General features: G+C 70.5%; 54 protein-coding genes and 2 pseudogenes. 20 read left to right on the forward strand and 36 right to left on the reverse strand.

What is annotated here, in order from left to right:
* Positions 1-422 (reverse strand): annotated as a pseudogene (locus ACW9J6_RS09915) (IS5 family transposase); the annotation flags it as partial.
* Here ACW9J6_RS09915 and ACW9J6_RS09920 point away from each other — a divergent pair.
* Positions 384-1,385, forward strand: coding sequence for a methyl-accepting chemotaxis protein (locus tag ACW9J6_RS09920; RefSeq protein WP_457116303.1), 1,002 nt, complete (start codon positions 384-386; stop codon positions 1,383-1,385). The pseudogene ACW9J6_RS09915 and the gene ACW9J6_RS09920 overlap by 39 nt on opposite strands.
* 200 nt (positions 1,386-1,585) lie before the next feature.
* Here the strand turns inward: ACW9J6_RS09920 and ACW9J6_RS09925 are convergent, their stop codons facing one another.
* Together ACW9J6_RS09925 and ACW9J6_RS09930 are read right to left on the reverse strand one after the other, a co-directional pair.
* Positions 1,586-1,963 carry a PAS domain-containing protein gene (locus tag ACW9J6_RS09925; RefSeq protein ID WP_457116304.1) on the reverse strand — a complete coding sequence of 126 codons (378 nt, stop codon included), beginning with the start codon at positions 1,961-1,963 and terminating at the stop codon, positions 1,586-1,588.
* 9 nt (positions 1,964-1,972) lie between these two features.
* Positions 1,973-5,314 carry a PAS domain S-box protein gene (locus tag ACW9J6_RS09930; RefSeq protein WP_457116305.1) on the reverse strand — a complete coding sequence of 1,114 codons (3,342 nt, stop codon included), beginning with the start codon at positions 5,312-5,314 and terminating at the stop codon, positions 1,973-1,975.
* A gap of 509 nt (positions 5,315-5,823) precedes the next feature.
* Between ACW9J6_RS09930 and ACW9J6_RS09935 the strand changes: the two genes are divergently transcribed.
* Positions 5,824-6,858, forward strand: coding sequence for an SMP-30/gluconolactonase/LRE family protein (locus ACW9J6_RS09935; protein WP_457116306.1), 1,035 nt, complete (start codon positions 5,824-5,826; stop codon positions 6,856-6,858).
* A 6-nt stretch (positions 6,859-6,864) separates the two neighbouring features.
* Here the strand turns inward: ACW9J6_RS09935 and ACW9J6_RS09940 are convergent, their stop codons facing one another.
* Positions 6,865-7,626: a 50S ribosomal protein L11 methyltransferase gene (locus ACW9J6_RS09940; RefSeq protein WP_457116307.1), complete on the reverse strand. Its 762-nt coding sequence runs from the start codon at positions 7,624-7,626 to the stop codon at positions 6,865-6,867.
* Between the two features lie 179 nt (positions 7,627-7,805).
* Here ACW9J6_RS09940 and ACW9J6_RS09945 point away from each other — a divergent pair, with 179 nt between their 5' ends.
* Positions 7,806-8,054, forward strand: coding sequence for a hypothetical protein (locus ACW9J6_RS09945; protein ID WP_457116308.1), 249 nt, complete (start codon positions 7,806-7,808; stop codon positions 8,052-8,054).
* A 6-nt stretch (positions 8,055-8,060) separates the two neighbouring features.
* Here ACW9J6_RS09945 and rarD read toward each other — a convergent pair whose 3' ends face one another.
* The 8 genes from rarD to ACW9J6_RS09985 all read right to left on the reverse strand — a co-directional run bounded on the left by rarD (position 8,061) and on the right by ACW9J6_RS09985 (position 13,687).
* Positions 8,061-8,942 (reverse strand): EamA family transporter RarD, encoded by an 882-nt coding sequence (gene rarD / locus ACW9J6_RS09950; protein WP_457116309.1) that lies wholly within the window; start codon positions 8,940-8,942, stop codon positions 8,061-8,063.
* A 184-nt stretch (positions 8,943-9,126) separates the two neighbouring features.
* Positions 9,127-9,474: a hypothetical protein gene (locus ACW9J6_RS09955; protein ID WP_457116310.1), complete on the reverse strand. Its 348-nt coding sequence runs from the start codon at positions 9,472-9,474 to the stop codon at positions 9,127-9,129.
* Between the two features lie 143 nt (positions 9,475-9,617).
* Positions 9,618-10,007, reverse strand: a complete 390-nt coding sequence (locus ACW9J6_RS09960) for a Rap1a/Tai family immunity protein (protein ID WP_457116311.1) — start codon at positions 10,005-10,007, stop codon at positions 9,618-9,620.
* A gap of 140 nt (positions 10,008-10,147) precedes the next feature.
* Entirely contained in the window at positions 10,148-10,828 is a 681-nt protein-coding gene (locus ACW9J6_RS09965; RefSeq protein ID WP_457116312.1) for a hypothetical protein, read from the reverse strand.
* Positions 10,829-10,969: 141 nt separating this feature from the next.
* Positions 10,970-11,335: a septal ring lytic transglycosylase RlpA family protein gene (locus tag ACW9J6_RS09970; RefSeq protein WP_457116313.1), complete on the reverse strand. Its 366-nt coding sequence runs from the start codon at positions 11,333-11,335 to the stop codon at positions 10,970-10,972.
* A 192-nt stretch (positions 11,336-11,527) separates the two neighbouring features.
* A complete protein-coding gene (locus ACW9J6_RS09975; RefSeq protein WP_457116314.1) occupies positions 11,528-12,151 on the reverse strand; it encodes a response regulator in 624 nt (207 codons plus the stop codon).
* A gap of 85 nt (positions 12,152-12,236) precedes the next feature.
* Positions 12,237-13,337 (reverse strand): polyamine ABC transporter substrate-binding protein, encoded by a 1,101-nt coding sequence (locus ACW9J6_RS09980; RefSeq protein ID WP_457116315.1) that lies wholly within the window; start codon positions 13,335-13,337, stop codon positions 12,237-12,239.
* A gap of 2 nt (positions 13,338-13,339) precedes the next feature.
* Positions 13,340-13,687 (reverse strand): RidA family protein, encoded by a 348-nt coding sequence (locus tag ACW9J6_RS09985; protein WP_457116316.1) that lies wholly within the window; start codon positions 13,685-13,687, stop codon positions 13,340-13,342.
* Positions 13,688-13,882: 195 nt separating this feature from the next.
* Between ACW9J6_RS09985 and ACW9J6_RS09990 the strand changes: the two genes are divergently transcribed.
* The 3 genes from ACW9J6_RS09990 (at position 13,883) to ACW9J6_RS10000 (ending at position 15,207) form a co-directional block, all read left to right on the forward strand.
* Positions 13,883-14,149 carry a GlsB/YeaQ/YmgE family stress response membrane protein gene (locus tag ACW9J6_RS09990; protein WP_457116317.1) on the forward strand — a complete coding sequence of 89 codons (267 nt, stop codon included), beginning with the start codon at positions 13,883-13,885 and terminating at the stop codon, positions 14,147-14,149.
* 170 nt (positions 14,150-14,319) lie between these two features.
* Positions 14,320-14,679 (forward strand): hypothetical protein, encoded by a 360-nt coding sequence (locus ACW9J6_RS09995; protein WP_457116318.1) that lies wholly within the window; start codon positions 14,320-14,322, stop codon positions 14,677-14,679.
* A gap of 195 nt (positions 14,680-14,874) precedes the next feature.
* A complete protein-coding gene (locus tag ACW9J6_RS10000; RefSeq protein ID WP_457116319.1) occupies positions 14,875-15,207 on the forward strand; it encodes an AP2/ERF family transcription factor in 333 nt (110 codons plus the stop codon).
* 57 nt (positions 15,208-15,264) lie between these two features.
* Here ACW9J6_RS10000 and ACW9J6_RS10005 read toward each other — a convergent pair whose 3' ends face one another.
* The 5 genes from ACW9J6_RS10005 to ACW9J6_RS10025 all read right to left on the reverse strand — a co-directional run bounded on the left by ACW9J6_RS10005 (position 15,265) and on the right by ACW9J6_RS10025 (position 20,205).
* Positions 15,265-15,504, reverse strand: a complete 240-nt coding sequence (locus tag ACW9J6_RS10005; RefSeq protein WP_457116320.1) for a YgaP family membrane protein — start codon at positions 15,502-15,504, stop codon at positions 15,265-15,267.
* 176 nt (positions 15,505-15,680) lie between these two features.
* A complete protein-coding gene (pnp, locus tag ACW9J6_RS10010) occupies positions 15,681-17,858 on the reverse strand; it encodes a polyribonucleotide nucleotidyltransferase (protein WP_457116321.1) in 2,178 nt (725 codons plus the stop codon).
* 262 nt (positions 17,859-18,120) lie between these two features.
* A complete protein-coding gene (rpsO, locus tag ACW9J6_RS10015) occupies positions 18,121-18,390 on the reverse strand; it encodes a 30S ribosomal protein S15 (protein ID WP_457116322.1) in 270 nt (89 codons plus the stop codon).
* Between the two features lie 203 nt (positions 18,391-18,593).
* Complete coding sequence (locus tag ACW9J6_RS10020; RefSeq protein WP_457116323.1) at positions 18,594-19,340, reverse strand: SDR family NAD(P)-dependent oxidoreductase; 747 nt, start codon at positions 19,338-19,340, stop codon at positions 18,594-18,596.
* 4 nt (positions 19,341-19,344) lie between these two features.
* Complete coding sequence (locus ACW9J6_RS10025; protein ID WP_457116324.1) at positions 19,345-20,205, reverse strand: fumarylacetoacetate hydrolase family protein; 861 nt, start codon at positions 20,203-20,205, stop codon at positions 19,345-19,347.
* Between the two features lie 184 nt (positions 20,206-20,389).
* Here ACW9J6_RS10025 and ACW9J6_RS10030 point away from each other — a divergent pair, with 184 nt between their 5' ends.
* Positions 20,390-21,169 (forward strand): IclR family transcriptional regulator, encoded by a 780-nt coding sequence (locus tag ACW9J6_RS10030; RefSeq protein WP_457116325.1) that lies wholly within the window; start codon positions 20,390-20,392, stop codon positions 21,167-21,169.
* A 274-nt stretch (positions 21,170-21,443) separates the two neighbouring features.
* Here ACW9J6_RS10030 and gltX read toward each other — a convergent pair whose 3' ends face one another.
* The gene (gltX, locus tag ACW9J6_RS10035; protein WP_457116326.1) at positions 21,444-22,784 is read right to left on the reverse strand and encodes a glutamate--tRNA ligase; all 1,341 of its coding nucleotides are present in this window, start codon (positions 22,782-22,784) and stop codon (positions 21,444-21,446) included.
* Positions 22,785-22,851: 67 nt separating this feature from the next.
* Positions 22,852-24,516, reverse strand: a complete 1,665-nt coding sequence (locus ACW9J6_RS10040; RefSeq protein WP_457116327.1) for an alpha-amylase family protein — start codon at positions 24,514-24,516, stop codon at positions 22,852-22,854.
* 271 nt (positions 24,517-24,787) lie between these two features.
* Here ACW9J6_RS10040 and urtA point away from each other — a divergent pair, with 271 nt between their 5' ends.
* The 5 genes from urtA (at position 24,788) to urtE (ending at position 30,652) form a co-directional block, all read left to right on the forward strand.
* A complete protein-coding gene (urtA, locus tag ACW9J6_RS10045) occupies positions 24,788-26,074 on the forward strand; it encodes an urea ABC transporter substrate-binding protein (RefSeq protein WP_457116328.1) in 1,287 nt (428 codons plus the stop codon).
* A 332-nt stretch (positions 26,075-26,406) separates the two neighbouring features.
* The gene (gene urtB / locus ACW9J6_RS10050) at positions 26,407-28,002 is read left to right on the forward strand and encodes an urea ABC transporter permease subunit UrtB (RefSeq protein ID WP_457116329.1); all 1,596 of its coding nucleotides are present in this window, start codon (positions 26,407-26,409) and stop codon (positions 28,000-28,002) included.
* Between the two features lie 3 nt (positions 28,003-28,005).
* Positions 28,006-29,154: an urea ABC transporter permease subunit UrtC gene (urtC, locus tag ACW9J6_RS10055; RefSeq protein ID WP_457116330.1), complete on the forward strand. Its 1,149-nt coding sequence runs from the start codon at positions 28,006-28,008 to the stop codon at positions 29,152-29,154.
* Positions 29,151-29,945, forward strand: coding sequence for an urea ABC transporter ATP-binding protein UrtD (gene urtD, locus ACW9J6_RS10060; RefSeq protein ID WP_457116331.1), 795 nt, complete (start codon positions 29,151-29,153; stop codon positions 29,943-29,945). Before urtC ends, urtD begins: the two co-directional genes overlap by 4 nt.
* Positions 29,946-29,956: 11 nt before the next feature.
* A complete protein-coding gene (urtE, locus tag ACW9J6_RS10065; RefSeq protein ID WP_457116332.1) occupies positions 29,957-30,652 on the forward strand; it encodes an urea ABC transporter ATP-binding subunit UrtE in 696 nt (231 codons plus the stop codon).
* A gap of 281 nt (positions 30,653-30,933) precedes the next feature.
* On the opposite strand, the gene ACW9J6_RS10070 is transcribed toward urtE, so the two are convergent.
* The 8 genes from ACW9J6_RS10070 to ACW9J6_RS10105 all read right to left on the reverse strand — a co-directional run bounded on the left by ACW9J6_RS10070 (position 30,934) and on the right by ACW9J6_RS10105 (position 38,867).
* Positions 30,934-31,470 carry a PQQ-dependent catabolism-associated CXXCW motif protein gene (locus ACW9J6_RS10070; RefSeq protein WP_457116333.1) on the reverse strand — a complete coding sequence of 179 codons (537 nt, stop codon included), beginning with the start codon at positions 31,468-31,470 and terminating at the stop codon, positions 30,934-30,936.
* Positions 31,467-32,336, reverse strand: a complete 870-nt coding sequence (gene xoxJ, locus ACW9J6_RS10075; protein WP_457116334.1) for a rare earth element methanol dehydrogenase accessory protein XoxJ — start codon at positions 32,334-32,336, stop codon at positions 31,467-31,469. The genes ACW9J6_RS10070 and xoxJ overlap by 4 nt, the downstream gene beginning before the upstream one ends.
* On the reverse strand, positions 32,336-32,947 hold the full coding sequence (locus ACW9J6_RS10080) for a c-type cytochrome, methanol metabolism-related (protein ID WP_457116335.1): 612 nt from the start codon (positions 32,945-32,947) through the stop codon (positions 32,336-32,338). The genes xoxJ and ACW9J6_RS10080 overlap by 1 nt, the downstream gene beginning before the upstream one ends.
* A gap of 132 nt (positions 32,948-33,079) precedes the next feature.
* Positions 33,080-34,879 carry a lanthanide-dependent methanol dehydrogenase XoxF5 gene (xoxF5, locus tag ACW9J6_RS10085; RefSeq protein WP_457116336.1) on the reverse strand — a complete coding sequence of 600 codons (1,800 nt, stop codon included), beginning with the start codon at positions 34,877-34,879 and terminating at the stop codon, positions 33,080-33,082.
* Positions 34,880-35,333: 454 nt separating this feature from the next.
* Positions 35,334-36,278: a quinoprotein relay system zinc metallohydrolase 2 gene (locus tag ACW9J6_RS10090; RefSeq protein ID WP_457116337.1), complete on the reverse strand. Its 945-nt coding sequence runs from the start codon at positions 36,276-36,278 to the stop codon at positions 35,334-35,336.
* Between the two features lie 20 nt (positions 36,279-36,298).
* Positions 36,299-37,075, reverse strand: a complete 777-nt coding sequence (locus tag ACW9J6_RS10095) for an ABC transporter ATP-binding protein (RefSeq protein ID WP_457116338.1) — start codon at positions 37,073-37,075, stop codon at positions 36,299-36,301.
* Positions 37,056-37,790: an ABC transporter permease gene (locus tag ACW9J6_RS10100; protein ID WP_457116339.1), complete on the reverse strand. Its 735-nt coding sequence runs from the start codon at positions 37,788-37,790 to the stop codon at positions 37,056-37,058. Before ACW9J6_RS10100 ends, ACW9J6_RS10095 begins: the two co-directional genes overlap by 20 nt.
* Before the next feature lie 90 nt (positions 37,791-37,880).
* Positions 37,881-38,867 (reverse strand): ABC transporter substrate-binding protein, encoded by a 987-nt coding sequence (locus ACW9J6_RS10105; protein WP_457116340.1) that lies wholly within the window; start codon positions 38,865-38,867, stop codon positions 37,881-37,883.
* Between the two features lie 243 nt (positions 38,868-39,110).
* Between ACW9J6_RS10105 and ACW9J6_RS10110 the strand changes: the two genes are divergently transcribed.
* The gene (locus ACW9J6_RS10110) at positions 39,111-39,488 is read left to right on the forward strand and encodes a 4a-hydroxytetrahydrobiopterin dehydratase (protein WP_457116341.1); all 378 of its coding nucleotides are present in this window, start codon (positions 39,111-39,113) and stop codon (positions 39,486-39,488) included.
* A 6-nt stretch (positions 39,489-39,494) separates the two neighbouring features.
* On the opposite strand, the gene ACW9J6_RS10115 is transcribed toward ACW9J6_RS10110, so the two are convergent.
* The gene (locus ACW9J6_RS10115) at positions 39,495-39,716 is read right to left on the reverse strand and encodes a hypothetical protein (protein ID WP_457116342.1); all 222 of its coding nucleotides are present in this window, start codon (positions 39,714-39,716) and stop codon (positions 39,495-39,497) included.
* A gap of 163 nt (positions 39,717-39,879) precedes the next feature.
* Here ACW9J6_RS10115 and ACW9J6_RS10120 point away from each other — a divergent pair, with 163 nt between their 5' ends.
* Positions 39,880-40,314: a CHRD domain-containing protein gene (locus tag ACW9J6_RS10120; RefSeq protein ID WP_457116343.1), complete on the forward strand. Its 435-nt coding sequence runs from the start codon at positions 39,880-39,882 to the stop codon at positions 40,312-40,314.
* Positions 40,315-40,326: 12 nt separating this feature from the next.
* Here the strand turns inward: ACW9J6_RS10120 and ACW9J6_RS10125 are convergent, their stop codons facing one another.
* The 5 genes from ACW9J6_RS10125 to folP form a co-directional block, all read right to left on the reverse strand.
* Complete coding sequence (locus ACW9J6_RS10125) at positions 40,327-41,673, reverse strand: PQQ-dependent sugar dehydrogenase (protein ID WP_457116344.1); 1,347 nt, start codon at positions 41,671-41,673, stop codon at positions 40,327-40,329.
* The gene (locus ACW9J6_RS10130) at positions 41,670-42,137 is read right to left on the reverse strand and encodes a DUF2231 domain-containing protein (RefSeq protein WP_457116345.1); all 468 of its coding nucleotides are present in this window, start codon (positions 42,135-42,137) and stop codon (positions 41,670-41,672) included. The genes ACW9J6_RS10125 and ACW9J6_RS10130 overlap by 4 nt, the downstream gene beginning before the upstream one ends.
* An 84-nt stretch (positions 42,138-42,221) precedes the next feature.
* Positions 42,222-42,698 carry a 2-amino-4-hydroxy-6-hydroxymethyldihydropteridine diphosphokinase gene (folK, locus tag ACW9J6_RS10135; protein ID WP_457116346.1) on the reverse strand — a complete coding sequence of 159 codons (477 nt, stop codon included), beginning with the start codon at positions 42,696-42,698 and terminating at the stop codon, positions 42,222-42,224.
* Positions 42,695-43,060, reverse strand: coding sequence for a dihydroneopterin aldolase (gene folB / locus ACW9J6_RS10140; RefSeq protein ID WP_457116347.1), 366 nt, complete (start codon positions 43,058-43,060; stop codon positions 42,695-42,697). The genes folK and folB overlap by 4 nt, the downstream gene beginning before the upstream one ends.
* A complete protein-coding gene (gene folP / locus ACW9J6_RS10145) occupies positions 43,060-43,899 on the reverse strand; it encodes a dihydropteroate synthase (protein WP_457116348.1) in 840 nt (279 codons plus the stop codon). Before folP ends, folB begins: the two co-directional genes overlap by 1 nt.
* Positions 43,900-44,166: 267 nt before the next feature.
* On the opposite strand from folP, the gene ACW9J6_RS10150 reads away from it, so the two are divergent.
* Positions 44,167-44,982 (forward strand): prephenate dehydrogenase/arogenate dehydrogenase family protein, encoded by an 816-nt coding sequence (locus ACW9J6_RS10150; RefSeq protein WP_457116349.1) that lies wholly within the window; start codon positions 44,167-44,169, stop codon positions 44,980-44,982.
* A gap of 329 nt (positions 44,983-45,311) precedes the next feature.
* On the opposite strand, the gene ACW9J6_RS10155 is transcribed toward ACW9J6_RS10150, so the two are convergent.
* From ACW9J6_RS10155 to ACW9J6_RS10165, 3 genes are all read right to left on the reverse strand, one after another.
* A complete protein-coding gene (locus ACW9J6_RS10155) occupies positions 45,312-46,973 on the reverse strand; it encodes a hybrid sensor histidine kinase/response regulator (RefSeq protein WP_457116350.1) in 1,662 nt (553 codons plus the stop codon).
* Positions 46,974-47,107: 134 nt separating this feature from the next.
* Positions 47,108-47,794, reverse strand: coding sequence for a LuxR C-terminal-related transcriptional regulator (locus tag ACW9J6_RS10160; RefSeq protein ID WP_457116351.1), 687 nt, complete (start codon positions 47,792-47,794; stop codon positions 47,108-47,110).
* A gap of 684 nt (positions 47,795-48,478) precedes the next feature.
* Positions 48,479-48,709 carry a hypothetical protein gene (locus ACW9J6_RS10165; protein ID WP_457116352.1) on the reverse strand — a complete coding sequence of 77 codons (231 nt, stop codon included), beginning with the start codon at positions 48,707-48,709 and terminating at the stop codon, positions 48,479-48,481.
* Positions 48,710-48,982: 273 nt separating this feature from the next.
* On the opposite strand from ACW9J6_RS10165, the gene ACW9J6_RS10170 reads away from it, so the two are divergent.
* The 5 genes and pseudogenes from ACW9J6_RS10170 (at position 48,983) to ACW9J6_RS10190 (ending at position 54,449) form a co-directional block, all read left to right on the forward strand.
* Positions 48,983-50,302: an HlyD family secretion protein gene (locus tag ACW9J6_RS10170; RefSeq protein ID WP_457116353.1), complete on the forward strand. Its 1,320-nt coding sequence runs from the start codon at positions 48,983-48,985 to the stop codon at positions 50,300-50,302.
* Positions 50,299-52,434 carry a peptidase domain-containing ABC transporter gene (locus ACW9J6_RS10175; protein WP_457116354.1) on the forward strand — a complete coding sequence of 712 codons (2,136 nt, stop codon included), beginning with the start codon at positions 50,299-50,301 and terminating at the stop codon, positions 52,432-52,434. The genes ACW9J6_RS10170 and ACW9J6_RS10175 overlap by 4 nt, the downstream gene beginning before the upstream one ends.
* 154 nt (positions 52,435-52,588) lie before the next feature.
* Positions 52,589-52,918 carry an IS66 family insertion sequence element accessory protein TnpB gene (gene tnpB / locus ACW9J6_RS10180; protein WP_457116355.1) on the forward strand — a complete coding sequence of 110 codons (330 nt, stop codon included), beginning with the start codon at positions 52,589-52,591 and terminating at the stop codon, positions 52,916-52,918.
* A 530-nt stretch (positions 52,919-53,448) separates the two neighbouring features.
* Positions 53,449-53,639: pseudogene (locus ACW9J6_RS10185) on the forward strand (integrase core domain-containing protein); the annotation flags it as partial.
* Positions 53,640-53,810: 171 nt separating this feature from the next.
* Complete coding sequence (locus tag ACW9J6_RS10190) at positions 53,811-54,449, forward strand: class I SAM-dependent methyltransferase (protein ID WP_457116356.1); 639 nt, start codon at positions 53,811-53,813, stop codon at positions 54,447-54,449.
* The last annotated feature ends 231 nt before the right edge of the window (positions 54,450-54,680 follow it).

The raw sequence follows: 54,680 nt of genomic DNA on the forward strand, positions 1-54,680 counted from the left end.
GCGGACGACCAAGTGGATCTTGGTGCTCAGGCCGCCGCGGGACCGGCCGAGCGCCTGATCGGATGGGGCGGGATGATCAGACCCCCTTTTTTCGCGCCCGCCGCATGTTGGTGAGCGCGTACGATGGTGGAGTCGACGATCAGGTACTCGAAGTCGAGATCGTCGGCCATGGCCTCGAAGAGGCGCCACCACACGCCTTTCTGGCTCCAGCGGCTGAAGCGGCGGAACACGCTGTTCCACTCGCCGAACGCCTCGGGCAGGTCGCGCCACGGCGCGCCGGTGCGCACGATCCAGAGCACACCTTCCACGAACATGCGGTTGTCGCGACCCGTCGAGCCGCGCTGATCCGGCCGGCCGATGATCAGGGGAGCCATGCGCTCCCATTGGGTATCGCTGAGAACGAGACGATCCAGAACGCCCAAGGCTGCCCTCCAAAAAGCAGCCTTGAATCACGCAGGACTCGCCAAGGGAACCCCAAGAGTCCACACCTCCTAGGGCGGGGTGAGTTCCAGCAGGCCGAGTACAAGCGGCTCGGCAAGGGAGGACGCGAGGTCTGGATCCAGGCCACCTACAACCCGATCGCGGACGCCTCGGGCCGCTTCGTCAAGGTCGTCAAGTTCGCCACCGACATCACCGCCGCCGTGACCGAGCGCCTGGAGCGGGCGCGGCTGCATAGGGCCATCGACGGCGACCTCGACAGCATCGCGACCTCGATCGCCGAAGCGTCCCAGCAGGCGGTCGGCGCCGCCAGCGCCTCCGAGCAGGTCTCGGGCAACGCCCAGAGCGTGGCCGCGGGCGCCGAGGAACTCGCCGCCTCGGTCGGCGAGATGAGCCAGCAGGTCCAGCGGGCGCTGCGGGTCACCGGCCGCGCCGTCGAGCAGGCCAACGCGACCTCGGTGGTCGTCGGGGGGCTCGCCGCGGCGGCACAGCGCATCGGCGAGGTGGTCGACCTCATCGACACCATCGCGAGCCAGACCAACCTGCTGGCGCTCAACGCCACCATCGAGGCCGCCCGCGCCGGCGAGGCCGGCCGCGGCTTCGCGGTGGTCGCCGCCGAGGTGAAGAACCTCGCGGCCCAGACCGCGAAGGCGACCGAGAGCATCGGGGCACAGATCGCCCAGGCCCAGGGCGCCGCCCGGGACGCCGCCACCGCCATCTCGGGCATCGGCGCGACGATCGGCGAGGTCAACGCGATCTCGGCCGCGATCTCGTCCTCGGTCGAGCAGCAGGCCGCGGTGGCCCAGGAGATGTCGGGCAACATGCAGGCGATGACCGCGGCGGTCTCCGACATCTCGCACAGCGTCGGCCGGATCGCCGCCTCGACGCAGCGGGTTAACGGATCGGCCCGTCAGGTGCGCGAGTTCTCGCGGGGCCTGGCGTCCTGAGGGACGCGCGATCCCGGCACCGGCCGGGATAGAGGAGGAGGGCGGCAGCGTCGCCGCCGGCCGCGCCACGATTCCTCAAGGAGGGCGCCTCCAACCTGAGTTCCAGGACCCGCTCGGCGTCGCCGCTTTACCGAGCGCAAAGCCGACGACCCGTCTCGCGGGTCAGCGGCGACCCGGGACCCTTTCGTCAAACCGGGGTGTCATCCCTCGCGGCGCAGGAAGATCCACACGCCGCCGTCGTGGGACGACTGGATGCGCACGGTCAGTTCGCGCTCCCGGTCCGAGAAGTCGCCCACGTGGGTGAATTCCAGGTCCAGGGTTCCCGCCGCCCGTGCCCGCTCGATCCGGCCTCGGAACCGGTCGTCGTCCATACAGGGCGCGACCTCGCTGAAGAAGTGCCGCCCCAGGCGGGGATGCGCGCCGGAGCCGGATTGCGCGCGCTCGGTCGCGTTGTAGAGGCACACGATCCCCTGGCGATCGAGACGGATCACGCCGAAGGGCAGCGCGTCGATCCCGTCCGGGCCGAGACCCTCGACGGCGCGCGCGAGGTCGGGACGGTCGAAGTCCAGGTCGCTCATGGTTCCGCCTCAGGCCGATGACGCTGCGGAATCGGTCAGGTGGGCCGTCGACACCAGCGTGTCGATCGTCCGCCCGTCCGTCGCGCAGGGCAGCAGCAGGCGCTCGAAGGTGGTCCGGTCCCCGTCTCCGAACCCGTAGCGCCCGTACTCATAGGTCGGCTTGCCGAGCCGGACGCAGCGGCGGTAGGCCCCTTCCTGCCGGTCCTCGTCGTCGCTGCCGAGCAGCGTGACCGACTGCCCCGTGAGCGGCGCCTGCGCGCGCCCCGCGAGGGCATCGCCGATCGCCGCGATCCGGAACGCCACGGGCAGCCGTCCCTGGTCGACCTCGATGCGGGCGGTCCAGGCCAGCGCCTCGGGACCCAGTCCGATCGCGTCGGGATGGGGCAGGCGCCTCTCGCCCCGCGCCTGCCGCCATGCCGCGAGGGCGACCCGCAGGGGCTCGGAGCGAATGCGTCGGGCGAGCCGGTCGAGGGTAGCCTCGGTCTGCGCCCGGGACGCGGCGTGCTCGAGCATGTCGAGGAGGCAGCGCGAGAGCGCGTCCGCGGAGAACGGCTTGCGCAGCAGCCACTCGCCCTCGGTGGCGGCGAGGTCGCCCCGGCCGGTGATGAACAGGATCGGCAGGTCCGGGCGCCGGCGCCGCAGGGCGGCGGCGATCGAGGCCCCGTCCGGGCCGGCGAGGGTGTAGTCGGCGACGGCGAAGGCGAGGTCCCGGCAATCGTCCACGCGCGCGACCGCGTCCGCCGGGGTCTCCGCGTGGAGGACGGCGTAGCCCCAATCCTCGAGTTGCGCGACGACGACGGCGCGCACGCCGGCATCGTCCTCGACGATGAGGGCGCGGCCGCCGGCATGCTCGCGCGTTTCCTCGCGCTCCACCGCGGGCTCGTCCTCCCGCACCGCCTCGGCGGCCGGGAGGAAGAGCGACACCTGCGTTCCCCGTCCCTCCGCGCTCGCGATCCGCAGCGCGCCGCCCGATTGCAGCATCAATCCCTGGACCATCGCGAGGCCGAGGCCCGTGCCCCTGCCCGGGCCTTTGGTCGTGTAGAACGGCTCGATCACCCGCTGCAGGACGGCCGGGGCCATGCCCTGTCCCGTGTCCGAGACCTGGATGGCGATGGCGGGACGGTCCCCCAGCTCGGCTGGCCGCTCGGCGGCGTCGCCGGCCACCGTCGAGGCGCGGACCCGCAAGGTCCCGCCGCCCGGCATCGCGTCGCGCGCATTCGCCGCCAGGTTCAGCAGCGCGGCGTGCAGCTGCGTCGGGTCGGTTCGAACGGGCGGAAGCAGCTCCGGGATCTCCATGACCACGGTGACGGCCTCGCCGACCACGTGCAGCAGGTGCGGGCGCAGTTCGGCGAGCAGCGTGGTCAGGTCGACCACGGTCGTCTGGACGGTCTGCTGGCGCGCGAAGGCCAGGAGCTGGCGGATCAGCGAGGCGCCGCGTTCGGCGGCCTTCGCGCCCTCCCGGGCCACGCCGAGCAGGCGCGGGTCGGCGGCGTGCTTCTCGATCAGGCCGAACCCGCCGAGCACCGCGGCGAGGATATTGTTGAAGTCGTGCGCGACGCTCGACGTCAGGTGGCCGAGCGCCTCAAGCTTCTGGCTCTGCAGGAGAGCCGCCTGGACGGCGGCGCGGCGGCGCACCTCGACGCGCAGGCGCTCGTTGGCGAGGCTGAGTTCGGCGGTGCGCTCGACGACCCGCTGCTCCAGCCGCGCGTGACTCTCGGCGAGGGCGGCCTGCGCGGCCTTAAGTTCCGACAGGTCCACGATGAGGGCGACGTGCTTCGCGCGATCGCGCTCCGGATCGAGGGCGGCCATCACGACCTGAACCGGCACGCGCCGGGCCGGCAGGACGTACTCCTTCTCGTACGGGCGGCAGATCCCGTCACGCAGGAGCTCCGCCACGGCCACCTCGTCGCGAGGCGCGTCGCCCGGGGCGGTCAGCGTACGCCAGTTGATGCGCCTCGCGTCGAATTCCGCGCGCGACCGGCCAATGATGGCGAGGAAGGCGTCGTTCACCTCGGTCACGGTCCCGTCGACATCGCCGAAGCCGACCCCGACGATGCCGGAGCGGACGATGCGCTGCAGCCGCGCCTCGCTGGCGATCAGTGCCGCCTCGGCCCGGGCGCGGGCGGCGGCGACCCAGACGCGCTCGCAGACATCCACGAGCAGGGCCGTCCGGGACGCGCTCCAGGGCCGGTCGAGGCTCGCCTCCGCGATCAGGACCGCGCGCAGGTCGCCGTCCTGCAGGAGCGGGATGCAGAGCGTCGTCGAGCCCGGCCCGGCCTCGCCCGCGCCGCGACCGGCTCCCGCCGCCGCGCGCGGCGGGTCGTCGGCGAGGGCGATCACCTGACCGCGGCGAAGCGCGTCGAGCCGCGCACGCACGCGGGTGTCCAGCCCCATCGCCGCGCGCGAGGCGGGATCCGCGCACCATGCGTGCCACGCTGCGAGCGAATCGTCCTCGCCGAGGGTCGCGTAGGTCAGGCGATGGACGCCGAGATGCGCGCCCAGCAGGCCGCAGGCGAGGGCGATCATCGCCCGCTCATCGTCGAGCGTCCGAATCCCGTCCGAGATGGCCAGGAGGAGGGATTGGTCCGCGGCCTCGGCGGCGACCTCGGCCTCGCGCGCCTTGCGCTCGCGGATGTCCTCCACGACGAGGATCGTGCTCGGTGCGGATCCGTCCGTCGCGGTCACGGCGGAGGCCGTCAGGCGCGTCCACACGATCTCACCGGCCTCGTGGATCAGGCGGATGTCGGCGGAGGAACGCGGCCCCTCCCCGGCGGCGAGGCGGCGGAATAGGTCGATGTCGGCCGGGTGGGCGAACCTCTCGATCGGCTGGGCGAGCAGGTCCTCTCGGGGGAATCCCAGCAGGCGGCACAACGTGTCGTTGACGGCGGTCCACCGCCCGCGGGCCACGTCGATGCAGGCGATCCCGACGGCCGCGTTCTCGAAGATCGAGCGGTAGCGCGCCTCGCTGTCGTCCAGGGCCGTCCGCGTCCAGGCCTGCTCGGCCTGCGCGATCTGCACCCGCAGCCTGCGGTCGTCGACGTCGATGAAGGCGCTGATCCAGCCATCGACGCGGCCATCCGTCCGGATGGGCGCGCCGCGGATCAGGAACCAGCGCGGAGGAGAGGTCGCGCTCCGAAGCCGAACCTCGATCTCCAGCGGCTCCGTGGTGGCGATGGCCTCCCGCCAGGCCGCGGCCGCGCGCGCGCGGTCCTCCGGATCGATGGCGTCCTGCCATCCGTCGCCGAGAAGCTCGGTGGCGGTCCGGGCGGCCAGGCGTTGGAACGCCGGATTGCCGAACAGGCATCTCCCCGCCGGATCCCCGACGAGGATGGGGAAAGGGAGGAGTGTCAACAGCGGGTCGAGGCTGGCCCGGCCGGTCCGTCCTCGGGGAGAGGCTGCACCGTCCGGCTCGGAAGCATCGCTCACGGGGAGGATCTCGCTCGATGCGCCATGGCCAGCGACTCGGTGCGAACTCAGGAGCCACAGCAGTTCGGGTGCCCCGCACTCCCGACACGAGGCCGATGAAGCCGCGCGGGCGGCGGCTTCCGACCAAGTAACGAGAAGGTCTACGATAGCCGATTGTTGTGACGCCATTCAGCAGGCCGGACTAGCCTCGGCAGGTTAAGCCAGGGCCTTCCGAATTCAGGCCGGCCCATCTTCGCGCGATCGCGCCGCGAACGCGGGAGGACTCCGGCTATCGCTGCGCGGACGGCTCGGCGTGGCGCTCGACGCCGCGAGGTTGCGGTGACGAGAGGCGGCCCCGCGGGGGTGAAGCGCGTCGCATTTGGGCACCGGATGCGCGACAGAACCCGCCGCCGCCCTATCCTCCCGTGCGTCCGTGAAGGACGGGAGGAAACGACATGAGAAGACGCGACGTCCTGTCGGGCGCCGCCGCGCTCGCGGCCGCCTCGACCCTGGCTCCCCGGGCCGCCCGCGCCGACAGGCTGCCCCTCGGCAACCTGCCCGGCACCCGCTACCCCGACCCGCGCGTCGAGAGCCTCGACAAGCGCTTCGCCGCGAAGGTCGGCAACGCCGCGATCGAGCGGATTGCCACCGGCTTCCGCTGGGCGGAGGGGCCGGTCTACTTCCGCGACGGCGGCTACCTCGTCTGGAGCGACATCCCCAACAACCGGATGATGCGCTGGCTGGAGGAGGACGGGCACGTCAGCGTCTTCCGCACGCCCTCCAACTACTCGAACGGTAATACCCGCGACCGCGAGGGCCGGCTCATCAGCTGCGAGCATGACGCCCGCCGGGTGACCCGCACCGAGCACGACGGCAGCATCACGGTGCTGATCGACCGCTTCGACGGCAAGCCGCTGAACGCGCCCAACGACGTCGTGGTGGCGTCCGACGGCGCGGTCTGGTTCACCGATCCGGGCTACGGGATCGACGGCAACTACGAGGGCCACCGGGCCTCCGCCGAACTGCCGCGGCGGGTCTATCGCCTCGATCCCGGGAGCGGCCGCGCGAGCGTCGCGACCGAGGGGTTGGACCGGCCGAACGGCCTCGCCTTCTCGCCCGACGAGCGGATCCTCTACGTGGTCGACAGCGGCATCACCCATGGCGGCCGCTCCAACATCCGCGCCTTCACGGTGGAGGGCGAGCGCCTCACCGGCGACCGGGTCTTCGCCGAGAACTTCGCGCCCGGCTTCACCGACGGGGTGCGCGTCGACGAGGACGGCCACGTCTGGTGCAGCATGGGCTGGGCCGATCCGGGCGAGGACGGCGTGCGCTGCTACGCGCCGAGCGGCGACCTGATCGGCAAGATCCACCTGCCGGAGACCTGCGCCAACCTCTGTTTCGGGGGCCGCAAGCGCAACCGGCTGTTCATGACCGCGAGCACCTCGGTCTACGCGGTCTACGTCGAGGCGGTCGGCGCCCTGCGGCCCTGACCACCCTCAGGGGCCGCCCTCGCGGGTCGCCACCAGCACCCGGATGTCGCCCTCCCGGCAGAGCCGCTCGAGCCGCGGCTCCGCCCAGCCCGAATCGGTGACGGCGTAGCCCAGGCCCTCGAGGCGGTCGCGCACCGCGGCGGTGGGAGCGCCGTAGCAGCCATGCGACTCGACCGCGATCACCCGCGGACGAAGCGTCATCCCGTCGAGCACGGCCAGTTCGGCGCCCTCGCAGTCGAGTTCGAGGACGTCGGTGGGCGGCAGGTCGCGGGGGGCGACGAGGGACGCGGCCGCGCCCGCGCCGTAGACGCGCACGGGCGCGCCGACCACCGCGTGGACGAGCCGGACCCGCGCGGCGACGCCGTTCGCCTCCAGCGTGCGCCGCGTGGCCGCGATGCCGCGCGGGTCGCCCTCGTAGGCGGTCACCGTGCCGCCGGGGCCGGCCGCCAGGGCCGCCGCCGCGGTGGTGATGCCGCTGCCGGTCCCCACGACCGTCACGGCCTCGCCGGGCCGGACATGGGCGCGCAGCGCCCGCACCAGCCCCTCCTCGTAGCCCGGGATGTCCTGGCGCACGAGGAAGGCGGGCAGCGCCGCGTCGCCCCAGGCGCGGTGGTCGCCCGTCCGCAGCCCGGCCCAGAGGATCGGATCGGCCTGGGGCAGCAGCCGGCGCAGGCTGCGGTCGTAGGCGGCGGCCGCCGCCTTCGCGGCGACGGCGGCGAGGCCGCCCTCCGCGTACAGGAAGGCGAGCTTCTCCCGGATGTCGGTCATGAGCCGGCGGGTAGAACGGGACGGGCCAGGTGTAAAGGCGTCTTTCGCAACTCCTGGTCGTCTGAGGCATCCTGTGGGGAACCTCGTCCCGGCGGCCCGTCGGGGTTGATCCGGGCCCGCTCCGCACCGCCAATGGCCGCCGGAGCGCGGCGCCGGACCGCGCCGGGGGAGGGGACGCCGTGCGGGCTGTCGCGGGTGGAATGCTGCTGCTCGGCCTCGCCCTGGCCGCTGGCGCGACGGCGCGGGCGCAGCCCATCGCCGGCCCGCAGGACGCGGCCTGCCGCCAGGAGGCCAAGGCGCAGGTGTTCACCGCGCCGGACCCGCAGGGGCTCGGGCCCTACGCGATCGGCCGCCAGATCTACATGACCTGCATGCAGCGGGCCGCGGCGCCGCCGCGCAAGCGCGCGCGCCGGCCGCGGCGGAGCTGAGGGGCCTCAGCCCGGACAGCTTTCCGGGGCGGCCTCGGCGGCCGGCCGCCGAGGCCGCGCCATGTCGAAGGCGTAGAGGGCGAGCGCGGCCCAGGTCGTGCCGAAGACGGCGGCGCGCCCGGGTTCGAGCGTCTCGCCGAAGGCCAGGACGCTCAGGGCCAGCGTGCAACTGGGGGAGATGTACTGCATCAGGCCGAGGGTCGTGAGCGGCAGCCGCGCCGCCGCGGCCGCGAACCAGATCAGCGGCAGCGAGGTCGTCACGCCGGTGAGCACCAGCAGGGCCAGCGTTCCCCGGTCGAGGCCGGGTCCCGTCTCCGCCGGAACCGCCAGGGTCAGGACCGCGAGCGCCGCCGGCAGAAGAAGGAGCGTCTCGGCGCCGAAGCCCAGGATCGGGTCGATGGGCACGAGTTTGCGGATCAGCGCGTAGACCGCGAAGGTCGTGGCGAGGGCGAGGGCGAGCCAGGGCAGCGTCCCGGCCGCCACCAGCGCGGCGCAAACCCCGAGGGCCGCGAGCCCGACCGCGACGGCCTGGAGGGGGCGCAGCGTCTCGCGCAGCACCAGGGCGCCCAGCGCCACGGCCATCAGGGGGTTGATGAAGTAGCCGAGGCTCGCCTCGATCAGGTGCCCGTTCTGGACCGCCCAGAGGTAGAGGCTCCAGTTGATGCCGATGAGCAGGGCCGACAGCGCCAGGAGCGCGTGGCGCCGGCCCGGTACGAGCGGCCGCCGCCGCCGACGCATCAGGATGAGGAGCGCCGCCACGAACAGGCTCGACCAGAGGATGCGGTGGGCCAGGATCGCCCAGGGTGGTAGCGCGCCCAGGAGACGGAAGTGCAGGGGCACCACGAGTCCCCAGGTGATGGTGGCGCAGAGCGCGTAGACCAGTCCCACGGCCCCTCCCGAGCGCCCTGTTGCGCCGGTTCTGCCCGAGATCCGGTTGCGCGACCATGCCGGCGGGACGGGGAGCGGGCATCCGCCCGAAGCATGGCGCGAGGCCGCGGGTTGCCTCGCGGGCGGCGCTCCCGCCGGTCGATCCGGCGAGGCGCGCGGATCCGCCCCCGGGAGCGAGGCGGGATCAGTCCGACGGCCGGCGGTGCTGCCGGCTCGTGAGGCTGCTGTCGTCGCCCGAGACGGTGGTCATCGGTGCCCCGGTGCCGCTGGTGTTGTCGCCGCCGGTGGCGTGCCCGGCGCGCGGCGCGCCGCTCTCGTCGAAGTCGCGGCGGTTGGCGGCGTGGTCCTGGTACTGCTCGGTCTGCACGTGCTTGCTGTCGAGGCCGCGCTGGTCGCTGTGGCGGGACTTGTCGCGGTTGCTCAGAACCATGTTCTCCGGGAGGATGCCCTCCGGCAGCTCGGTCATCGCGCCGGAGCCCGATCCCTTCCCCTGCGTCCCGGGACCCATGTGGTGCTTGTCGGCCTTGGCCATTCGCGTCCTCCGGCTGCCGCGCCGGGGCGATACTCCGGCGGGGTAAACCAGATGAGGCGCGGCCGCCGGGGCGACAAGGCGCGCTGCCGCACATAAAGTCCGGCGCGGCGGGGGAACTTCCGGCGCCCCGCCGCGATCCGGGCTCAGCCCTTGCGCTCGCAGGGATAGGCGTCGCGCAGCGCCAGCAGGGCGAGGACCCCGGCCGGCTCGCGCAGGCTCGGCGGATGCGCCCCGCCGTAGGACACGACGGTGCGCACGAGCTGGAGCAGCGTGCCGTTCGGCGGCAGGCAGGCGCCGAGGAGGGGGGGCGCGTCGGATCGCTCGGCCACGGCGGCGAGGTTCTGCACCGCGCTCATGAACGCGTAGCAGCTGACCGTATCGGGATCCTGCCGGTACTCCAGGTCGCTGCCGCGCGGCTTGGCGCTGCGCAAGAGGCTCTTGCACTGCGCGACCAGCTGTCCCCCATCCGCCGCCGAGGCGGGTGACGCCGCGAGGAACGCCGCGGCGGCCAAGACCGGCACCCATTTCACCATCGAGGAACCCTGACGCGAGGCGGCCGCTCGGGACCGCGGGGCCCCGACCCTAGCAAGCGGGACGTTTCCGAACGCAACTTCCGGTGGGCGATCCCACCGCCGCGTTGCCGCACTGCGTCAGGGCGTCGCTGGAGCCGGGTTCAGCGGGACGGGTAGATCACCCGCATGGCGGTCTCGGTCCGCGGCGCGGGCGGCTCGCTCCACGGCTGCGGGCCGCGCCGGATCAGCCGCGTCATGAGCTTGCGGGCCTCGTCGGCCGGAAGGGCGCCGATCGGGGCCGTCATCGCCAGGAGGTCGCGGCGCGTGCGGGCGTCGACCGCCCGGGACTGGCGCACGTCCTCGAACTCGCTCGCGCGATGCGTGAGGGATCCCCTCTCGCCCATGAAGACGCGCGGGCCCTCGGGCATGATCACGATGTCGCCGGAGCGCAGGGTCGGGTCGCGCAGCAGGGCCGCCCGCGCCTCCGACGGGCTGGTGATCCGCTCGGCCGGTGCCGGCGGTCCGGCCTTCTCGACCTCGGCCGCCTTGGGCAGGGCGGCGTAGCGGGTGCGGTGGCGCAGGGCCGCCCGCGTCTCGGCCCGGCTGCGGCCCGCCCAGCGGCGGCGCAGGCGGGGCGCGGCGTAGTCCTCCACCGGCGCCAGGGCCGGCGCGGGTGCGGGGGCCGCGGTCCGCGCCGCCGGAGCGCCGAACAGGGTCTGGAAGAAGTCCATCCCGTCCGCGGCCCGGCCCGTGCCCGGGGACGCCGCGAGCAGGCCTCCCGAGAGGAGCGCCAGGATCAGGCCGCGCTGGGGCGCGGCCGCGCTCGAACGGTTCGACGGCATGGAACCCCTCTCCGGACACAGGTCTGACTGTTGAAGCTTGTCCTGTCTTCAACCTCGACTGTGGCCGGAGAGTTCCGCTTGCAGTCGCGGAACTTGCCGTCGACTGCTCGATCCCGCGCGGAACAACGCGGGCGGTGTGCCTCAGAGGCGGCTGAGACGGACCCGGCTGACGCCGTGGATGCCGATCGCCCGCGCGGAGGCCTGGGACAGATCGATCACCCGGCCGCCCACGTAGGGCCCGCGGTCGTTGATGCGCACCACGATCGAGCGGCCGTTGGCCGTGTTGGTGACCCGCACCCGGCTGCCGAAGGGCAGGCTGCGATGGGCCGCCGTGAAGGCGTGGGTGTTGAAGCGCTCGCCGTTGGCGGTGCGCCGGCCCTGGAACCCCGGGCCGTACCACGAGGCGGCCCCGGACTGTGCCAGGGCAGGCGTGCTGGCTTGTAGCGACGCACCGAAGCCGGAAGCCGCGGCGAGACAGATGAGCGCCAGCTTGGCCTTGAAAACCATTTCGCATTCCCGTTTTGATTCGTTGAGGAGCCGCAACATAGGGCGGATCTTGGCAGGAATGTGATCAGGGAATGTCTGCAAAAAATACAGTATTGATCGTGGGAATTGAGGGGGGTCGTGGGGATGTTTTTCTTGCGGTGACTGATGTTCGAAGGCGATGCCGGGCTTCCGTTGCGGATGCTGCGGCCGGGCTCAGGAGGCGGCGTCGACGGCGATGCGCAGCAGGTCCGCCAGGGTGCGGGCGCCGAGCTTGTGGCGCAACTGCGAGCAGGTATTGGCCACGGTCTTGTAGGTGACCCCGAGCGCCGCGGCGATCGCCCCGTGCGACTGCCCGGCGCCGAGGAGCGCGAGCACCTCCCGCTCGCGCGGAGTGAGGTCCGCGAGCGGGTCAGGCCGGGGGGCGGCTTGCAGGAGGGCGACCTCGGCCGCCAGGGCCGGGTCGAGATAGGGCTCGCCGGCCTGGACCCGCTCGAAGGCCCGGTGCAGTTCCACCGAGGCCGTGTCCTTGAGGACGTAGGCCATGGCGCCGCTGTCGAGGGCGCGGGCCACGATCACCGGGTCGTCGTGCATGCTGAACACGAGGATCCGGGTGTCCGGCGCCACCGCCCGGATGCGGCGGATCAGGTCGAGCCCCTTGAGGGAGGCGCCCTGGAAGGTCAGGTCGGCGACGACGACGTCCGGGCGGTGGCGGCGGAAGCTGCGGTAGCCGGCCACGATTCCCGTCGCCTCGTGCACGGTCTCGACGCCGGCATCCTCCAGCACGCGCCGGCAGCCCTGCAGGACGATCGGATGATCGTCGACGACGAGAACGTTCACGCGCGGTCTCCCCCGGGGCGGTGTCGCGCCCGAGCTTAGGGCATCGCGGCGCTGCGCGGGAGGCGGGCGGAACGCCCGCGCCGGCTCACTTCCCCGTGCGGACGCGCGTCCAGAGACGGGTCACGACCCGCTGGGTGCGGTCGTCGTAGGCGGTGTTGGTGAAGAGCCGCCGGAAGGTCGCCTCGTCCGGGTAGATGCCGGGGTCGGAGAGGATCTCGGGCTTGACCAGGGCCTTCGCCGGCAGGTTGCCGCTCGCGTAGGAGACGAAGTTGGTGTTGGCGGCCGCCACTTCGGGCCGCAGCATGAAGTCGATGAAGGCGTGCGCCTCCGCCGGGTGGCCGGCGTCCTTCGGGATCGCGAAGGAGTCGAACCACATCAGGGCGCCCTGCTGCGGGATCAGGTAGGCGATCTCGACGTCGTTCTTAGCCTCCTGGGCGCGCTTGCGGGCCTGGAGCACGTCGCCGGAATAGCCGACCGACAGGCACACGTCGCCGTTGGCGAGCTGGTTGATGTATTCCGAGGAGTGGAATTTCTGGACCGCCCCGCGGATGCGGAAGAGGGCCTCGCCGGCCTGGTTCAGGTCGTCGACGCGCTTGGAATCGGGCTTGAGCCCGAGCGCCGCCAGCACGTTCGGAAACAGGTCCTCCGGTGCGTCGAGCATCGTCACGCCGCAATCCTTGAGCTTGGCGATCAGCTCCGGCCGCAGGACGATGTCCCAGGTGTTGAGGGGTTGGTTCGGGCCGAGCCGCTCGCGCACCAGCGCGGTGTTCACCCCGATCCCGGTCGTCCCCCACATGTAGTCGACCGCGTAGGCGTTGCCGGGGTCGTAGACGGCGAGCCGCGCCGCGACCTCCGGCCAGGCGTTCTTCAGGTTCGGCAACCGGCCCTTGTCGAGGGGCTGGAACACGCCGGCCTTGATCAAGCGCTGCAGGAACGGCCCGGAGGGCACCACGATGTCGTAGCCCGACTTGCCGGCGAGGAGCTTGGTCTCCAGCACCTCGTTCGTGTCGTAGGTGTCGTAGACGACCTTGATGCCGGTCTCGCGCGTGAACGCGTCGAGCATCTTCGGGTCGATATAGTCCGACCAGTTGTAGATGTTGACGACCCGCTCCTGCGCCGCGGCCGACCCGGCGAGGGCGACGAGGCCGGCGGCGAGCAGCGCGCGGCGCAGGAGCGGTCCCGCCATCGTCAGGCTCCGACCGCCGCCACGACCACGATCTCGACGCGGTATTGCGGGCCGGCGAGCTTGGCCTCCACGGTCGCCCGGGCCGGCGCGTGACCGGGCGCCACCCAGGCGTCCCAGACCCGGTTCATGTCCGCGAAACCGGCCATGTCGGCGAGGTAGATGGTCGCCGACAGGATCCGCTCCTTGGAGGAGCCGGCCTGGGCGAGCAGCGCGTCGATCTCGCCGAGGACCGCCTGCGTCTGCGCGGCCACGTCCGGCCCCTCGCCGACCTGCCCGGCGAGGTAGACGGTGCCGTTGTGGATCACGGCCTGGCTCATCCGCGCGCCGGTCTCGATCCTTTGGATGCTCATGCGATCGTCCTCGTCCCTGCGCTCCCCCAGCGGCACGCGCGTGGCCGCCGCGGCGCACCCTGCCTCATGCCGCGGGGGACCGGGCGCCGTAAAGGCCCGGCCGGAACGCTGTGGACAAGCTTATGGCCACGCAACCCTCCGGCCACCCGCGCGTTGCTGGGATAACGCGAAGCCAGGCCGAAAGGCGCACCCTCCATGTCGATCCTGTGGACCATCATCATCGGCTTCATCGCCGGCGTCATTGCCAAGTTCATCATGCCCGGCCCGAACGAGCCGAGCGGCTTCATCCTCACCACGATCCTCGGGATCGTCGGGGCCTTCGTGGCGACGTTCCTGGGCCAGGCGATCGGCTGGTACGGACCGAACCAGGGTGCCGGCCTGATCGCCTCGGTCGTCGGCGCGGTGATCGTGCTGGGGATCTGGGGCTTCATCCAGGGCCGCCGCACCACGACGACCTACTGACACCGGGCAATCGGCCCTCCGAGCTTCCCCTCGGCCACACCCCGTCGGCGCGTTGCCCGCGCCGGCGGGGTTTTCACGTTGGATCATCGCGCCGGCAGACCGATAATCCGAGCGGGTGACTTGATGCCATCCGGCGACCGGCGATAGAACCAAATCCTGACCGCGGACGAATGCAGCCGGTGCGCCGCACATCTCTGATCATCAAGCTGATCTTCCTGCTCGGCGCGCTGGCCTCGGCGCTCGACGGCTGGTCCGGCTTGCCGATCGGCTTTCCGCCCGGCCACGCGGCGGCGGCGCAGCGCCACCACGGCGATAACCAAACCTGGGCGGTCCTCAGCGTCGTCCTGAGCGACGACGAGCGCAGCCACCTGGAGGCCGCGGGCGGCGGCGCGGCCGTGGCGCCCGCCCTTCTCACCCTCGCGGCACCCGACCGCACGGTCTGGCATCGTCCGGCCCCGCATCCCCAGGCGCTCGCGTGGGCCCGAAGTCTCTCCTCCGCCTCACCCCGCGGGCCTCCGCGGGTTTCGTGATCGAGCCCCTCGCACGAAACCCCTGGACCAGGATCGCCGCCGGCCACGACCGGGCGATCTGTGCGGAGACCCCGAATGGCCCTTCGTCCTTCCTCTCACGAGGCGTCTCCCGGACGTCCCCGTGCCCCGGGCGCTGCAGTCCGCTCCGACGCATCGCCGGATGCCGCGCGCCCGCGGGACCCGGGCGCGGAGCTGATGGAGAAGGCCGCGCGCCTCGGCCCGGGCGAGGCCGCGACCGACCGCGAGAGCCTCGCGCTGATGCGCCGCCTGCGGCCCCGCCGCAACTGCCGCTCCGGTCTACCGGGCGTCTCCCGCTTCATCCGCAAGGCGAGCGGGACGGCGTTCTGGGTGGCCTACTGGGACGATGCCCAGGGCCGCAAGATCCAGCGCAAGTTCTCGGTCTCGATCCACGGCGAGGAGGAGGCGCGGCGCCTCGCCATCGACGCGCGGCTCGCGGCCGTGCGCGAGCACATCGACCGCTCGGTGGCCCTGCAGCTGGGCGGCGTCGCCCTGACGACCGAGTCCTGACGCGGGAAGGGCGCCCCGCGGGGCGCCCTTCGGTGCAACGGGCCGGTCCGGCCCCGGTCAGACCTCGTAGCCGCGGCCCGGCTGGTGCTCCAGCAGCGCCTTGGCGGCGCAGTGGCCGGTGGCGCCGCGGATCGCCAGCATGGCGCCGCCCACCAGCACGGCGAGGCTCAGCCACTTGTTCGGGCGCGGCTGCGCCGCCGCGGCGGCGAGGCCCAGACCCAGCACCACGGAGATCGCGCGCTCCTTCGTGCTCAGGTTGACGTCGCCGTGGAAGACGTCGGTGATCGCGTTCGACATGATCGATCGGCTCCTCTGGTCCGTTTCGTCGGGGGATGACGGGCGAACGCGAGAGAAGCGGCGCCGTTCCGGTACTGCGGCCATCCGGCCGATGCGGAGGTGGCGAACGAAAAAGCGCGGCCCTCGCGGGCCGCGCTCGGCATTTCGGGGGTGGGCGGCCGCTGGCCGCCCGGCCGTCACTCGCCGGCGGTGTGGCGCGGCTGCCGCTCGCGGCTGCGGTCGGCCTCGCGCTCGGCCTTCAGCTTCTCGGAGAGGTCCTCGCCGGTCTGCTGATCGACGACCTTCATCGAGAGGCGGATCTTGCCGCGGTCGTCCTGGCCGAGGAACTTCACCTTCACCTTGTCGCCCTCCTTCACCACGTCGGTGACCTTGGCGACGCGCTGGGCGGCGAGTTCCGAGATGTGGACGAGGCCGTCCTTGGCGCCGAAGAAGTTGACGAAGGCGCCGAACTCCATCGTCTTCACGACCGTGCCGTCGTAGATCATGCCCGCTTCCGGCTCCGCCACGATCGAGCGGATCCAGTTATAGGCCGCCTTGATGGCCTTGCCGTCGGCCGAGGCGATCTTCACGATGCCCGTGTCCTGGATGTCGATCTTGGCGCCGGTCTTCTCCACGATCTCGCGGATGACCTTGCCGCCCGTGCCGATGACCTCGCGGATCTTGTCGGTCGGGATCTGCATGGTCTCGATGCGCGGGGCGTGCTCCCCGAGCTCCGGCCGGGCGGCGGTTAGCGCCGTCGCCATCTCGCCGAGGATGTGGGCACGGCCCTCCTTGGCCTGGTCGAGGGCGACCCGCATGATCTCCTCGGTGATGCCGGCGATCTTGATGTCCATCTGGAGGGAGGTGATTCCCTCCTCGGTGCCGGCCACCTTGAAGTCCATGTCGCCGAGGTGGTCCTCGTCGCCCAGGATGTCGGAGAGCACCGCGAAGCGCTCGCCCTCCAGGATCAGGCCCATGGCGATGCCGGCCACCGGGCGGCGGAGCGGCACGCCCGCATCCATCAGCGCCAGCGACGAGCCGCAGACCGTCGCCATCGACGAGGAGCCGTTCGACTCGGTGATCTCCGACACGACGCGGATCGTGTAGGGGAACTCGTGGCTCGGCGGCAGGAGCGGGTGCACGGCGCGCCAGGCGAGCTTGCCGTGTCCGATCTCGCGCCGGCCCGGGGAGCCCATGCGGCCGGTCTCGCCCACCGAATAGGGCGGGAAGTTGTAGTGGAGGAGGAACGTCTCCTTGTAGGTGCCTTCGAGCGCGTCGATGAACTGCTCGTCGTCACCGGTGCCGAGCGTCGCCACCACCAGGGCCTGGGTCTCGCCGCGGGTGAACAGCGAGGAGCCGTGGGCGCGCGGCAGCACGCCGACCTGCGACTGGATCGGGCGCACGGTGCGCACGTCGCGGCCGTCGATGCGCGAGCCGGTGTCGAGGATGTTCCAGCGGACCACCTTCGACTGGGCCTCCTTGAAGGCGGCCTTGACCTTCTCGGGCTCGAAGCGGGCCTCGCCCTCGGTGGGAACGAGGGCGGCCATCACCTTCGCCTTAACGGCGTCGACGGCGGCGTAGCGCTCCTGCTTGACGGTCTTCTTGTAGGCCTCGCGGAGCTCCGCCTCGCCGACCTCCAGCACCGCCTTCTCGACCTCGGAGAGGTCGGTCGGCTGGAAGTCGCGGGGCTCCTTGGCGGCCTTCTCGGCCAGGCGCACGATCGCCTCGATCACCGGCTGGAAGTGCTTGTGGCCGAACATCACGGCCCCGAGCATCACGTCCTCGGCCAGTTCCTTGGCCTCGGACTCGACCATCAGCACGGCCGCGTCGGTGCCGGCGACGACGAGGTCGAGGCTCGACTCCTCCATCTCCTGCACGAGCGGGTTGAGCTTGTACTGGCCGCCCACGTAGCCGACGCGCGCGGCGCCGATCGGGCCCATGAAGGGCACGCCCGACAGGGTCAGGGCGGCCGAGGCCGCCACCATCGAGACGATGTCGGGATCGTTCTCGAGGTCGTGGGAGAGCACCGTCACCACGACCTGGGTGTCGTTGCGCCAGCCCTCGACGAAGAGGGGGCGGATCGGGCGGTCGATCAGGCGGGAGACCAGGGTCTCCTTCTCGGAGGGCCGGCCCTCGCGCTTGAAGTAGCCGCCGGGGATGCGGCCGGCCGCGTAGGCCCGCTCCTGGTAGTTCACGGTGAGGGGGAGGAAGTCGATGCCGGGCTTCGGCTCCTTCATCGACACCACGGTGGCGAGAACGGTGGTCTCGCCGTAGGTGGCGAGCACGGCCCCGTCGGCCTGGCGGGCGACCTTGCCGGTCTCCAGCACCAGCTTGCGTCCACCCCAGAGCAGCTCTTCACGTTGTACGTCGAACATGTCGTCATGCCTTCATGCGGTCGTCCGGGGCGGGGCGGCGCCAGTGCAAGACGGCGAGGGGCTCCGGCGGGCGGCCTTGAGCCCCTGGCGATCCTGCCCTGGCGATCACGCCTCAGGATCCCCGGAGGGGGAGCGGCCGGACCCATTCCGGCCCACTCGGGGAGCGCCGAAGCCTCGGAGGCCCCGTGCGCCGCGCTTCCCGGATCGCTCGATCCCGGAAGCGGAAACGCGGCCCGGCAGGGCCGGACCGCGTTGGAGCGCCTTAGCGGCGGATGCCGAGGCGCTCGATCAGGGTGCGGTAGCGCCCCTCGTCCTTGCGCTTCAGGTAGTCGAGGAGCGACCGGCGCTGCGAGACCAGCTTGAGCAGGCCGCGGCGCGAGTGGTTGTCCTTGGTGTGGGTCTTGAAGTGCCCGGTGAGGTTGGCGATCCGCTCGGTGAGGATCGCGATCTGCACCTCGGGCGAGCCGGTATCGGATCCGCCGCGGGCGTGTTCCTTGATGAGCGCGGTCTTGCGCTCCGCCGTGATCGACATCGCGTGTCCTTCTGTCAGGGTGTGGAATGGGACACGGCCCTCAGCGGCCGCACCCGCCTCGGGTTCGGCCGGGCCGGGATGTCGTCCAGCGCGGTCGCCCGAAGCGAAAAAGCCCCGCCGTCCGCCGGCAGGGTTCGGTTCCTATACACGATCCTGCGCGCGGCGCCACTCCCGGGTGAGGCGCCGCGCGGGGAGGGCGCGTCTCAGTAGGTCGCCCGGCCGCCCGAGACGTCGAAGACGCCGCCGGTCGTGAAGGAGACCTCCTCGCTCGCCAGCCAGCAGATCAGCGCCGCGACCTCGTCGATGGTCCCGAACCGCCCGATCGGGATCTTCGAGAGCATGAAGTCGATGTGCTCCTGCGTCATCTGGTCGAAGATGGCGGTCCGCACCGCCGCCGGGGTCACGCAGTTCACCCGGATGTCGGTCTTCGCCAGTTCCTTGCCGAGCGACTTGGTGAGCCCGATCACCGCCGCCTTCGAGGCGCTGTAGGCGGAGGCGTTCGGGTTGCCCTCCTTGCCGGCGATCGACGCCACGTTGACGATGCGCCCGTAGCCGGTCTTCTCCATCACCGGCACGGCGGCCCGGTTGCAGTAGAACAGCCCGTGGACGTTGACGTCGAAGACGTGCTTCCAGGCGTCGACCGGATAGTCGCGCACCGGGCCGTTGGGCCCGGTGATGCCGGCGCTGCAGACCAGCACGTCGAGGCCGCCCAGCGCCGCCACGCTCGCCTGCATGGCGGCTTCGACCGCGGCCGCGTCGGTGATGTCGATGGCCTGCGTGTCGGCGGCGCCGGACCCGGCCTTGGCGCGGGTGAGCGCCTCCGCGTTCACGTCCCAGAGGCTCACCGCGGCGCCCTCGGCGGCGAGCCGCGCCGCGGCGCAGAGCCCGATGCCGGAGGCGCCGCCCGTGACGATGGCGCGCCGGCCCTGGAAGCGGTTGGCGTTCGTCATCGCCTCATCCCTCCTGCCGCCGCCACGCCACCACGTCCTGGCGCTGCTCCCCGAGCTTCTCGATGCCGAGCGTCATCACGTCCCCGGCCTTCAGGAAGACCGGCTCGGGCTTGATCCCCATGCCGACGCCCGGGGGGGGGCCGGTGGTGATGATGTCGCCCGGCATCAGGGTGATGAAGCGGCTGACATAGGACACGATCTCGGCGCAGCTGAAGATCATCGTCCGGGTGTTGCCGGTCTGCATGCGCTTGCCGTTGAGGTCGAGCCACATGTCGAGGTTCTGCGGGTCGCCGACCTCGTCCGCGGTGACGAGCCAAGGGCCGACCGGCCCGAACGTGTCGCAGCCCTTGCCCTTGTCCCAGGTGCCGCCGCGCTCGATCTGGTACTCGCGCTCGCTGACGTCGTTCACCACGCAGTAGCCGGCGACGTAGTCCAGCGCTTCGGCCAGCTCGACGTAGGACGCGCGCCGGCCGATCACGATGCCGAGCTCGACCTCCCAGTCGCCCTTCACCGAATCGCGGGGCAGCATCACGGTGTCGTTCGGGCCGTGCAGGGAGCTGATCGCCTTGGTGAAGACCACCGGCTCCTTGGGGATCGGCAGGTTCGATTCGGCGGCGTGGTCGGCGTAGTTCAGCCCGATGGCGATGAACTTGCCCACGCCCGCCACCGGCACGCCGTGGCGCGGCGATCCGTCGACCACCGGCAGCGAGTCGGGCGCGATCCTCGCGAGGCTGGCGAGCCCGGCGGGGGAGAGCGCGTCGGGTCCGATATCGGCGATATGGCCCGACAGGTCGCGGATGCGGCCCTCCGCATCGAGGAGGCCGGGCTTCTCCTGGCCGGCGGGTCCGTAACGCAGCAGCTTCATGGGACGATGTCCTCGGTGGTGGATGACGGCGCGGCCGTCCCGGCCACCGGGCCCTGGAGCGCGGCGCCGGATCGAGGCCGGCCCGCCGCGGCATCGTGGCCGCCTCCTCCTCCCGACGTCCGTTGCGGCCGCCACAAAATCCCATATAATGGGATCATGTTTCTTTATGTGGGATCATAGGCGGGTGGACGCGAAGGCGTCAATCGCGGAGCGCCCGACGGGCAGCCAGACGCTGCTGCGGGGCCTCGACGTGCTGGAGGCGGTGGCGGCGGGGGCGACGGATCTGGCGGCCCTGTCGGCGGCGCTGGGCACGACGCGCAGCACGACCCATCGGCTCGCCGGGGCGCTGGTCGAGCGCCGGTACCTGAACTTCGTCCCGCGGGAGGGCTACAGCCTCGGGCCGAAGCTCCTGGAACTGGGCTTCCGTGCCCAGCAATCGGTGGTGCTGACCCGCGTGGCGCGACCGTATCTCGAGCGGCTGTCCGAGACCTGCGAGGACACGATCCACCTCGGCGTCCTCGACGGCGGCCTCGCGCTCTATCTCGACAAGATCCCGGGGCGGCGGCGGATCGAGATCAGTTCCCGGGTGGGCGAGCGCCAGCCGGTCTGGTCGACCGGCCTCGGCAAGGCCCTGATCCTCGGCCTCGACGAGGCGGGCTGGCGGGGCTTCTTCGGGGTGGGCGCGGCGCGCGGCGGGCGGCGCGCGCCCGACCTCGAATCCTGGCTCGCTCGCATGCGGACCTACGCCCGGGAGGGCATCGCCCGGGACGAGGAGGAGAACGAGCCGGACGTCCGCTGCGTCGCCGCGCCGATCCGCGGGGCGAGCGGGGCGATCGCGGCGGCGATCAGCGTGTCGAGCACGGTGCAGTACCTCGACGAGGCGCGGCTGGCGGCGCTGGCGGACGACGTGCGGGCGACCGCGGACGCGATCAGCCGGGCTCTGGGCTGGGGTGGAGGCTCCTGAGGCCCGCTGCGATCGCGTTCCCCAGCGGAGGAACAATGGCACACTGTTTCGCTCGACACATCTTTGGCTGAACGCTCGTGGAGGACACGAAATTCCTCATGCTGAGGTGCTCCGAAGGAGCCTCGAAGCACACCGGATCAGGATGTCCAAGGCGCCTTTGTCTTGGATTGATCGTCAGGGGTGCTTCGAGGCTTGCTGCGCAAGCACCTCAGCATGAGGACTATCGTGTCCTCCATGAGTGTTCAGCTGAAGAGGAAGCTGTTCGCGTCGCTCTCTACCCCTCGCCCCGGAGCCGCCGCAGGGCCCTCTCGCGCCCGATCAGCGGCAGCAGGCCCGCGAGGTCAGGGCCGTGGTCGAGCCCCGTCAGGGCGAGGCGCAGGGGCAGGAACAGGGCCTTGCCCTTGAGCCCCGTCGCCACCTTCACGGCCTCGCTCCAGGCCTTCCAGGTCGTCGCGTCCCAGGGTTCCGTCGGGAGCAGGTCCGCGGCACGGGCCGCGAAAGCCGGATCGGCGATCACCGGAACCACGGGCCCGGTGACGACGCGCCACCACGCCGCCGCCTCGTCGAACTTTCCCAGATTGGCCCGCACCGCGGACCAGAACGCCTCCGCACGCTCCCCGGGGATGCCGAGTGCCGCGAGCCGCCCCGCCGCGGCCGGGAACGGCATCGCGTGCAGGATGCGGGCGTTGAGCTGGTCGAGGTCCTGGGGGTCGAACTTGGCCGGCGCGCGGGAGACATGCGCGAGGTCGAGGAGGCCCGCCAGTTCGTCGAGGTCGGCGACGGCCCGGACCGCCTCCGCCGAGCCGGTCAGCACCGCCAGCGACGCCACGGCGCCGGGCTCGTAGCCGTCCTCGCGCAGCCCGCGCAGGGACAGGTGCCCGAGCCGCTTCGACAGACCCTCGCCGCTCGCCGTGGTCAGCAGGTTGTGGTGGGCGAAGACCGGGACGGGAGCGCCGAGCGCGGAGAAGATCTGGATCTGCACCGCCGTGTTGGTGACGTGGTCCTCGCCGCGGATCACGTGCGTGATGCCCATCTCGGCGTCGTCCACCACCGAGGGGAGGGTGTAGAGGTAGCTGCCGTCCTCGCGCACCAGCACCGGGTCAGAGAGCGACTCGGCGTCCACGTGGCAGGGGCCGCGCACGAGGTCGGTCCAGGCGACCGTGCCGGGATCGAGGCGGAAGCGCCAGTGCGGCCGCCGCCCCTCCGCCTCGAGGGCGGCCCGCTCCTCGTCGGTGAGCCGCAGGGCGGCGCGGTCGTAGACCGGGGGCTGGCCGCGCCCGAGCTGGCGGCGGCGGCGGCGCTCCAGCTCGTCGGGCGTCTCGTAGGCCGCGTAGAGCCGGCCGGACGCGCGCAGGCGGTCCGCCGCCGCGTCGTAGAGCGCCACGCGGTCGGACTGGCGGTAGACCCGGTCCGGTCGGATGCCGAGCCAGGCGAGATCCTCCTCGATCGCCGCGGCGAACTCCGCCGTCGAGCGCGCCGTATCGGTGTCGTCGAGGCGCAGCACGAAGGTGCCGCCCTCCCGCCGCGCGAACAGCGCGTTGAACAGGGCCGGGCGGGCATTGCCGATGTGGAGGAAGCCCGTGGGGGAGGGCGCGAAGCGGACGACGGGAGCCATGGCGGGCTTCTACGCAACGGCGCCCGCCATGTCACACGCAGACCTCGCACACGCAGACCTCGCACACTCACACCTCGCTGCGCTTGAGGAGATAATCGAGCCCGCCGACCCGGTACCAGCGGTAGCCGTAGCCCTCGAGGAGCACGCAGTGGCGGTCCTTCTCGTCCGCGCGGCTGCGCTGGCCGGTGAGGAGGTCGATGAGGTGGCGGCCCTCGCCGTCGAGGCCGGTGGCGAACCGGATCTCGACCGGCTCCGCCGCGAGGTTGTGCAGGCACAGCACCGCGTTGTTGCGCCAGTCGTAGCGCAGGCCCAGCACGCTCTCGGCGCCGGTCTCGATCACCACGAAATCGCCCCAGCCGATCTCCGGCACCTCCTTGCGCATGCGGATGATGCGCTCCATCCAGTTGAGGAGCGAGTTCGGGTCGGGGCGCTGCGCCGCCGCGTTGACGTGCGGAAATCCGTAGGGGCCCGAGGCGATCACCGGCCGCACCGGCCGCTCGCTCAGGGTGAAGCCGGCCTCCGGCTCGTCCGACCACTGCATCGGCGTGCGGGCGCAGTCGCGCTCGGGCAGCGAGAGGTCGTCGCCCATGCCGATCTCGTCGCCGTAGCGCAGCACCGGCGTGCCCGGCAGCGTGAACATCAGGCTGTAGGCGAGTTCGAGCCGGCGGCGGTCCCCGCCCAGCATCGGCGGCAGGCGGCGGCGGATGCCCCGGCCGTAGAGCCGCATGTCCTCGTCGGGCGCGAAGGCGGCGAAGACCACCTCCCGCTCCGCGTCCGGCAGGCGGCCGAGGTCGAGTTCGTCGTGGTTGCGCAGGAACTGCGCCCATTGCGCCGCGGCCGGCCGCGGCCGGGTCTTCTCCAGGCAGGCGACCAGGCGCTCCGTCGTCCCGGTCGCGAGCGCGTGGAACAGGCCCTGATTCACCTGGAAATTGAACATCATTTGCATGCGGTCGGCGTCCTGGCCGAAATAATCCAGGTCCTGCCGCGGCACGACGTTGGCCTCGGCCAGGATGATGGCGTCGCCCTGGCGCCACTGGAGGAACTCCCGCAGGTCGCGCAGCATGCCGAACTGCTCCTTCGGCGCGCCCGTCACCTCCGGCCCCTTCTCGGCGATCACGAACGGCACCGCGTCCATGCGGAAGCCCGAGACGCCGAGCTGGATCCAGAACCCCATGATCTTCAGGATCTCGGCCTGCACCGCCGGGTTGGCGGTGTTGAGGTCGGGCTGGAAGTCGTAGAAGCGGTGGAAGTAGTAGGCGCGCGCCGCCCGGTCGTAGGTCCAGGTCGAGGTCTGCACCCCCGGGAAGACGACCCCGCTTTCGGCGTTGGCGGGCTTCGTCTTCGACCAGACGTACCAGTCGCGGTAGGGCGAGTCCGGGTCCTGGCGGGCCGATTGGAACCAGGGATGCCGGTCCGAGGTGTGGTTGACCACGAGATCGATGAGCACCCGCAGGCCCCGCTGCTTGGCCGCGTGGGTGAAGGCCACGAAGTCACCGAGCGTGCCGTAGCGCGGATGCACGCCGTAATAGTCGCTGACGTCGTAGCCGTTGTCGCGCAGGGGCGAGGGCTGGAACGGGGCGAGCCATAGCGCCGTCACCCCGAGCCCGACGAGGTAGTCGAGGCGCCGCTCCAGCCCGGAGAAATCGCCGATCCCGTCGCCGTTGGCGTCCATGAAGGTGCCGACCGACAGGCTGTAAATCACCGCGTTCTTGTACCAGAGATCCTCGATCATCCGCGCCACCTCCGGCGGTGAAGCTAGGGCGCTCGCGCGGGACGCGCAGCCGCAGGAACGCGCCTGCTGCGGAAGCGGGCAAAGTGGCGTCGATTTCGGCGGGACTGCCGCGCGCACCTGCTCGCTTTCGCTGCAGGTTGCGAATCGGCCAAGCTTTCTCGGCTCCTCATCCCGTTCGAACTAGGCCTTGGGGGCCTTTCCATTTGGCACATCGTTTGCCGCGGGCAGCGCGACCTCACGCAGGTTGGGGAAGCACAGGGGAGACACCACGATGTCCTGGAAGGCATTGCTCTCGCGCGCGGCCGTCGCAGGCGGTCTCGCGCTCGGCGCGCTCGCTTCGACGGCCGCCTCGGCGCAGGAGACGATCAAGGTCGGCATCCTGCACTCGCTCTCGGGGACCATGGCGATCTCCGAGACGACGCTGAAGGACGTCATGCTCATGCTCATCGACGAGCAGAACAAGAAGGGCGGCATTCTCGGCAAGAAACTCGAAGCGGTCGTGGTTGACCCGGCCTCGAATTGGCCGCTCTTCGCCGAGAAGGCGCGCGAGCTGATCTCCAAGGACAAGGTGTCGGCCGTGTTCGGCTGCTGGACCAGCGTGTCGCGCAAGTCCGTGCTGCCGGTCTTCAAGGAGCTGAACTCGATCCTGTTCTACCCCGTCCAGTACGAGGGCGAGGAGAGCGAGCGGAACGTGTTCTACACCGGCGCCGCCCCGAACCAGCAGGCGATCCCGGCCGTCGACTACCTGATGAAGGAGGAGAAGGTCGAGCGCTGGGTGCTGGAGGGCACCGACTACGTCTATCCGCGCACCACCAACAAGATCCTCGAAGCCTACCTCAAGGCGAAGGGCGTGAAGCCCGAGGACATTTCGATCAACTACACCCCGTTCGGCCAGTCCGACTGGCAGACCCGGGTCGCGGCGATCAAGACCTTCGGCTCTGCCGGCAAGAAGACCGCGGTCGTCTCGACCATCAACGGCGACGCCAACGTGCCGTTCTACAAGGAGCTGGCCAACCAGGGCATCAAGGCCACGGACATCCCGGTCGTCGCCTTCTCGGTGGGCGAGGAGGAGCTGGCGGGCATCGACACCAAGCCGCTGCTCGGCCACCTCGCGGCCTGGAACTACTTCGAGTCGATCGACACGCCCGCCAACAAGGCCTTCATCAAGGAGTGGCAGTCCTTCACCAAGAACCCGAAGCGGGTGACCAACGACCCCATGGAGGCCCACTATATCGGCTTCAACATGTGGGTGAAGGCGGTGGAGAAGGCCGGCAGCACCGATCCGGACAAGGTCATCGCGGCGCTCCCGGGCACCAAGCAGGACAACCTGACCGGCGGCACCTCGGAGATGCTGCCCAACCACCACATCACCAAGCCGGTCTTCATCGGCGAGATCAAGGGTGACGGTCAGTTCGACGTGGTGTGGAAGACCGAGGGCCTGGTTCCGGGCGACGCGTGGTCCAAGGAACTCGATGGCTCCAAGGATCTCGAGGCCGACTGGGTCAAGCTGAATTGCGGCAACTACAACACCAAGACCAAGAAGTGCGGCGGCGCGTAGGGCGCGCTCCCCATCGATGGGCGCGGGACGTCACTCACCCGAGCTGTCCCGCGCGCTCACACGTCCCGTCCTGACCCTGCGGTCCGAGGTCGGGCGCGGTTCCCCTCTCCCGAGTGGGAGAGGGGCCAGGGGTGAGGGTGGCTCGGTCTCAGGATTGAACTCTGAGCGTCGAGCCGCCACCGGCACGGTTCCGTTTTCTTGCTGAACCCGAGCCACCCTCACCCCTACCCCTCTCCCACCCGGGAGAGGGGATCCCGTGTTCGACGTCCAACCGGTCGTTCAGGCGTCGAAAGGGGTGCGGGCGCCCCGACTTCGAAACAAACGGAACCCGAATGCGCCGCTGGATCACCCTCGTCCTCGCCCTCGCCGCGATGGCCCTCGCGCCGGTCGCCGCCCGCGCGCAGTCACCCACCGACGCCGCCTACGCGAAGCTCGCGAGCGACAATTATTCCGACATCGAGGCGGGCATCGCCGCCCTCGCGACCAGCGGTGACCCCCGGGCCGGCGCCGTCCTGAAGGCGCTCGCCGACGGCAAGCTCCTGTTCCGGGCCGAGGACAAGACGCTCGCCATCCAGGCCGGCGCTGCGGTGACCGATGCCCGCACGGGCGCCGCCGTCCCGAGCGGCGACGGCCTCAAGCCGGTGCGCGTGAACAACCGCGTCCGCCGCGCGATCGACGCCGCGCAGGGGTCGATCAACCTCCTCGCTCCCGACGCCGGCACGCGCCGCGCGGCCGCCGAGGCGGTGTTCAAGGCCCGCGACGTCGCCGCCCTGCCGGCCCTCGACGCGGCGCTCGCCCGCGAGAGCGACGCGGGGGTGAAGCGTGTCCTCGAGGAAGCCCGCGCCGCCGCCCTCCTCGCCAAGCCCGACGCGTCGGAAGGGCAGAAGCTCGCCGCTCTGGCGGTGCTCCAGGCCCGCGGCGATGGCGACGCCCTGGCGATGCTGCGCGGCCTCAAGGACAATCCCTCGGCCGCTCTCCGCGGCGCGGCCGACCGGGCGATCGCCGGGGTCGAGTTCCGCCTCGCGCTGATCGCGAACCTCCAGAACGCCTGGTACGGCATCTCGCTCGGCTCCGTGCTGCTGCTCGCGGCGATCGGGCTCGCCATCACCTTCGGCGTCATGGGCATCATCAACATGGCCCACGGCGAGATGGTGATGATCGGCGCCTACACGACCTTCCTGGTCCAGGAGGTGTTTCGCCAGAACGCGCCGGCCCTGTTTGGCTGGTCGCTGCCGATCGCCATCCCGCTCGCCTTCCTGGTCGCGGGCGCGGTCGGCATCGTGATTGAGCGCCTGATCATCCGGCACCTCTACGGCCGGCCCCTCGAGACGCTGCTCGCCACCTGGGGCGTGAGCCTGATCCTGCAGCAGGCGGTGCGCTCGCTGTTCGGCCCCACCAACCGCGAGGTCGGCGCGCCCTCCTACATGGCCGGCGCCGTCGACGTGTTCGGCCTCTCGATCACCTGGGGCCGGCTCTGGATCGTCGTCTTCGCGCTCGCGGTCTTCGTTGGTCTGAACCTGATCCTCAAGGCGACGTCCTTCGGCCTGAAGACCAGGGCCGTGACGCAGAACCGGCGCATGGCCGCCGCCATGGGCATCCGCACCCCGTGGATCGACGCCTTCACGTTCGGCCTCGGCTCGGGCATCGCCGGCATCGCGGGCGTCGCGCTCTCGCAGATCGACAACGTCTCGCCCAATCTCGGCCAGAGCTACATCATCGATTCCTTCCTGGTCGTGGTGTTCGGCGGCGTCGGCAACCTCTGGGGCACGCTCGTCGCGGCGCTGACGCTGGGCGTCGCCAACAAGTTCCTGGAGCCCTATGCGGGCGCGGTGCTGGGCAAGATCCTGCTCCTCGTCTTCATCGTGCTGTTCATCCAGAAGCGCCCGCGCGGGCTGTTCGCGCTCAAGGGCCGCGCGGTGGAGGCCTGAGGCATGACCCTCGTCGACCGGAAGGGCTGGATCTTCCTCGCCGTGCTCGCCGCCTTCGCGGTGGCGGTGCCGGTGCTCAACCTCGCCACCGCGGAGGGGTCGGCCCTCCACGTGCCGACCTACGCGGTGGCGCTGATGGGCAAGTACCTCTGCTACGCGATCCTGGCGCTCAGCCTCGACCTCGTCTGGGGTTACTGCGGCATCCTCTCGCTCGGCCACGGCGCCTTCTTCGCGCTCGGCGGCTACGCGATGGGCATGTACCTGATGCGCCAGATCGGTCCCCGCGGCGTCTACGGCGACCCGGTCCTGCCCGATTTCATGGTGTTCCTGAACTACAAGGCGCTGCCCTGGTACTGGCACGGCTTCGAGCTCTTCCCCTTCGCGGCTGTGATGGTGCTGCTGGTGCCGGGGCTGCTCGCCTTCGTGTTCGGCTGGCTCGCCTTCCGCTCGCGCGTGACCGGCGTCTACCTGTCGATCATCACCCAGGCGATGACCTTCGCGCTGATGCTCGCCTTCTTCCGCAACGACATGGGGCTGGGCGGCAACAACGGGCTCACCGACTTCAAGGACATCCTCGGCTTCAACGTGCAGGCGCAGGGCACGCGCGTGACGCTGTTCGGGCTGACCGCGCTGGCGCTGGCGCTCGCCTACCTGATCGCCCGGATCATGACCGTCTCGGCCTTCGGCAAGGTGCTGATCGCGATCCGGGACGCGGAATCGCGCACCCGCTTCCTCGGCTACCGCACGGCCCACTACAAGGTCCTGGCCTTCACGGTCTCGGCCATGATGGCGGGGGTCGCCGGCGCCCTCTACGTGCCGCAGGTCGGAATCATCAACCCCTCCGAGTTCGCGCCGGCCAACTCCATCGAGGCGGTGATCTGGGTCGCGGTGGGCGGCCGGGGCACCCTCGTCGGCGCCGCCCTCGGCGGGGTGCTGGTGAACTACGCCAAGACGCTGCTCACCGGGGCGATGCCGGACGCGTGGCTGTTCATGCTCGGCGCGCTCTTCGTGGGCGTCACCCTGTTCCTGCCGCGCGGCATCGTCGGCACGCTCGTCGAGCGGGTCGGCAGCCGCCGCGCCAAGGCCACGCTCCCCGGCCCGAAGCCGGGCGAGGTCGAACCGGCGCTCGCCGAGGAAGGACGCGGATCATGAGTGCGGCCCCCGTCCTGGAGCCCGCCACCGACCCGGTTCACGAGCGCCGGCTCACCAATGCGCTCCTCTACGTCGACGATATCAAGGTGACGTTCGACGGCTACCGAGCCCTGCGCGGCCTTTCGCTGACCCTGATGCCGGGCGAGATGCGGGCCATCATCGGCCCGAACGGCGCCGGCAAGACCACGATGATGGACTGCATCACCGGCAAGACCCGGCCCGACACCGGCACGGTGATGTTCGACGGCACGCACGACCTCACCCGCATGGACGAGGCCGACATCGCGGAGCTCGGCATCGGCCGCAAGTTCCAGAAGCCCACCGTCTTCGAGAGCCACACGGTTGCCGACAACATCCTGCTCGCCCTGAAGGGGCCGCGGGCCGCCGCCGCGTCGCTGTTCGGCTGGCGCAACCGGGTCGGGGCGGAGCGCATCGACGCGATCCTCACCACCACCGGCCTGCTGGCGCACCGGGCGCGCCCCGCCGCCGACCTGTCGCACGGCCAGAAGCAGTGGCTGGAGATCGGCATGCTGCTCGCGCAGGACCCGAAGCTCCTCCTCGTCGACGAGCCGGTCGCCGGCATGACCGACGCGGAGACCGAGGCCACCGCGACGCTCCTTCGCGGCATCGCCCGCGACCACGCGGTGATCGTGGTCGAGCACGACATGCACTTCGTGCGCGCCCTCGACTGCCGCGTCACCTGCCTGCACGAGGGCGCGGTGTTGGCCGAGGGCTCGATCGATTCCGTCTCGGCCGACCCGCGGGTGGTCGAGGTCTATCTCGGCCGCTGAGGGACCCCGCGATGCTTACCGTCGAGGCGATCGACCTCCATTACGGCGCGGCGCAGGCCCTGCGCGGCGTCTCCCTCACCGCCGAGGTCGGCAAGGTCACGGCCGTGCTCGGCCGCAACGGCGTCGGCAAGACGTCGCTGATGCGCGCCATCGTCGGCCAGCAGCCGGTCTCGAAGGGGGCCGTCCGGCTCGCGGGCGAGGACATCAGCCGCCTCGCCCCCTACGACCGGGCGCGCCGGGGCGTCGCCTTCGTGCCTCAGGGTCGCGAGATCTTCCCGCTGCTGACCGTCAAGGAGAATCTGGAGACCGGATTCGCGCCGCTCAAGCGCCGCGACCGCCACGTGCCGGCGGAGATCTACGACCTGTTCCCGGTGCTCAAGGACATGCTGTGGCGCCGCGGCGGCGACCTCTCGGGCGGCCAGCAGCAGCAGCTCGCCATCGGCCGCGCCCTCGTTACCCGGCCGCGCCTCCTGGTGCTGGACGAGCCCACGGAGGGCATCCAGCCGTCGATCATCAAGGATATCGGCCGGGCCATCGACTACCTGCGCGGCAAGGGCGAGATGGCGATCGTGCTGGTCGAGCAGTATTTCGAGTGGGCGCGGGACCTCTGCGATTCCTACGCGGTGATGGACCGCGGCCAGGTGGTGGAGGCTGGGAAGCGGTCGGAGATGATCGAGGCGCAGGTGCGGCGCTGGCTGTCGGTGTGAGGTCGATGCGGGCGGCTATCCTTCCGGATGTCGTCGCGACGCGTTTTGCCCAGATTCCCCTTTTCCGGGCCCATGCAGCGTCAGCGGAATGCGACCCGGAAACCAGCGCGAGACTCCGCGAAGCGTCCGTATGACCGATGGCGTTGCGGGAAGTCGGAGCCGCTCCGCGGCGAGTCTCGCTCTGGTTTCCGGATCTCCTTCCGCTGACGCTTCAGTCGTCCGGAAAAGGGGAGGGTGAGTGGAGGGCAAGGCGTCGAACGTGCTGCCTCAAGCATCCTCTCTCACGGCGCCTCCGGCTCCAGCCGCTCCAGTGGCAGCGCCGCGTCGCTCCAGCCATCCGCCCCGTCCGGGTACCAGATCACCTGGCTGTAGCCGTAGGAGACCGCGCGCTTGGCGCCGTTCCACGACATCCAGCAATGGCGCAGGCAGAAGAACACCAGGGGCTTCGTCGTGTCGCCGCCGGTGAGCCGGTCGAGGGAGCGCCGGAAATAGGCCTCCGTCTCGGGGGCGAGCGCGCCGAAGCCGGTATTGGCCAGCCAGTGGGCGTGCGGGATGCTCTCGTGCGGCGGGTCGCGCCAGAGCGTGCCGGGCGGCAGGGACGCGGGCTTGGGCGGTCGGGGCATGAGGTCGACGAAGGGCACGCCCTCGCGCCACAGCCGCTCCGCCTCCTCGGTCGTCACGACGCGGGCGCCCGCCAGCGTGGCGGGCGTCGGCGCGCGGAGGTTCTCCTCCCGGTAGCCGGAGGGCTCGGGCGGCGGGGGCGCGGCGGCGGAACCCGTCGCCGCGAGAAGCAGCGCGAGGAGGAGGGTTCCCCTCACGGCTTGCGGCTGTCCGCGCGGGCGGCGTCGAGGGGCCGGTTCTCCTCCTCGTCGAGGAGCGGCACCGCGTAGTCGCGCAGCACCTTCTCGATGTCGGCCCGGCGCTTGCGCAAGACCGTGTTGAGGGTGCGCTTCCACTCGTTCTCATTGATCCGCACGCCCATGGCGATGCGGTAGGTGAGGGGAGGGCGGTCGGGCTCCTTGAGGAGCGGCACCACCTCCATCGGCACGCCGCTCTCGCGGGCGAGCCAGCCGGCCGCCGGACCCCACAGGATGGCGGCGTCGAGCCGCTTCTCCGCGAGGTCGCCGACGATCTGGGCCGAGGCCGTCTGGTAGGTGTTTGCCGGATCGAACTGGTAGGGCGGGTAGGGCCGCATCCCGCCGACGAGGCCGACCTCGCCCATCCGGTTGACCGGCGGCGTCCCGGCCACGACCCCGATCGTCTTGCCCTTGAGGCGCGGATCGTCGAGGGCGGTCACGCCCGGCAGGTCGCCCTGCCGCGAGACCAGCACGTAGGCCGAGCGGTAGTACGGGTTGGTGTTCTGGACGAGCTCGCTGCCGAACGCCGAGCCGATGATGACGTCGCAGAGCCCGGTGCCGAGCGTGTTGCGCACGAAGCCCGGTCCCTGCGTGAGCCAGTAGGTGCGCAGTTTCACCTTCAGCTCGTCAGCGATGATCGCCGCGATCTTGTTCTCGAAGCCCGCGCCCTTGCGGTCCGAGAACGGCATGTTGCCCGGATCGCCGCAGACCCGCAGCGCGTCGGTCGTGACGAGATCCGGGAGTTGCTGTGCGCGGGCGGTCCAGGGCCCTGCCAGGAGCGGCAGGGCCGCGAGCGCGGCCGCGGCTCTGTGCCTCGCGCGCGCCATCAGCCGCCCAGGCACTCCTTCTCGGCCTTCTTGGCGGCCTCGGGCTTGTCCTCGTGGTCGCCGGGCCGGATGCGGCCCATCGCACCGGCCGCGCGGGCGCGCAGGTAGGTGTAGATGTCGTCCGCGTAGCACATGACGTTCTTGTTCTCGCCGAAGGCCGGCATCACCTTCTGCTCGGCGGCATTCACGTCCTGCTTGCCGCCGACCAGGATGCCGATGAACTCCTCGTAGGAGAGGTGCTTCAGCGAATCCTTCAGGGCCGGGGCATAGGTCGAGCCCATGCCGTCCGGGCCGTGGCAGACGTGGCACTCCGCGTGGTAGCGCCGATACCCCGAATAGGAGTACCAGTCGTTCTTCTTGCCGTTCTCGGAGATGCGGAAGGTCGGGTGACCGTCGGCATCGAAATACTTGCCGTCTTCGTCCTTGGCCGCCTTGGCGGCGTCGAGGATCTTCTGGTCGACTTCAGCGGTCTTGTCGTTGGGGTTGAGAGAGTTGGCGAGCGCCGGCGCGGCGGGTTTCGCATCCTCAGCATATACGGCAACCGCGGAAGCGGTTGCTAGGGCGAGGCCGGCCAGGACGGACCGCAAAGCGGACGTGCTGAGGTGACGCAACGGACGTTTCTCCCTGTCTGGTGCGGAGATCCAGCGCGCGAGGCCCGGATCCCCGAGAGGCACTTCATCACAAGGAAGCCGGCGCGGGAACCCGCGCCGGCCAGACTTAAGTCCAGGTGAACCTGCGACCGATTAGTTCGGCAGCGTGAAGACGGTCAGCTGGCCGCCCAGGTTCGTGTAGTTGGACAGGGCCGCGTAGCCGCCCACCGCGCCGAGGCCGGCATTCGGGTCGGTCAGGCCGGCCGCCAGGCCGATGCCCGCCCAGCCGCCGACGCCCGACAGGACCGCGACGTGCTGCTTGCCCTTGTGCTCGTAGGTCATCACGTTGCCGATGATGCCCGACGGGGTCTTGAACTTGTAGAGTTCCTTACCCGACTTGGCGTCGACGGCCTTCAGGTAGCCCTCGAGCGTGCCGTAGAAGACCACGTCGCCGGCGGTGGCGAGCGCGCCCGACCACACCGAGAACTGCTCCGGCACCGACCACTTGATCTTGCCGTTCACGCCGTCCCAGGCGATGAAGTTGCCCATGCCGCCGTGGCTGTTGGGGGCCGGGTACATCGACAGGGTCGCACCGACATAGGGCTGGCCCGGGGTGTAGCTCACCCGGAACGGCTCGTAGTCCATGCAGACGTGGTTGGTCGGCACGTAGAACAGGTTGGTCTTGGGCGAGTAGGCCGCCGGCTGCTGGTCCTTGGAGCCCAGAGCCGCCGGGCAGATGCCCTTCGAGTTGACGTCCTCGCCGTTCTGCTCGGTCGAGTACTTGGCCAGGACGAGCGGACGACCGTAGGTCTTCGAGCTCTTGTCCATGTCGACCTTGGAGGCCCAGTTCACCGCCGGATCGTACTTCTCGGCGACGACGAGCTCGCCCGTCTCACGGTTCAGCGTGTAGCCGAAGCCGTTGCGGTCGAAGTGGGTCAGCAGGGGGGTGTCCTTGCCGCCGACCTTCTGATCCGTGAGGATCATCTCGTTGATGCCGTCGTAGTCCCACTCGTCGTGGGGGGTCATCTGGTAGACCCACTTGGCCTCGCCGGTGTCGGCGTCACGCGCCCAGACGGTCATCGACCACTTGTTGTCGCCGGGCCGCTGCTTCGGGTTCCAGGTCGAGGGGTTGCCCGAGCCGTAATAGACGAGGTTCAGCTTGGGGTCGTAGGAGTACCAGCCCCAGGTGCAGCCGCCGCCCTGCTTCCACTGATCGCCTTCCCAGGTCTTCAGCGAGGAATCCTTGCCGACCGGCTTGCCGAGCGAGGTGGTCTTCTCCGGGTTGACGAGCATCTCGTCGTCCGGACCCATCGAGTAGCCGCGCCAGACCTTCTTCCCGTCGCTCAGGTTGTAGGCCGTCACGTGGCAGCGCACGCCGTACTCGCCGCCCGAGATGCCGACGATGACCTTGTCCTTCACCGGCAGAACGGTGGCGGTGTTGGTCTCGCCCTTCTTCGGGTCGCCGTTGACGACCGACCACGCGACCTTGCCGGACTTGGCATCGAGGGCGACGACCGTGGTGTCGGCTTGGTGCAGGATGATCTTGCCGTCCGCATAGGCGAGGCCGCGATTGACCGTGTCGCAGCACATCACCGGGATCACGTTCGGATCCTGCTTCGGCTCGTACTTCCAGACGATCTTGCCGTCCTGGTTCAGGTCGAGCGCGTACACGATGTTCGGGAACGGCGTGTGCACGTACATCATGTCGCCGACGACCAGCGGCGAGCCCTCGTGGCCGCGCAGGACGCCGGTCGAGAACGTCCAGGCCACCTGCAGCTTGTTGACGTTGCCGGTGTTGACCTGGTCGAGCTTCGAATAGCGGGTGTTGGCGTAGTCGACGGTTTGCAGAACCTGCTGCGCCGGGTTGTTGATCTCCTTCAGGAGATCCTCCGCCAGAACGGGCGTAACGCCCAGGATGCCGGCACCTAACGCTAGGAGATGGACCGCTCTCATGGATTCCTCCGACAGGTGTTTGGGTGCCCCACGCCCCGGGATCGGGAGCGTGGCAGCACGGACCTGCTGCTTGCGCTTTGGGGACGTCTTATGCTTCGGCAGCGTGTCACAACAGGCTTGGTTGCTTGTCCCGGACTTGTCCTGCCGTCAGGGCATGCCGTGTTTGCGAACCGACCACCGCCCTCCCCTGGCGGCGCCGTTGGAAACCGAAGCTGAAGGAACTCTAAGAGAAAAACGGACGGCGTCAACCGGGATCGGGGCCGCCGGAGAGCGGTTCCGTCGCCGAACGGGGTGACTTAAGTATGAATTTCCCTCTGCGCTGCATTGCACAACAGAAGTTTTGCGCCGCGGCATCACCGCCTTGTGTAGCGCCCTCCTCTGCCGGTCACTTGCGATCCGGACAGAGTCAGCCGGCTTACCTCTAATCCAGGAGAGGGCCGCGAACGGTTAACCATCAGTCCCACTCGAGCTCGTGATAGGCCGTCGTGGCATTGCGAGCGTTGAAGTCACGAAACAGTGACCAATCCTTGGCCTCAGTGGCGGCCGCCGTTCCGGCCTCGCCGATCGGGCGCCCGTCGCGGATCATTGCCCGCAGGTCCGATTCCAGGGTGGCGAGGTAGCGGTCGATCGGCCCGGCGGCGGCGGGCCAGGGCACCGCGGCCGGCCCGTGACCGGGGACCACGCGGGCGGCCGGCGCTCCCCGCAGCCGGCGCAGCACTGCGATCCAGCCCTCCAGCCTCCCGTCGAGGGCCGGCACATGGCCGACGAACAGGAGGTCGCCGAGGAACCACGTGTCCGTCGCGAGGTCGCGCACCGTGAGGTCGCTGTTGGTGTGGGCGGTCGGCCAGGCCTCCAGCCGCAGGATCCGGCCGCCGAGGTCGAGGTCGCGGCTGGTCTCGACCAGCAGCGTCGGCGCGACGATGCGCGTGCCCGCGAAGGCCGGCCCGACCAGGGGCGCGTTCGACTGCAGGTAGCTGTCCGCCCGCGCCGCGAGGGCCTCCGGCAGGTTCCGGTGGCCGACGAAGGTGGTGCCCTCGGCCACGAAGGCGGCGTTGCCGAGCAGGTGGTCGGGATGGACGTGAGTGTTGATGACGTAGCGGATGGGCAGGGCGGTCTTCTCCCGCACGGAGGCGAGCAGGCGGCGGCCGGCCGCGAGGCTGCCCTCGGTGTCGATCACCGCGACCGCGTCGCGCCCGATCACGAAGCCCGCATTGGCGATCGCCCCCGCATTGCCCCGGGCCGCCAGCGCGTAGGGGGCCGCGTAGACGAAGATCCCGGGCGCGACCTCCTGCACCGGCAGGGGCGCCGCCGCCTCGACGGCGGGCGAGGCGGGTGTCTCGGCCCGTCCCGGCCCGGCGACGACCAGGAGGGCGGCGAGCAGGAGGCTGACCTTGATCATGGGAGGCTCCCGGCGGCGCGTCAGGCGGCCACGGTGTCGGGGAAGCGCGCCGCGAGGTCGCGGCGGGTCTCCTCCTGCCACGCCCGGTCGCGCTGCGCCCGCGGGGTCGCGAGCGGGATGCTGGCGGCGAGGCGCGCCGGGCGCGGCGTCACCAGCAGGAGCCGGTCGGCGACGTCGAGCGCCTCCGGCACGTTGTGGGTCACCATCAGCACCGCGGCGCCGCGACGCCGCGCCGCGCCGAACACCGCGCCGCGCAGCGCCGCCGCGGCCGCGTCGTCGAGGGAGACGAAGGGCTCGTCGAGGACGAGAAGGCGGGGCTCGACGGCCAGCGCCCGCGCGAGCGCCACCCGGCGGGCCATCCCGAGCGAGAGCTCGCCCGGGTAGCGGTCGCGCCAGGGCGTCAGGCCGAGTTCCTCGAACAGCGGGTCGAGGGGGCGGTCCCGCTCCGCCCGCGGCAGCGACAGGCGCACGTTCTGCGCGACGCTGCGCCAGGGCAGAAGCCGGGGCTCCTGGAACACCATGCCGATCCGCAGCTGCGCCGGATCCGGGGTCACGCTGCCCTCGAAGTCGCGGTCGAGGCCGAGCAGGATGCGCAGCGTCGTGGTCTTGCCCGCGCCCGAGGGGCCGATCAGGCACAGGGTCTCCCCCGCCGCGATCGTGAAGGCGAGGTCGCGCACCGCCTCGACCCGCGCCCCGCGGGCCGCGTAGGTCTTGCGGCGGATCGCGACCGAGAGGGCCGGGTCGGCGCCGATGGCGGGCTCAGCGCCAGCGGCGGACTTAGCGCCAGCGGCGGACATGGGCGTCGAGGGGCTGGAGCAGCAGGGCGTCGGCGGCGAGCATCACCGCCGTGAAGACGAGGCTGTAGCCGAACAGGGCCGCCACGTCGAAGAGCTGGAAAGAGTAGGAGATGGCGTAGCCGACGCCGTTCGGCCGCCCGAGCAGCTCGACGACCAGCACGATCTTCCAGGCGAGCGAGAGGCCGGAGCGCGCCGCGGCCACCGCGAAGGGTTCGAGCTGCGGCAGCAGCACGTGGCGGATCCAGGTGCGGCGGTCGTACCGGAAGGCCAGGGCCATCTCCTCCAGGCCCGGATCGAGACCCCGCGCGCCCTCGCGCATGATCACCGCGACGTTCGGCATCTTGTTGAGGGCCACCGCCAGGATGGCCGCGGTCTCGGTCAGGCCGAGCCAGATATAGGCCAGCACCGTGATGACCAGGGCCGGCGTGTTGAGGAGCACGAGGAGCGGCGTGTCGAGGAGCCGGTCGGCGGTGCGGGAGCGTCCGAGGAGCACCCCCAGCACCGCGCCGGTCGCCATGGCGAGGCAGAAGGAGAGCACGACCCGGATCAGCGTGATGCCCACGTTGCGCGGCAGGTCGCCGCTCAGCGTCTCGCGCCCGATGAAGGCCGCCACGGCCTCGGGGGAGGGCAGGCTGCGCGGGTCGGCGACGCGGCTCGTCACCCACCACGCCGCCAGGAGGATCAGCGCCGAGAGGGCGCGCGTCGCGAGAGCCATCCGGGCTAGGATCCTGTCCGGCGCGCGCGCGGGCGGGCCGCGGCACGGAGCCGGCCCGCCTCCCGCAGAGTCCCGCGCTCCTCGGCGGGGTCAGCCATTCGGGGCGTCCCAATACAAGCCGTCGGGCAGGGTCGTCGCGCTCCCGACGAGGCGCTCCCCCCCCAGCCGCGCCAGCACCGCGTAGAGGCGCTCGGCGTCCGCGCGCTCCGCGGCGAGCGGGCGCCGGGGAATGCCCGCCAGGAAGTCGCGCCGGAGCGCCGCGAACGTGGCCTCGTCCTGTGCCGCCATCAGGGGACGGACCGGCTGCCAGGCCGCGTCCTCGGCGGCGAGGGCCTGCTTGGCCTGACGGGAGGCGCGGGAGAAGGCCGCGAGCAGGTCGGCCCGGCGCTGCAGCAGGCTCTCGTCGAAGACGTAGCCGAGCAGCGCGATCGGCCCCTCGACCCCGAAGGCGCGGGCGATCGCCTCGGCGCCGATCAGCCGGCGGAAGCCCTTCGCTTCGAGCCGCGCGCAGAAAGTCCAGTAGAGGAGGGCGGCGTCGAGTTCCCCCGTTTCCAGCTTCTGCATCAGGAGGGGCGGCGCCCCGAAGGCCGGCCTCGCCCCGCGCTCCAGATCCAGCCCCTCCTTCTCCTGAGCGTGGGCCTTGAGGAGGAGCCAGTTCTTGTCGAGGGCACCGCCGGCGACGCCGATGCGCTTGCCCGCGAGGTCGGCGACCGAGCGGATCGGGCTGTCCGCCGCGACCATCAGGGCGCCCTCCGTCGAGGAATAGGGCAGGAAGCGCACGGGCTTGCCCTCCGCCCGCAGCCGCGCCGCCCAGAGCAGGTCCGACACGATCGTGTCGACCTGGTCACCCTGGAAGGCGATGCGGGCCGCGTCGCTGCCCGCGAGCTTCACGCTGTCGAGGGTGAAGCCCTGGGCGGCGTCGAGGCGCCGCTCACGGATCACCGCGGCCTCCCAGGTCACCGTCCCGAAGGGCAGCACCCCGACCCGGAACGGCCGGGCCGAATCCTGCGCCTTCGCCGCGCCGAGCGGCAGCGGCCAGAGGGCGGCTCCCGCCAGCAACCCGCGCCGTGAGAGCATCGCGCCCCTCCCTCGTCTGGACGGCCCGGCGGGCCGGCCTTGCCCGCGCCGGGCAGTCCCCGCCCGCGGCGGGCGGTCTTCGCCCGCGGACACGTAAGGATGGCGGCGCGATCCGTCCACCGTGGCGCGCTTGCGCGGGGCGGGGGTGCGGTCCACCATTTCGGCCATCGCGGGTCGACCGACCTTTGGGCGCGGCCGGGCCCGCGGTCACCCGTACTTTCGTCAACCGGAGGAGGAGAGCCCATGGCCGTGACCCGCGACGCGGTGCTGGATCCGAGCCAGATCGCCGAACGCCTCGCCCGCGACCTGCCCGGGTGGCATCTCGAGGATGGCTGGATCAAGCGGACCTACCGGACCAACAGCTGGAAGGGCACGCTGATGGTGATCAACACCGTCGGCCATCTCGCGGAGGCCGCCTGGCACCATCCCGACCTCACCGCCTCCTACGCCTGGGTCGAGGTGCGGCTGACCACGCACTCGGCCAAGGGCGTCACCGAGAAGGACCTCGCCCTGGCGCACAAGATCGAGGAGGTGGTGGGCTGGCAGCCGGGCCTCGCGGGCGGCGCCCTCGAAGGCACGCCGACGGACCCGCGCTTCGCCTACATCAAGTACGACAAGTAGGCGCGGTCAGCCGCCGCCGCGGATCCGCCGGCACTGGGTCTTGAGGTAGGCGGAGGTCCCGATTCCCTCGCGGACCTCCGAGCGCGCGATGATCTCCTGCCAGCCGGTGGCGCAGCCCATCTCGTTCGCCACCTTCGTCTTGAACACGTCGGTGGCGGTCGTCTCCTCGCAATCCTGCACCGCGACCGCGTTCGCGCAGATCAGCACCACCGCCAGGAAGCCGTTCATCGGGACGCTCCGCCGCCACTCTCGCGAAGGTGGGGTGCGGCCTATCGAAGCCAAGCGGGCCTGCGACCTTGGTCCGGGTCTGCGGCGCCCGCGCGGATCACGCGAAAGGGGATGCCACGCCGCGGGATCGGCGTAGACTCGGCGCTTCTCGGAGGAAACGCCCATGAACCCCCTTCTCCGCGGCCTCGCCGCCGCCCTGTCCCTCTCGCTCTGCCTCGGTGCGGCGCAGGCCGCCGGGAGCCGCGAATCGTTCCGCGCGCGGCTCGACGCGGCGAGCGAGGTGCCGGCCACCGACAGCAAGGGCACCGGCGAGGTTACGGCGACCTACGATCCGGGCACCAAGACGCTGAGCTGGAAGGGCAGCTATGCCGGCCTGACCGGCCCGGTCACGGCCGCGCATTTCCACGGACCGGCGGAGGCCGGCAAGAACGCGGGCGTGCTCGTTCCGGTCACGGCGAGCGCGAGCCCCTTCGAGGGTTCGGCGCCCCTCGATGAGGCCAAGGCCGCCGACCTCCTGGCCGGCAAGCTCTACTTCAACATCCACACGGCACAGAACCCGAAGGGCGAGATCCGCGGGCAGGTCGAGCGCGCGCCCTGACGGCGCGGCCCCTCACCGGGCGAGGGTCGCCGGCTCCGCCGCGGCGTGGGAGGCCGCGGCGGAGACCCGCCAGACCGTGCCGCCGACATCGTCCGCGATGAGCAACCCGCCCTGATTGTCGACCGCGAGCCCGACCGGCCGGCCGCGGGCCTTGCCGTCCTCGGTCACGAAGCCGGTGACGACGTCCTGTGCCTTGCCGGAGGGGCGACCGTCCGTGAAGGGCACGTAGACGACCTTGTAGCCGTTGAGCGGCTGGCGGTTCCAGCTCCCGTGCTCGCCCACGAAGGCGCCGCCCCGGTAGGCATCGGGCAGGCCGGAGGCGGGCGCGAAGGCCATGCCGAGCGGCGCCACGTGCGAACTCAGCGAGTAATCGGGCTTGATCGCCTGCGCCACGAGGTCGGGGCGCTGCGGCATCACCCGCGGGTCGACATTCGCGCCCCAGTAGCTGTAGGGCCAGCCGTAGAAGCCGCCGTCCTTCACCGAGGTCATGTAGTCCGGCACGAGGTCGGGGCCGAGCTCGTCGCGCTCGTTCACCACGCACCACAGCACCTTGGTCTGCGGCTCGAAGGTCAGGCCGTTCGGGTTGCGCAGGCCGGTCGCGAAGAGGCGGTGCGCCCCGGTCGCCCGGTCGATCTCCCAGATCGCCGCCCGGTCCTTCTCCGCGTCGAGACCGTTCTCGGTGACGTTGCTGTTCGAGCCGACCCCCGCGTAGAGCTTGGCTCCGTCGGGGCTCGCGGTCAGGCTCTTCGTCCAGTGGTGGTTGATCTGGCCGGCCGGCAGCTCGGTGAGCTGGGTGCCCGGCGCATCGATGCGGGTGTCGCCCTCCTTGTAGGGATAGCGCATCACCGCGTCGGTATTCGCCACGTAGAGGTCCGTTCCGACCAGAACCATGCCGAAGGGCGAGTCGAGGTGGTCGAGGAGGACGCTGCGCTGGGTCGCCGCGCCGTTGGCGTCGGCGCCGCGCAGCAGGGTGATGCGCTGGCCGGGCTGCTCGGGCGTGTGGGACTTCCGCTCCAGCCAGCCCATGATGATCTCCTTGGGCCGGTGAATGGGCGGGGTCGGCCCGCCGCTCTCGGCCACCAGGACGTCGCCGTTCGGCAGGACCGTGACGGAGCGCGGGTTCTTCAGGCCGGTCGCCAGCGCCTGGATCTGCAGCCCGGCGGCGACCTGGGGCTTCTCGCCCTCCTTCCAGCCCACCACCGACGAGACGTGCATGGGGGGCAGCAGGTACTGGTGGGGTGCCGGCAGCACCGGGTCCGGCCCAACCTGCTGCTGCGGATCCATGGCCTCCGGCCCGCAGGCCGCGAGGGGAAGGAGCGTCGCGCCGACGAGGGCGACGTGGAGCAGGCGAAGGCTCATGCGCGGACCTCCGCGTTCGCTCGCGTTCCGACTCCGTGGCGGTAAACCATGGCCCAGCCGCTCCAGCCGGTGACGACGAGGATCAGCACGACGGCCGCCGAGAGGGCGAGGCCGGTCGGCACCACCGACGTGTAGGCGTCGCGGCTGTGCACGAAGGCGTTCACGATCGCCAGGACCAGCGCCACCGCGTTGCCCAGGGAGTGGATCTTGGCGGGGCGCAGGCGCCGGATGCGCCGGTCGCCGGCATAGTCGATCACGCCCGCGAGCGCCGCCAGGGCCGCGAAGACGAGCCCGATGGCGAGGAGCCACGCGGAGAAATTCGCCCACTGCATGTCCGCGGTCCACCAGTAGGCGATGTCGGTGACGAGCGTCCCGACGAAGCACACGATGGGCACCGGCACCAGCATCGGGTGGATCGGGTGGCCGCTCACCGCGGCCGTGGAATGGGGAGTGTCGTCGGGCACGGTGGCGTCCTCGCCGCGGGAGCGTCCGCCCCGCGCCCGGACTACCGACGATGCGCCGAAATGTTCCTCATCGGCGCCGGGCGCTCACGATTCCGGCGTGATCCCGCTCCGGTCGAGCTTCGCCAGCGCCTCCGCCACCGTCTCGCCCCCGATCACGAGGTCGGGCGCGATCTCCGCCAATGGGACCAGCACGAAGGCGCGCTCGCGCACGAAGCGGTGGGGCAGCACCAGGCGCTCGTCGTCCACGGCGGCACCGGCGACGTGCAGCACGTCGATGTCGATCACCCGCGGACCCCAGCGCCGCGCGCGCACCCGGCCGAGCCGCGCCTCGATGGCGAGGCACGCGTCGAGGAGAGCGTGGGGCGCCAGATCCGTCTCGGCCGCCACGGCCGCGTTGAGGAACCAGTCCTGGTCCGTGTCGCCCCAGGGGGGCGTCCGGTAGAAGCGCGAGCGCCTCGTCACCGCGAGGCCCGGCGTCGCGTCGAGCGCCGCGATCGCGCGCTCCAGCATCGCCGCCTTGTCGCCGAGGTTGCTGCCGAGGCCCAGATAGGCGGTCGTCACGCCCGCGCCCTCGTGATCTCGACGGAGACGCCGTCGAGGATGGCCGGGACCGGCGCGCTCGGCTTGTCGACCCGCACGGTGATCGCCTGCAGGCGCGGGAACCGCGCCAGCGCCTCGGACGCGACGGTCTCGGCCAGGGCCTCGATCAGGCGGTAGCGCCGCCCGGTGGCGATGGCGGTGGCGAGCGCCGCGAGGTCGGCGTAGCTCACCGTGGCGGCGATGTCGTCCCGCTCCCCGGCCTCGCGCAGGTCGAGGCGCGCGTCGAGGGTGAGGTAGAAGCGCTGGCCGAGGCTCTTCTCCTCCTCCAGCACCCCGTGATGGGCGAAGACGGCGAGGCGGTGGACGAGGATGCGGTCCGTCATCAGCTCCGGTCCCGCCGCAGGATGGCGTCGATCACCTGGCAGGCTTCGACATGGGCGCGCACGTCGTGGGCGCGCAGGATGTCGGCGCCGAGCGTCGCCGCGACCGTGTGGGCGGCGATCGAGCCGAACAGCCGGTCGGCCGGCGCGGTGGCGGTGTTGTGGATGCGCCCGAGCAGCGACTTGCGCGAGATGCCGACCAGGATCGGGAAGCCGAGGCCGCGCAGCTCCGGCAGGCGCCGGACGGCGTCGAGATGCTGCTCCCAGCTCTTGCCGAAGCCGATGCCGGGATCGAGCACGATGTCGCGCTCGGGAATGCCGGCCTGCGCCGCGATGGCGAGCGAACGGTCGAAGAACCGCTTCATCTCGTCCACGATGTCGAGGCTCGGGTCGGGGCTCTCGCGGTTGTGCATGACGATGACCGGCGCCCCGTGGGCGGCGGCAACGCGGGCGATGTCGGGCTCGCGCTGCAGGCCCCAGACGTCGTTGACGATGCGGGCGCCGGCCTTGAGCGCAACCTCCGCGGTCGAGGCCTTGTAGGTGTCGATCGAGATCGGCACCGGGCAGTGCGGGGCGACCGCCCGGAGGATCGGCAGGATTCGGGCCTGCTCCTCCTCCGCCGGGACCGGCGTGTGGCCCGGCCGGGTCGATTCCCCGCCCACGTCCAGGATGGCGGCGCCCTCGCTCACCAGGGTGGCGGCCTGGGCCTCGGCGGCCTCCTGGCTCTGGAAGCGCCCGCCATCCGAGAAGGAATCCGGGGTGACGTTCAGGATGCCCATGACCAGCGTGCGGCGCCCGAGATCGGGCAGCAGGGCGGCGAGGGCGGAAGACGGCGCGGACACGGGCACCTCGGCGGCAGTGGCGCGGGCGGGTCTCCGCGCTTACGCCGGATCGCCGCCGGGGTGCAACGGCGCCGCCCCCACCCGAGCGGAGGATTGACGCCGGGCGCGACTCGGGCCAGGAGCCCGTGCATGACCCGCCGCCTTCCCACCGGATCGTATTACGCGCCGCTCCCCTGAGCGGTGGTGCGCGTCATGCCCAGCCGCTGCGTCGTCGGCGGCTCGCACCCTACAGGATGACCGTCGGCCCGCCTCACCCGCGAGGAACCCGTGTCGTCCCGTTCGCTCCATGCTCCTCTTCCCGTCGGCCTGATCGGCTTCGGCGCCTTCGGGCAGCTCATCGCGCGCCATCTCGCGCCGCACCTGCCCGTGCTCGCCCACGATCCGTTCCTACCGCCTGAGGCTTTCGGCGACGGAATCCGCCGGGTCGACCTCGCGCAGGCGGCCGACTGCCCGGTGGTGATCCTGGCGGTGCCGGTCTCGGGCCTGCGCGCGGTGCTGCGGGACCTCGCGCCGCACCTGCGTCCGGGCACCCTCGTGGTCGATGTCGGCTCCGTGAAGGTGATCCCGGTCGCGATCATGCGGGAGGAATTGCCGCCGGACGTGGAGATCCTGGCGACGCACCCGCTCTTCGGGCCGCAGAGCGCGCGCGACGGGCTCGCCGGGCTGAAGGTCGCGTTCTGCCCGATCCGCGGCCGCCGGGGCCTGCGGGCGGCCGCCTTCTTGCGGCGGGTCCTGGGCCTGACCGTGCTGCGCACCACCCCCGAGGCGCATGACCGCGAGGCCGCGACGGTCCAGGGTCTCACGCATCTCGTGGCGCGGGTGCTGGTGGCGATGGAGCCGCTGCCGACCCGGATGACGACCCGCAGCTTCGAATTGCTGATGCGGGCCGTCGACATGGTGCGGCACGACGCGCCCGAGGTCTACGAGGCCATCGAGCGGCAGAACCCCTTCGCGCCGGAGGTGCGCCGCCGCTTCCTCGACCTCGCGGCGCGGATGGATGCGGAGGCGGCCGGGCCCGGGGCGGAGGAGCGCGGGCCGCCACCGACCGCCTCGCTCTCGGTGGGACGGCCGCTCCGGCCTTGAGACGCGTGAAGGCGAGCGGTGCTCCGGCCGGGCCGCGCGGAGACCTTCAGGGAGGTGAGGCGGGCTTCGGCCCGACGATGGTGCCAATCGCCACCGAACATGGCGGATCGCCGGCCATGCTGGCGACGGCCATCGCGGCGCGTCCGCATCGGCTGCTCAACGTCCGCGCACGAGGCTTGACGCGCGCGGCGCCTTCTCTCTCTCGGACTCGCGGAATCGCGACACCATCGCGTCGCGGCCTCGGGCGCGATGAGCGTCGCCCAGGGCGCGTGCCCAGGGCTGTCCGCTCCTCGAGGCGCGAGCGCAACCCGGGCAGCGATGGCCGCGCCTCATGGGGCCGGGGAGCCGGCCCGCGCCGCCGACGCTTTGGCGAGGATGCTCTTGGCAACGACGACGGAACGCAGCTCGGCCGGCCGGACGGGCTTCGACAGGATCGGCATGTCCGGCGCGCCCAGCTCCTCGCGCACCCGCGCCTCGTCGTGCCCGCTGATCACCACCACGGGGATGTCGTGCCCCGCCAGGCGCCTCACCGCCGCGATGCATTCGGCCCCCGTCACGCCGTTGCCGAGGTCGAAATCGGTGATGAGGAGGTCCACGTCGGCCAAGGCCGCCGGAATGCCCGGCTCGGCCTGGACCTCGCAGCCCCATTTGCGCAGCAGGCTGGCGGTTGCCGTGAGCACGGCCTCGTCGTCCTCGATCAGCAGCACCCGCAATCCGCGGATCGCGGCGGGCGGGTCGAGCCGGCGCCCCTCGTCCTCGGGGACCGGCGCCCGGACGGTCGGGAGGTTGCCGAGGGTGACGCAGGTGCCCCGGCCCGGGACCGAGCGGAGCACGACCTCGACATCCAGGATCTCACCCAGGCGACGCACGATCGGCAGGCCGAGACCGACTCCTTCGAGATCGCGGTCGCCCCGGTGGCGGACCTGGTAGAACTCGTCGAAGATCCGCGCCTGGTGCTCCACCGGGATGCCGGGGCCGCGGTCGAAGACCTGCACGGCGAGGCGGCCGTTCCGCCGCCGGCGGCAGGCGATCAGGATCGGCCGGCCGGGCGCGTACTTGATGGCATTGTTGACGATGTTCTGGAGCATCGTGGTGAACAGCGCCCGGTCGGTCTGCACGACGAGGCGGCAGGGGCGGCTGCGCAAGCGGGTGCCGGCGAGCTGGGCCGCCTCCGAGTTCTGCCGCCGCACGTCCTCGACGATGTCGCCGATTGCCACCGGTTCGAAACGGGGTCGGACCTTGCCGCTGTCGAGGGTCGAGATGTCGAGGAGCGACTTGAACAGCCGCGACACGCTCTGGAGGGAGCGGTCGATATTGTCGACCATCCGCAATTCGGCCGGCCCGAGCTGGCCGTCGCGCAGGCAGGCGGTGAACAGGCTGATGGCGTGGATCGGCTGGCGCAGGTCGTGGCTCGCTTGCGCCAGGAAGCGCGACTTGGACAGGCTCGCCTCCTGCTCGCGGGCATAGGCCTCGCGCAGGCGCTCGAGCAGGCCGTGGATGTAGGCCGGCACCAGGAGCGTGGTGAGGACGAGCGTCGCGACCATGAACGGGTTGTCCCGCCAGTAGGCGCTGCAGCCGGTCGTGACAGCGATCGATGCCAGGGCAGCGAGCGTCGAGAGCTTGAGCGAGGCCGCGCCGTAGCGCAGCCCGTTGCCGACGATCATCCGCAGGACGATGGCGTAGAGCGGGAGGAACGGCGCCCCGCCGATGGACATCGTGTAGGTGATGCCGCCGAGGTCGAGGGCAAAGGCGACGGCCCGCCGCCGTTCGTTGTCGCTCGGATGCCGGGAGATCCAGGCATAGAGCGCAGCCGTCACGAGCCAGTGTGCCGTCACCAGGACGGCGACGATGCGCAGCTCCGGCGGGCCGATCCCGGCGAGTGCCTGCGGCACGACGTAGAGGACCATGCATCCCATGGCGACGAGGCGGATGAGGGTCTGCGCCCTCTCGCTGTCGGCCTTCTCGCCCGGCCCGTGTCCCAGCCCCGTCATCGCCGGGCCGCGCCGTTCCCTGCGGGCGCCTCCGCCCCGACCGGCCGGGTTTCGCCCGATTCCGTCATCGCTCCCGCCCGACTGCCCCGCATCGATGTCCGGGCGGCTCTGACACAGGCCTTGCCGGGCCGACACTAGGACAGGTGTACGATCCGCCGCGGCGGCACGACGGTCCCCTCCACGCTCACGACGCCGCCCAGGCCGGCATTGGCCGCCTTGGCGGCGGCGGCAGCGCGGGACGTGACGTCGAGGGCGCGCAGGAGTGCCGAGACGTGGATGCGAACGGTGAAGGGCGAGATGTCGAGCTCGCGACCGATCTCCTTGTTCGACCGCCCCTGCGCGACGAGGCGCAGGACGTCGCGCTGGCGCTGTGTCAGGGGAGGGAGGCTTCCTGGAGCCGTGGACAGCTCCGACCGCGGGTTGCGCCGGATGACGAACTCGCCCTCGCGCACCGCCGAGATCGCCTGAGCGATCTCGGCCGCGGGCAGCGACTTGGCGATGAATCCGTCGGCCCCCTCGGCCATGACGGTGCGGATCAGCGCTTCGTCCTCGACCATCGATACGACGATGATCGAGGTCTTCTGGAACTCCTCGCGCAGCCCGCTGATCGACCGCTGCGGATCCAGGCCGGGGAAGAGCAGGTCGAGGAAGACGGCCTGCGGCGGCGGGCCTGACCGTGCGAGGGCCAGGACCTCCTCCATGGTGTCGGCCTCCCGCACCAGGGTGTGCGGGTAGAGCCGCTCGGCGATGTGCCGCATCCCTTGGCGAAACAGCGGATGGTCGTCCGCGACGATGACGGCCTCGATCGTTCGGACGGTCATTCCCATGCCGATCGCCTCATCGCACGCGCACTCCACGCTGCCGGGCTGGGCGGCCACGATGCACGCGGGCAGCGAGCCCGCGTGATCCAGGCACGCATACCGTAAGGACGCTTGCCCGCGCTCCATAGGACATACGGACTGGTAAGCCGCTTTCCCGCACCTGTCCAGCAACATCTCGCAGGGTAAGTACAGGTGATTGGTCGGGACTTTTGAACAATTTCAATCTGTTCGTCGGGCGTATCGCCGGCGGAGAAGGGCGTTGCGGCCGGATGATCACGATCACGGTTTATGGGCACGCGGCGAATGTCGGATCACGAGTGCACGATTCTTGAGCAAAAATCTCTAGCACGCGCAGAAGGCTTTGGCGCAACGGATTTCGCGTCGGCTCGCGCCGCAGACGGCCGCACCTCGCCCGGCGTGAACGCACCCGCGAGGCCGCACCTGCCTCTGGGACGCGTGACGGCGATCGTCCTGCCGCCCCATCCGGTCTCGGCGGCGAGCGCAGCAACATTCCCGATGGCGGCAGAGGGCAGGCTGACCTTGGAGCGGATGCCCCTCACCGGTGATGCCCTTCGGAATCCCCTGCCCCGATCGAGGGGGCCTCAAGCCCCCTCGCGCTCACACAGGGTCCGGCGAGCGTCGTTCGGGTCCCTTGGTCATGGGGCCGACTTGGTGGCCAGAAGCCTACTTGGCCCAGTAGCTCCCGCTGCCAAACGGAGAGCTCCAGTAGTTGTAGCTCTGACCGCCCGCGACAGGAACTTCACCCGCCGAGAAGCCGCCGAGCTTGAACTCGAAGCCGACGATTTTTCCGCCGTTCCAGTAGAGCTTGCCGCCGCTGACGTGATCGATCTCGTGCGGTTCCAGCTCGCGAACGGAGGTCTCGTCTTCCATGACGCGTTGAGGCGCGTTCGACATGATTGAACTCCTGGTCCGATCAGATACGAAAAAGTCTGCTGCACTTGCTTTTGCAGTCGGCGCCGACAGACCGTGTTCGATCTAAGCAATACGTAGATCGCCTCGCAATAACACACCTGTGCTAGTCGAACGCCTCGCGCAGCTGCCTTACGGAGGCGCGTCGGATCGGCTCGCACGCATGCGCAGAGAGTGATTTTGTTCTCGTTCAATCGGATCAGGTTGTTTTTTCTCCGAGCGAGACTGGCGACGGCCGGGGGACGGTCCCGGAGCGGCATGGTTCGGGAGGCGTCGGCCACGCGTGCCCGGCCCGGCAGCGGAACGCTCTTCCGGCCCGAATCCGTCGAGAGCCGGCGGGATTCCTGGCTCGGACATCCCCGCGTCGTCCGCGCGATGCCTGTCACGGGCTTCGCGGTGGCCTCGCTCGTCCTCGCCCTCTGCATTCTGGCGTTCCTGGTGTTCGGGCAATACACGCGGCGCGTGCCCGTCACCGGCCTCGTCCTGCCGCCCGACGGCCTGACCCGGCTCGCCGCCCCCCAATCCGGCTGGATCGCGGAGATCAAGGTCGCGGAGGGGCAGCTCGTCCGGCGCGGGGACGTGCTCTATGCCCTGCGCGTCGACAGCACCACGTCCCTCGGCGACACGCAGGGCGCGGTGGCCTCGCTGCTGCGCGCCAAGCGCGACGAATTGCAGGGCGCGCTGGCGCGCCGCGAGAAGCTCGACCTCGCCGAGAAGCAGGGCCTGACGGACCAGGCGCAGCATCTCGACCGCGAACTCGCCGAGATGGATACGCAAATCGGGATCCTGGAGCGCTTCGCCGACGAGCTCGAGGTGATGGCCCAGCGGCAGCAGAAATGGCTCGATCGCGGCCTGAGCCGGTCGGCCGATTACGAGAGCCGGCTCCAGGCTTACAATGCGCAGAAGGCGCAAGTCCTGGCGCTCCGGCGCGAACGCCTCCAGGCCGAGGGGCGCCTCAACGAGGTCAGGACGCGGCTCGCCAGCTTCGATCTCCAGAGTCTCGCCGGGCGGAGCGAGATCCGCCAGCAGATCCTCGATCTCGACGGCCGGATCTCCGAGAGCGAGGCGCGGCGCGAATTGCGCATCGAGGCGCCGCGCGAGGGCATCGTGACCGGCATCAGCGCCTCGGCGGGGCAGGCCGTGGTCGCGGGCGCCCCGCTCCTGACCATCGTGCCCGCCGGCAAGCCGCTCGTCGCGCAGCTCCTGGCGCCGAGCAGCGTCATCGGCTTCCCGCGGGACGGCGCGCGCGTCCTCCTGCGCTACCGGGCCTTTCCCTACCAGAAGTTCGGACAGTATCCCGGGCACATCGTCTCGGTGTCCCGCGCCAACCTGCGGCCGGAGGAGGTCGCGCAGATCGCGGGCGGCACCGGAAGTGGCAGCGGTCCGAGCTTCTACCGGGTGACGGTGGTGCCCGATGAGCCCTTCGTCCGCAGCTACGGGCGTACCGAGTCGCTTCAGGCCGGCATGCAGGTGGACGCGCATCTCCTGGGCGAGACGCGGCCGCTCTACCAGTGGATCCTGGAACCCCTCTACGGCCTGCGCGCGGCGGTCGCCGCCCCGCCCGGACCCGCCTCATGACCGCGTTCGACCAGCGCTTGCGCACCGCCCTCCATCTCGGGCCCTCGACTCCCGTGATCCTGCAGGCGGAGGCGGCCGAGTGCGGCCTGGCCTGCCTCGCCATGGTGGCGGCCTTTCACGGCCATCGCCTCGACCTGCAGGCGCTCCGCAGCCGCTTCGCGATCTCGATGAGGGGCGCGACCCTGCGCGATCTCATGCGGGTCGGCACCGCGCTTCGCCTGAGCACCCGAGCCCTGAAGCTCGACATTCCCGACCTGGCCTCCTTGCGCCTGCCCTGCATCCTGCACTGGCAGCACAACCACTTCGTCGTCCTGACCCGGGTCGGCCCCCGCGCGGCGGTGATCCACGATCCCGCCTGCGGGCGACGCACGGTGCCGCTCGCCGAACTCTCGGCCAAGTTCACCGGGATCGCCCTCGAACTCTGGCCGACGGAGCAATTCGAGCGCAAGCGGGAGCGCGCCAGCATCTCGGTCGTGGATCTCGTCCGCCGCACGGCGGGGCTCGGCCGCGCGGCGTTGCAGATCCTCGCGATCTCGGTCCTGCTCGAGATCACCGTGCTGACGATGCCGATCGGCTTCCAGCTCGTGCTGGACGAGGTCGTGGTGGCGGCCGAACCCGATCTCCTAACGCTGATCTGCATCGCCCTCGTGCTGCTCCTGGTGCTCCAGGTCGCGGCAGGCTTCGCCCGCAGCTGGGCGACGATGCTGATCGGCACGAACCTAATGATGCAATGGAAGGCGGCCCTGTTCGACCGGCTGGTGCGCCTGCCCCTCGCGTTCTTCGAGAAGCGCCATGTCGGCGACATCGTCTCGCGCTTCGGCTCGCTCGACGCGATGCACCGCACCCTGACTACGCGGGCAGTGCAGGCCCTGCTCGACGGCGTCATGAGCCTCACCCTGGTCGTCATGATGGGGCTCTACGGCGGCTGGCTCCTCGCGCTCGCGCTCGTCAGCGTCGGCCTCTACGTGCTGCTGCGGGTCCTCGCCTACGCGCGCTACCGGGAGATCTCGGAGGCGGCGATCGCCCACGGGGCGATGGAGAGTTCCCACCTCATGGAGACGGTGCGCGGCATCGCCAGCGTGAAGACCCTCAACCTGGAATTCTGGCGCCGCGATACCTGGATCAACCACATGGCGCAGAAGCTGAACGCCGAGCTGCGCGTCCAGCGGTTCGATGCCTGGTTCCAGGCCGCCAACACCGCCTTGTTCGGGCTCGACCGCATCGCGATGATCTTCGTCGGCATCCTGGCCGTCCTGGGGGATCGCCTGTCGGTCGGCATGGTCGTGGCGTTCCTGGCCTACAAGGACCAGTTCGCCAGCCGCGTCGGGACCTTCGTCGAGACGATGCTGCAGTTCCGGATGCTGTCGCTCCACGGCGAGCGGCTCGCCGACATCGCCCTCGGCGAGCCCGAGGAGCGGCGGGGCGGCGCGCCGGTGCTCGGCCGGCAGGCGCGCGCGGCGAGCCGGCTGGAGGTGCGCGACCTGCAGTTCCGCTATGCCGACGGCGAGCCCGACATCCTGTCCGGCCTCAGCTTCGCCGTCGAGCCGGGCGAGTGCCTGGGCATCGCCGGCCCGTCGGGATGCGGGAAATCCACGCTCCTGAAGATCCTGGCGGGCCTCTCGGCGCCGAGCGGCGGCCAGGTCCTCCTCGACGGCCTGCCCCTGTCGGCGACGGGGCTGTCGGCCCATCGTGAGCGCGTCGGCTGCGTCCTGCAGGACGACCGGCTGTTCGCGGGCTCGATCTTCGAGAACATCGCCGGCTTCGACCCGGAGGCGGACCCGCAATGGGTGATCGCCTGCGCGCGGTTCGCCGCCATCCACGACCAGATCGTGCAGATGCCGATGGGCTACGAGACCCTGGTCGGGGACATGGGCAGCGTCCTGTCGGGCGGGCAGATGCAGCGGATCGTGCTCGCCCGCGCGATCCACCGCCGCCCCGGCCTTCTCCTCCTCGACGAGGCGACGAGCCACCTCGATCCGGCCAGCGAGCGGGCGATCAACGAGGCGGTGCGCAAGCTGCCCATGACCCGCATCGTCATCGCCCATCGCGAGGGGACGCTCGCCCTCTGTGACCGGGTCCTGACCTTTGGCCGGAGTGCCGCGATCGCGGATCGCCAGCGCGAGAGCGCGTGAACGGGCTTCTGTGGTGAGAGGAGCGTCCTTCTCACCTCCGCCCGGCGATCTCCTGCGATCACCGCGCCGCGTCCTCTGGCGTGAGCGATGCTCCCGGGGCACCTTCCGGGCCTGCCCCGGGGTGTGATCCGCCGGTCCCCGTTTCGGACCCGGGATGCGGCTGCCCGGACCTGACCTCGGGCTTGAGCCGGAGCGTGGGCACCGCTCCCCCGCCAGGCGCGCCGACCGGATCCAGCTCGTCTTTCTGCACGTCACCGGACTGTGCTTGTTCACCGAGCGGCTGCAGGACGGCCGGTTCCGCCGGCCCAAGGCCCAAGACGGGGTGGTGCGGTTCATGGCGGCCGAGCTGCAGGCCCGGCTCGAAGGCCTGGACCGGAGGCGGGTGAACGGGCCGAGGGAGGTGATCGCACCGGCCCGCTGGGTCTCACGTGACAGAATCGCCACGTCGCCGAGTCGGAAAGCGGCGTGGAGCACCATGGCGTGATCGCGTCACTGATCGGAACCTGCACTCCCGCCGGTGCCGAGCCGTGCGCGGACCGTGCCGAGATGGTCTTCCGCATCGGTCAGGGGGATCTCGACAGCTGTGTCGGCGACCTGCCGCCTTGGGTCACGCCGCAGCCGTGGCCGTGAACGACCGCTCACACCTGACACCACTCGACCCATGTTTCAATCCGTGCTCCCGCGAGGGAGCGACGTGACCACACTAGGGTTTAGACCCAAGGGCTTCCCGCCGCCGAAACTCAGAAGTCAGCCTGTCACCAATGTGCTCAAAGTGGCCTCGCCCTACTGGCGACCCTGGCTGAAGCCCGAGTTCCGCTGTGCGTGTCGCAAAGATTTTGGCCGCAGAATATCATGCTCCCGGCAGAGGCGCACACTGGCCCGATGAGGCGAACTCAGGCCCGTCAAACCGCTTCAGCGACCTCGTCGGCGGGGGTGGGCAGGCATTGTAACGCCCCGTTCGAAGGAGACTTTATGGGTCACTGAACGCTTGCGACATGCCCCCTGCAAGAAGGTGGGGATCTTCGAGCAGAGCTCTGCGGCGAGTGCCTGAAGCAGGAGATATTCTCCTCGCTCAAGGAGGCGCAGACCGGGATCGGTCTCTGGCAGAGGACCTACAACCGCGTCCGTCCGCATTCGTCGCTGGGCTACCGGTCACGCTCCCGGATCTGGCCTACTGGCTACCCATGGCAGTCGCCATGCAGTAGCCTCTCACCCGGCCCGGTCCAAAATACCGGTCATGTCAATTATACTGAATCACAGTCCATGCTGGAGACAACTAAGTGAATAAAGGAAATTCTATCCCAGAAACACACGATGGAGCTGATTATAAATTAGTCCTGAGTCATTTATCGAAAGCGATCGCGTGCAGAAAATATATGGAGATCGGAGTTTCAAGCGGAGATAATTTTCAGAATATAAAATGCGTGGAAGGCATAGGAATTGATCCTTCGTTTGAAATTTCTCGCAATATTACTGAAAATAAGAAGGTCGTTGTTTTGTACCAGACCACAAGTGATGAGTTTTTTGCAAGAAATAGATTGAGATTTATTTTTACAAGAAAAATCGATCTGGCTTTTTTGGACGGCATGCATCTCTACGAATTCCTACTGCGTGACTTCATGAATGTAGAATCAATTTCAGGTAAAAACTCTATTATCGCAATGCATGATTGTCTTCCGTTAAATACGATCATGGCAAGCCGCGACGCAAGCGAAGTGACAACGAAGAGCGAGAACACACGCTTCCCACATTGGTGGACTGGGGATGTCTGGAAGATAGTTCCTATACTCAGAAAGTACCGGCCAGATTTGAAAATCGAGCTATTGAATTGCTATCCGACTGGTCTCGTCGTCGTTAGAGGACTGAACCCAAGGTCAAGAGTATTGAAATCAAACTACGACTCAATAATAAGAGAATTCGATGCTATTGCAAATTCGACGGAGACTCTCTCTGAATTTTACAGGACGAATATTATTACTGATGCTAAAGCGCTTCTGGTAGATTTTTCCAAATGAGGTAAGCTGTATGATTGCCTTGTCCGCCGTCAGCACCCGTGAGACAGAGTCTTGCCCTTAACGGTCAAGGGTACCGGGAACGTTTCAATCCGCGCTCCCGTGAGGGAGCGACCGCCTCACTCTAACGCACGCCGCCACCACGCAAAACCCGGACGGTTGCGCGAACCCCACCACAACCCGGGACATGACCCCCTTCCCAAAGACTCCCAATCCGAATCCGTCCGAGGCTGC

This window comes from Methylobacterium sp. JK268, assembly GCF_054052225.1.

Excerpts from the sequence above, each read along its gene's own strand:
- ACW9J6_RS09925 (WP_457116304.1), bottom strand. The coding sequence starts at position 1,963 with ATGAGCGACCTGGACTTCGACCGTCCCGACCTCGCGCGCGCCGTCGAG.
- ACW9J6_RS09935 (WP_457116306.1), top strand. The coding sequence starts at position 5,824 with ATGAGAAGACGCGACGTCCTGTCGGGCGCCGCCGCGCTCGCGGCCGCC.
- ACW9J6_RS09940 (WP_457116307.1), bottom strand. The coding sequence starts at position 7,626 with ATGACCGACATCCGGGAGAAGCTCGCCTTCCTGTACGCGGAGGGCGGC.
- ACW9J6_RS09955 (WP_457116310.1), bottom strand. The coding sequence starts at position 9,474 with ATGGCCAAGGCCGACAAGCACCACATGGGTCCCGGGACGCAGGGGAAG.
- ACW9J6_RS09960 (WP_457116311.1), bottom strand. The coding sequence starts at position 10,007 with ATGGTGAAATGGGTGCCGGTCTTGGCCGCCGCGGCGTTCCTCGCGGCG.
- ACW9J6_RS09965 (WP_457116312.1), bottom strand. The coding sequence starts at position 10,828 with ATGCCGTCGAACCGTTCGAGCGCGGCCGCGCCCCAGCGCGGCCTGATC.
- ACW9J6_RS09970 (WP_457116313.1), bottom strand. The coding sequence starts at position 11,335 with ATGGTTTTCAAGGCCAAGCTGGCGCTCATCTGTCTCGCCGCGGCTTCC.
- ACW9J6_RS09980 (WP_457116315.1), bottom strand. The coding sequence starts at position 13,337 with ATGGCGGGACCGCTCCTGCGCCGCGCGCTGCTCGCCGCCGGCCTCGTC.
- ACW9J6_RS09985 (WP_457116316.1), bottom strand. The coding sequence starts at position 13,687 with ATGAGCATCCAAAGGATCGAGACCGGCGCGCGGATGAGCCAGGCCGTG.
- ACW9J6_RS09990 (WP_457116317.1), top strand. The coding sequence starts at position 13,883 with ATGTCGATCCTGTGGACCATCATCATCGGCTTCATCGCCGGCGTCATT.
- ACW9J6_RS09995 (WP_457116318.1), top strand. The coding sequence starts at position 14,320 with ATGCAGCCGGTGCGCCGCACATCTCTGATCATCAAGCTGATCTTCCTG.
- ACW9J6_RS10000 (WP_457116319.1), top strand. The coding sequence starts at position 14,875 with ATGGAGAAGGCCGCGCGCCTCGGCCCGGGCGAGGCCGCGACCGACCGC.
- ACW9J6_RS10005 (WP_457116320.1), bottom strand. The coding sequence starts at position 15,504 with ATGTCGAACGCGATCACCGACGTCTTCCACGGCGACGTCAACCTGAGC.
- pnp (WP_457116321.1), bottom strand. The coding sequence starts at position 17,858 with ATGTTCGACGTACAACGTGAAGAGCTGCTCTGGGGTGGACGCAAGCTG.
- rpsO (WP_457116322.1), bottom strand. The coding sequence starts at position 18,390 with ATGTCGATCACGGCGGAGCGCAAGACCGCGCTCATCAAGGAACACGCC.
- ACW9J6_RS10020 (WP_457116323.1), bottom strand. The coding sequence starts at position 19,340 with ATGACGAACGCCAACCGCTTCCAGGGCCGGCGCGCCATCGTCACGGGC.
- ACW9J6_RS10025 (WP_457116324.1), bottom strand. The coding sequence starts at position 20,205 with ATGAAGCTGCTGCGTTACGGACCCGCCGGCCAGGAGAAGCCCGGCCTC.
- gltX (WP_457116326.1), bottom strand. The coding sequence starts at position 22,784 with ATGGCTCCCGTCGTCCGCTTCGCGCCCTCCCCCACGGGCTTCCTCCAC.
- ACW9J6_RS10040 (WP_457116327.1), bottom strand. The coding sequence starts at position 24,516 with ATGATCGAGGATCTCTGGTACAAGAACGCGGTGATTTACAGCCTGTCG.
- urtA (WP_457116328.1), top strand. The coding sequence starts at position 24,788 with ATGTCCTGGAAGGCATTGCTCTCGCGCGCGGCCGTCGCAGGCGGTCTC.
- urtB (WP_457116329.1), top strand. The coding sequence starts at position 26,407 with ATGCGCCGCTGGATCACCCTCGTCCTCGCCCTCGCCGCGATGGCCCTC.
- urtC (WP_457116330.1), top strand. The coding sequence starts at position 28,006 with ATGACCCTCGTCGACCGGAAGGGCTGGATCTTCCTCGCCGTGCTCGCC.
- urtD (WP_457116331.1), top strand. The coding sequence starts at position 29,151 with ATGAGTGCGGCCCCCGTCCTGGAGCCCGCCACCGACCCGGTTCACGAG.
- urtE (WP_457116332.1), top strand. The coding sequence starts at position 29,957 with ATGCTTACCGTCGAGGCGATCGACCTCCATTACGGCGCGGCGCAGGCC.
- xoxJ (WP_457116334.1), bottom strand. The coding sequence starts at position 32,336 with ATGGCGCGCGCGAGGCACAGAGCCGCGGCCGCGCTCGCGGCCCTGCCG.
- xoxF5 (WP_457116336.1), bottom strand. The coding sequence starts at position 34,879 with ATGAGAGCGGTCCATCTCCTAGCGTTAGGTGCCGGCATCCTGGGCGTT.
- ACW9J6_RS10090 (WP_457116337.1), bottom strand. The coding sequence starts at position 36,278 with ATGATCAAGGTCAGCCTCCTGCTCGCCGCCCTCCTGGTCGTCGCCGGG.
- ACW9J6_RS10095 (WP_457116338.1), bottom strand. The coding sequence starts at position 37,075 with ATGTCCGCCGCTGGCGCTAAGTCCGCCGCTGGCGCTGAGCCCGCCATC.
- ACW9J6_RS10100 (WP_457116339.1), bottom strand. The coding sequence starts at position 37,790 with ATGGCTCTCGCGACGCGCGCCCTCTCGGCGCTGATCCTCCTGGCGGCG.
- ACW9J6_RS10105 (WP_457116340.1), bottom strand. The coding sequence starts at position 38,867 with ATGCTCTCACGGCGCGGGTTGCTGGCGGGAGCCGCCCTCTGGCCGCTG.
- ACW9J6_RS10110 (WP_457116341.1), top strand. The coding sequence starts at position 39,111 with ATGGCCGTGACCCGCGACGCGGTGCTGGATCCGAGCCAGATCGCCGAA.
- ACW9J6_RS10115 (WP_457116342.1), bottom strand. The coding sequence starts at position 39,716 with ATGAACGGCTTCCTGGCGGTGGTGCTGATCTGCGCGAACGCGGTCGCG.
- ACW9J6_RS10120 (WP_457116343.1), top strand. The coding sequence starts at position 39,880 with ATGAACCCCCTTCTCCGCGGCCTCGCCGCCGCCCTGTCCCTCTCGCTC.
- ACW9J6_RS10125 (WP_457116344.1), bottom strand. The coding sequence starts at position 41,673 with ATGAGCCTTCGCCTGCTCCACGTCGCCCTCGTCGGCGCGACGCTCCTT.
- folB (WP_457116347.1), bottom strand. The coding sequence starts at position 43,060 with ATGACGGACCGCATCCTCGTCCACCGCCTCGCCGTCTTCGCCCATCAC.
- ACW9J6_RS10155 (WP_457116350.1), bottom strand. The coding sequence starts at position 46,973 with ATGACGGGGCTGGGACACGGGCCGGGCGAGAAGGCCGACAGCGAGAGG.
- ACW9J6_RS10160 (WP_457116351.1), bottom strand. The coding sequence starts at position 47,794 with ATGACCGTCCGAACGATCGAGGCCGTCATCGTCGCGGACGACCATCCG.
- ACW9J6_RS10165 (WP_457116352.1), bottom strand. The coding sequence starts at position 48,709 with ATGTCGAACGCGCCTCAACGCGTCATGGAAGACGAGACCTCCGTTCGC.
- ACW9J6_RS10170 (WP_457116353.1), top strand. The coding sequence starts at position 48,983 with ATGGTTCGGGAGGCGTCGGCCACGCGTGCCCGGCCCGGCAGCGGAACG.
- ACW9J6_RS10175 (WP_457116354.1), top strand. The coding sequence starts at position 50,299 with ATGACCGCGTTCGACCAGCGCTTGCGCACCGCCCTCCATCTCGGGCCC.
- tnpB (WP_457116355.1), top strand. The coding sequence starts at position 52,589 with ATGCGGCTGCCCGGACCTGACCTCGGGCTTGAGCCGGAGCGTGGGCAC.
- ACW9J6_RS10190 (WP_457116356.1), top strand. The coding sequence starts at position 53,811 with ATGGAGATCGGAGTTTCAAGCGGAGATAATTTTCAGAATATAAAATGC.